Below are 44338 nucleotides of genomic sequence, written 5' to 3'. Positions count from 1 at the left end.
TGAAGAAATCACACTTAGCTACACCTTCTACCCCGTTGAGAAGCCAAACACGGTGGACCAGACGGCGAACGGTGGCTAAGGCAATAGTTAATCGATAAGACTACAGGGAATTGACCATGGCGGGTGCCAAAAATCACGATTATCATATTCTGCCACCAAGCATTACGCCGATATTAGGGTCGTTTTCGGCCCTGACTATGTTCTTCGGCCTTGTGATGTGGATGCACCCCGAACAGTTCAGCTATGGCAGCTTGATCTTCGGTGTTGGTCTGATCGCCGTCCTCTACACTTTCTACGCTTGGTGGGCGGATGTCATCAATGAAGCGCAGGCGGGCGACCATACGCCCGTGGTGCAGTTGCATCTGCGTTACGGCATGATCATGTTTATTGCCTCCGAAGTGATGTTCTTCGTTGGCTGGTTCTGGGCTTGGTTTGATTATGCCTTGTTCCCCGTTCCGCTGGAAATCGTGATAGACGCCGAAACGCATGCATTCACGGTGACGAACCTGATTGGTCAAGAGGGTGCAGCCGCGTTGATGCAATGGCCCCCAAAGGGTTTGGAAGTTCTCGACTCGATGAAGCTTCCATTGTTGAACACGCTAATACTCTTGTGCTCGGGTACCACTGTGACGTGGGCGCACCATGCGCTTATCCATGGCGACCGTGAAGGTCTGAAGAAAGGCCTATGGGCGACCATATTGCTCGGCCTGCTTTTCAGCGCGATTCAGGCGTATGAATATGCCGTTGCGCCATTTCCCTTTGGCGGACTGAACTATGGGACTGCCTTTTACATGGCGACCGGTTTCCATGGCTTCCACGTCATTGTTGGAACGATCTTCTTGGCTGTCTGTCTTGGACGTACCTACAAAGGCCATTTCACGCCTCAGCAGCATTTCGGGTTTGAGGCCGCCGCGTGGTACTGGCATTTTGTCGATGTCGTCTGGCTTTTCCTCTTCATCACCATTTACATCTGGGGTGGCTGGGGCGCACCAGTGCACGCGTAAATGAAACCAGAACAATCCATAGAAGGGCAGCCCAGCATTGCTAGGGCGGCCCTTTTTGGTCTCTGCCCCCAATGTGGGCACAAAACCCTGTTCGCTGGCCTGGGGCAGTTTGCCGACCGTTGCGCAAACTGTGGCCTTGATTTCAGCAGCTATAATGTCGGCGATGGCCCCGCTGCGTTGATTACCATGGGCATAGGCGCGCTGATTATCGTGCTGGCGCTCATTGTAGATACGGCTTTCCGTCCGCCTTTTTGGGTGCATGTGATCATTTGGGTGCCATTTACCGCGGCGCTCACGGTGATCACCCTGCGCATGGCAAAAGCCGCTTTGTTGGCGGCGGAGCATCGCAACCGCGCGCGCGAAGCTGGTAAGAGTGATCTACTATGAGCCGCTTGCCTGTCATTCCAACCCTCTTGGTTGCCCTTGCCGTTGCTACGATGATTGCCCTTGGCATCTGGCAGTTACAGCGCAAGGACCAGAAAGACGCAATGCTGTCGCGGTATGAATCGGCGGTAGGATTGCCAGCCGTGGTATGGCCAACGGTTCCCGACCCTGCGGCATTGCCGCTGTTCCGCCGCTCCAGCCTGAATTGTGTGCGTGTTGTTAAGATTGAGACCGTATCGGGTTCAAATGCGGCGGACAAAGCGGGCTTTGCCCATATCGCGACTTGCCAGACCGGAGAAGCAGGCGGCCCCAATGCCAAAGTGGCCTTTGGCTGGTCCGAACGACCACAAGCACCAAAATGGGGCGGCGGCCCTGTTAAAGGCATTATCGCGCCAAGCGGAGCACAGTTGATAAAGCTGGTTTCAACAGACGCGGTCGAAGGCTTGGATATATTGGCGGAGCCGTCGCCAAGCCAGATCCCGAACAACCATCTTCTATATGCCATCCAGTGGTTCATCTTTGCCGCCGCTGCGACCATTATCTATATATTGGCAGTGCGAAAGCGTTCCAAAGCATCTTGAACTTGCCGCCGGATATCCTGTTTTACCTCGTCGCTGGCGCCGCCGTTATTTTGGTCGGGCTTGCTAAGGGCGGCTTTGCAGGGATGGGCGCGGCCGCCATCCCGTTGCTGGCGCTGGTCATGGACCCTGTGGCCGCCGCCGGGATGTTGTTACCGATCCTGATGGTTCAAGATATCGTTAGTGTCTGGGCGTTCCGGCGCAGCTACGATGCGCGCACCTTATTGCTCACCTTGCCCGGCGCGGTGGTCGGTATTTTAATGGGCTGGTATCTCGCCTCGGTCATCCCTGCAGACGCCGTGCGCGGCTTTGTGGGCGTCATTGCGCTCGCTTTTGGCATCTATCGCTTACTCCCTCTCTTGGGCCGCCCCATGAAGCTGAAAGGCCCTGCACCGGAATGGATGGGCACGATCATGGGGGGTGTAGCGGGCTTTACTAGCCAAATTGCCCATGCCGGCGGGCCACCGTTTCAGATTTGGGCATTGTCGCGCAATTTCCCGCATCTGGTTTTCATCGGCACGTCGTCGATATTCTTCGCGATCATCAATTGGTTCAAAGTACCCGCTTATGCAGCTTTGGGGCAGTTCAACGCGCAGAATATGACATTAACGGCAATATTCTTGCCGCTTGCGATATTGAGCACATTAGCAGGCGTGCGACTAGTCAAACGCGTTTCGCCCGCGCGTTTTAACGTCATCATCACTCTTTTAATGGTCATCCTTGGGGCCGAACTGATTCGGCAAGCCATCTGGTGACTGCGCCTTATTTGGGCGACAGCACCATCAGCATCTGGCGACCTTCTATCCGGGGATGAGCTTCAATTTTTGCGGTCTCGGTCGTATCGGCCTGAACACGTTGAAGCAGGATCATACCCAATTGTTGGTGCGCCAATTCACGGCCACGGAAACGCAGCGTGATCTTGACCTTGTCACCTTCTTCGATGAATTCGGCGACCTTCTTCATCTTGACCATATAGTCATGGTCATCGATGTTCGGACGCATCTTGATTTCTTTAATTTCCTGTGTTTTCTGGCTCTTGCGTGCCAAATTGGCCTTTTTCTGGGCCTCATATTTGAACTTGCCGATGTCCAGAAATTTGCACACGGGGGGGTCAGCGTTCGGGGAAACTTCCACCAGATCGAGCCCAACTTCGCCAGCCTGCGCTATCGCCTCGCGGGTATACATGACACCCAGATTTTCGCCGTCATCATCAATGACCCGCACTTTTTCAACGGTGATTAGATTATTGTAGCGCGGACCACTTTTAACAGGTGGGGTCATAGCGCGCCGGGTCGGCGGGGTGGCGATAGTCGATACTCCTTGTGATGTTCGGCATCGCCAATACAGCCAATTTGTCCGCAGATAAAGGCTTTAGCGGCGCAACCCCTGCTTTTGTTGCGCGTTGTGGCGCGAAAGCCCGTCGCAAGGAGGCAACGGAGGCAATTTTAAGGGGCGATGTTTGCGCAGGTTTTTAATCCGAAAGCGCCGTCAGGTCGTTTACCGTTAATATCTGCGGCAACACGCGGGCGTCGGCGTTCGGCGGATAATATAGATATAATGGCACGCCCGACCGGCCGTGCTTGGCCAGAAAACGCGTGATATCGGGATCTCTACGTGTGTAATCGCCCACCATCGTGCGTATGCCCGCCTTGGCAAAGGCCGTGCTGGTTTCTGTGCGGTCGATTGCAGCGCTCTCATTCACTTTACACGTCACGCACCAGTCGGCGGTGAAGTAGAGAAATACGGGTGTACCTTGCGCGCGCAATTCGGCCAGCCGCTCTTCATCGAACGCCATGCTGCCTTCTTTCATCGGCTGCGGCGCAGGCGCGACCATGGGGGCGTTGTCCATCAGGAGAAATGCCGCAGCGCTGATGCCCAATATTGCTGCAATGACGATTTTGCGGGGCGAACCGCTTTTCTGTTTCCGCCCAAGTCCAAACAGCCGCGACAATATGATTAACGCAGCCGCGCCGCCAATGAGCAAGCCGCTGAAACCGGCCAACTGATATAGTAGCCACAGCAAAGCCAATGATGTGAGCGCCATTGGCACCGCCATCCACTGACGAAAACGCACCATCCATGGACCAGGGCGGGGCATACGCGTGCGCAAAAGCGGGATGAAGGCGATGGCAAGGAAGGGTAAAGCAAGGCCAAGCCCAAGGCCTGCAAATATCAGCAGCGCTAAACTTGCGGGCAACAGCAAAGCCGCCCCCATCGCAGCGGCCATGAACGGACCCGTGCACGGTGTTGCGACAACAGCCGCCAAAACGCCTGTCCAGAATGATCCGGACATACCGCCTTTTCGGGTCAGCTTTTCACCTGCGCCGATGCCGCCGACTTCAAACAGGCCGGCCAGATTTGCGGTGACCGCCACCATCAGCAACAGCAGCAGCAGCACAATCGCTGGATCCTGCAACTGGAATGCCCAGCCCACCTCTTCGCCCGCGGCGCGCAAGGCCAGCATGATGCCGCCCAGCACAAGGCAGCTCAGCATGATGCCGACGGTATACGCAACGGCATCGCGCTGGGCTTCCCCCTCATCACCGCCTATTTTGGCAAGGCTTAAGGCCTTCAACCCCAATATCGGGAATACGCAAGGCATGAGGTTCAGGAGCAAGCCGCCAAGAACCGAAAAGGCGAGTATCCAGCCAAAGCCAAGCGGCGGTGTTTGCGCTGGACCCGCTGCACCTTTGCCAAAAACGGATACCGCCGCACCGCCCGATGGGATTTTGCCGGGTGTCGCGCGTATTTCAAGTCCCTGCGCATCGTTGAAGCGCAATAGGCCGTCAATCTCTCCGGCAAATGCTTCTTTCACTTCACTGCGGATAATCAACCAATCGCCATTGCGCCGCGCAGTTTGCGGGGCGGCGTAACGGAACAGATTTGCGCTTTGCGCAAAAAACCAGACTCGGCTTGCATCGGCGCTACGCGGATAGGGAATGGCGATATCAATGCTGTTGCCATCAATGGCATATAGCGCCTTGCGGTCCAGCGGCACTGGCAATGCGCTACGCCACGCATCGAAACGCATGCGGTCGGCATTGGTGATGGTTCCGGACCCAATGGTCATTGGCACGGACAATGTCGCGCTTTCGGGTACACAGACCAGATCGGAGCAGGCCGACCAGCGTGCGTCGACCTTGATAGCGAAATTTTGCCCAACAATCGCGCTTTGCGGAATTTTGAGATCAACCAGAAACGCATGCTTTGTCTTGTAAATATGGTTCATGAAACCGCTGACGATCAAGGTCTCGGGCACAGGCGCACGCACAGGACCAGCAGTTGCGCCAGCGGGCAATATCCAGTCCAGCTCAAGCGGCGTTCCGGCATCACCGGGGTTCACCCAATAATCATGCCAGCCGGGTTTCGGATCCATGACAATCGCGACCGTCACAATATCGCCGGGTGCGGGGCTGCGCGTTTCGGCTGCCATCGACGCGCGGACATATTGCGGAGCGGCAGGGGCGGGAACCTGCGCATGGGCCATGCCCGCCGCGACAAACAGCGCCAGCAGGAACTGACACATGCGCAACATTATGTGCTTGGGCAAGGCAAAATCTGGCGACAGGGTGACGTTGCGTTTCATGGGAAGCTCAATGGCACAATGCAACATGTATAGGACAGCGGATTATTCAGGCACCACATGCACGGCGCTCGCACCCATGGACGGCATCGCCTTCGCCTTTTTCCAGCCGCCGTGCAGATAATAAGCAATCGACAGGATGCAGGATGCAATCGCGGTCGCAACAAATGAACCCCAAATGGCATCTGCGCCGAAGCGGGCGTATAGGCCAAAGCCAATGCTGAAACGCACCAGCACCGCGCTGAATATGAGGATTAGGAGCGGTGCAACGACGGCTCCATTTGCACGCACCGCAAAGGTCACAACTACCGACACACCCATCAGGACGAAGGTCCACCCAATGACGTGGTTGACGTGAATCGCGATATCGATGGCTGGGCTGCCGCTTGGCAGGAACAGGCCAAGCAATGGCGTAGCGAACACGGTCATGAGTAAGATGAGCACACCGGCCAGCAGCAGGTTGATCCCAATGCCCGACCACACGATGCGGCCAATGCGGTCCCATTTGTTCGCGCCGATATTCTGGGCGACCATTGCGCTGACGGCGCTGCCCACGGCGACCGCTGGCATCTGCACATAGCTCCAAAGCTGATTCATCACGCCAAATGCCGCGGTTGTATTCACGCCCTCACGATTGACGAGGCCAATCATCACCACAGCAGAGCCCGACATGATGATCATTGATACGCCCATAGGCAGGCCCATGCGCGCAATCGGTTTCAAGAACCGCGCGTCTGGCCGAAGCCATTTCAGCTCGTGCCCGCGCAGGCGGATGGTCAGGTCACGCGCATAGACCTTATGCAGCAATAGCCCGAGGCTGATGATCCCGGCAAGAACTGTTGCAAGCGCCGATCCAGCGATACCCATTGCGGGGATCGGGCCAAGGCCTAAAATGAAAATCGGGTTCAAGATAATGTCGAGAACTACGTTCAAAACCGTGTTCCAAAATGGCGTGACCGAATCCCCCACGCCGCGCAGCGATGATGCAACAAGCACCATCACAAAAGAGGCTGGCATCGACAGGAAGATGACGCGTAAATAGGCGAGTGCCAGCGGATAGACCGTTTCCGGTGTTGCCATCAGGCGCAGCATTTGGGGCGCAAAGATCCAGCCAGCCGCCGCCGCGACAAGGCCAGCCGCAAGGAAAATGCCAAATGCAGTACCCATGATGCGGCGGACAGATTCCACGTCGCGGCGGCCCATATTCTGGCCAATCAAAATCGTCGTCGCCATGGTGAAGCCGAACAAGGTGGAGAACATCAAAAACATGATGAGCCCCGCATTGGCCGATGCGGCAAGCGCCTCTTCGCCTAGGAATCTGCCAATCCACACCGAATTGACCGAATGGTTCAGCGACTGGAGAATGTTCACCCCAAGCGAGGGCAGCGCGAACAGGAACAATGTCTTCGCCACTGGGCCAGTCGTCAGGTCGCGCTGATGGGCGGGGGTAGTTATGCTGAAATACCTTCTTGGTGAGACCACAAATATGTCCTGCCCGCGAAAGTTTGAATCCATGGGGCTGCCGTATCGTGTGCACACCATGAAGCGATAGCGGCATGCTCCGGCCATGGATTCCCGCTTTCGCGGGCAGGACAAAATGTGGTGGAGCTTCGGGCGGCAGTCATCCCAACCGCTTTAGTGCTGCGGTCAGCCCTTCGGCCTCCGCAGCTTTTTCGGCATGGTCGGCGCGCGCCTTTTCAACGGCCTCAGGCTTGGCCTTTTCCACAAAGGCCGCATTCGACAAGCGACCTGCAAGCGCGTCGCGCTCTTTGGCGGCGGCCTCAATTGCCTTGGTGATCCGGTTGCGTTCGGCGTCGCGGTCTATGACGCCGTCAAGCGCGAAAACGATGGTGTCGCCGCCCACAACGATCTGTGCGACATTGTTGGTTTCAACTGGCGTATAGACAAAATCATCAATGCGGCCAAGCCGCGACAGCGCAGCGCCTTGTCGTTCGATAATGGCAATCGTGGCGCTCTGTGGGCCAGCAATATTGGCGTTCAGGCGCGTGCCCGGCGCTATGTTCAACTCCGCCTTGAACGAACGGGTTTTGCTGATCGTGTCGATGACCCAATTAATCTCTGCAATTGCCTCTGCATCCACCGTGGCATTCGGCTCCGGCCATTGGGCGTGGATGATGTCAGATGCGCGAGGATCATCTGCGTCGGACAAGGCGTGCCATAATTCTTCGGTAATGAACGGCATGAAAGGGTGAAGCATCACCAAAATCTGGTCGAGCACCCAGCCAGCGACGATTTTGGACTCTTCATCCATTTCGCTTTTTTCGCCATCTACAAAAGCTGGCTTGATCAGCTCGAGATACCAGTCACAAAACTGGTCGAACACCATGTGATACAACACATCGGCCATGCCGTCGAAACGGAACTCGGCAAAAGCTTTGTTAAGTTTTTCAACGGTGCTGACAACTTCGCCAATGATCCAGCGGTTGACCGCCAATTCGGCCTTTGGCGCGTGCACGCTGTGCGACCCGCTTATGCCGTTGGATTGCGCAAAGCGTGCGGCGTTCCAAAGCTTGGTTGCAAAGTTTCGATATCCCGCGACGCGGCTTTCATCCATTTTGATGTCGCGGCCTTGGCTTTCCATCGCTGCCATGAAGAAGCGCAAGGCATCTGCGCCATATTGGTCAATCAGGCCCAACGGATCGACCGTATTGCCCTTTGACTTCGACATTTTGCTGCCATCTGCCGCACGGACAAGGCCGTGCAGATAAAGCGTTTTCCAAGGCACTTCTTTCATGAAATGCATACCCTGCATCGCCATCCGCGCATCCCAGAAAAACAGGATATCGAAACCGGAAATCAGCACGTCATTGGGGTAATGGCGGTTGAGCATCGTTTGAGAACCAGCGCCCGCATCGTCGGGCCAACCCAAAGTTCCAAACGGCCAAAGTGCAGACGAGAACCATGTGTCCAAAACATCTGGATCGCGCGTCAATTCGACGTCAGCGCCGGCAAGACCTTGCGCAGCCTCTTCGGTTTCGGCGACATAGCATGTGCCGTCGGCGGCAAACCACGCCGGTATCTGGTGCCCCCACCATAATTGGCGGCTGACGCACCATGGCTGGATATTTTCCATCCAGTTGAAATAGGTTTTTTCCCAAGACTTTGGCACGATGTCGAAACCGCCATTGCCTTTGCCTTTGCGCGCGGCTTCGATGGCTGGCTTGGCGAGTGTTTCTGCGTCCACATACCATTGGTCGGTCAACCAAGGCTCAATCACTTGGCCCGAACGGTCGCCAAAGGGTGTTTGGATGACGCGGTCTTCGACTTTTTCGAGGAGGCCCAAGGCGTCCATCGCCTCGACCACCATTTTGCGCGCGTTGGTCGGCTCGCCTTCAATGCCAAAGCGATATTGCCCGATATATTCGGATGGAATAAGTCCATCGGCGGTCTGCACGACGCGGCCTTCGCCATCGAGCATGTTGAACATGTCACTCGCCTTGAAACCGGCACGCTTGCCAACTTCAAAGTCGTTAAAATCATGCCCCGGTGTGATTTTTACAGCGCCTGAACCCAATTCTGGATCGGCATGCTCGTCCGTGACAATCGGGATCAAACGGCCCGTAATGGGCAAGCGGACATTTTTGCCCACCAGATGCGCATAGCGTTCATCAGACGGGTTCACCGCGACCGCCATATCCGCCAGCATCGTTTCAGGCCGAGTGGTGGCAACGCTTATGAAACCGCTGCCGTCCTCCAACGGATATTTGAAATGCCAGAATTTGCCGTTGATCTCGCGCGTTTCCACCTCAAGATCCGAAATCGCGGTTTTCAAGCCGGGGTCCCAATTGACGAGGCGCTTGTCGCGGTACAGCAGGCCTTGGTTATAGAGATCCACAAACACCTTGATGACGGCCTTTGAAAAGCCTTCATCCATCGTGAAGCGTTCATTCTCCCAATCCATCGAGCAGCCAAGACGGCGCAACTGGCCAGTAATCTCGCCGCCGCTTTCCGCCTTCCATTCCCAAACCTTGGCCACAAATTCGTCGCGGGTGAAATCCGTGCGCTTTTGCTGACGCGCGTTCAATTGCCGTTCGACCACCATCTGCGTGGCGATGCCCGCATGGTCCGTGCCAACCACCCACAAGGCGTCCTTGCCCTGCAAACGCGCGTGGCGGATGAGGATATCCTGCAAGGTGTTGTCGAGCGCATGGCCGATGTGCAAGCTGCCCGTCACATTGGGCGGCGGGTTTACGATTGTGTAGGGCTCGGCAACGGGACGATTGGGACGAAATGCGCCCGTAGATTCCCAATGTGCATACCATTTCGCCTCAATCGCGGCGGGGTCGAAAGTCTTATCGATAGTCATGGCCTTGTCCCTTAACGAGCCTAGCCAGAAAGGGAAACCCTCCCAGCGAGTCCTGTCAAAACAAGTTCAGGATGACGAAGGCGCGGCTACGCCACCCGTCGCCGGAAAACGAAAAACGCCGCCGCAAAGCCGCCCGCTACCAGCAGGCTCAACCACAATTCCTGCGACGCGGCCGGATCAAGGCCCTTTGCGACCAATATCACCAACATCGCCGCCATCGCGATATAAGTGCCAAAGGGGTGGAACCACATTTTGATTTGCAGCCTGCTCGGGTCCTCCGCCTCATATTTACGGCGCAACTTTAGCTGTGCGGCGGACGTCATGAGGTAGAGGAGAAGCATGGTCACGCCGCAGCTATTGATCAGGAAGCTGAATACCACATCGCGCGACACCGCATCGGCGGCAAGCGCGAAATAGCTGAACAGGCTGGCGATCAATATGGCGCGGGCTGGCACTTTGCGGTTGTTGACCTGCACCAGCCATAAAGGCGCGTCCTTATGCTTTGCGAGGCCGAACAAAGCGCGTGAGGTGACATATAGGCCGGAGTTCAGGCATGACAGCACTGCGACAAGCACAACAGCTTCCATAATCAACTGACCCGCGGGCAAACCCATATAGGCAAGCGCGGTGGCAAAGGGCGACACTTTGGGCACTATCTCGGTCCATGGCACGATAGACACGATGAGGAATATCGACAGCACGTAGAAGATAAGGATGCGCATGGTGACCGATACGGTCATGCGGCTAATGACCTTAGAGGGCTCTTCGGACTCGGCCGCTGCGATGGTGGCGATTTCTGCGCCAACAAGGCTGAATATGGTCGATGTGGCCGCCGCCAGTACGACGCCCCAGCCATTGGGAACAAAGCCGTCATGCGCGGTCAAATTGCCAAAGGTCGAACCGCTGCCTGAGGTTAGGCCAAAGGCCCATGCCGCGCAGACCAGAATGAAGACGATAATCGCGGCGACTTTGATCGACGAGAACCAGAATTCAAACTCACCATATGCGCGCGCGGACATAAGGTTCACGGCGGTCAAAATCGCCATCAGCGCAATACCGATGCCAAGCTCAGGCACCGCAGGGAACCATCCATGCAGGATTTGCGCGCCGGCAATCGCCTCAATCGCGACCACGACGACCCAGAAATACCAATAGAGCCAGCCGGACAGGAATCCTGCCAAATGGCCAAGGCCTGCGCGCGCGAAGTCCGGGAATGTCTGCACGCCATCAACGGCGATCGCCATTTCGGAAATCATCCGCATGACCAGCAAGATAATGAACCCGGCAATAGCAAAGGAGAAGACAGCGGCGGGGCCAGTCTGACTAATAGTGGTGGAGGAACCAACGAATAGACCCGCACCAATGATGCCGCCAATCGCGATCATGGAGACATGGCGCGACTTCAAACTGCGCGACAGTTCGGCCCCGCCAGTGGTTTCGGTTGCCACATTAGGCGTTATGTCCGCCATATTCTTCCCCCTCATTATTCGTCGCAAAAGCGCACGGCCTTTAGCGGACGGTATTTCCACCCTGCATCACATGCGTAACATTTTCCAATACACGGATATCGCTAAGCGGATCGCCGTTCACCGCCACCAGATCGGCAAAGCGACCCGGTGCGATACTACCGAGTGCGTCGTCCTTGCCCAATAGCTCGGCGGCGCGGATCGTTGCGCTTTGGATCGCCTGCATTGGGGTCATGCCGTAACGGACCATATAGGCGAATTGCTTGGCGTTTTGACCGTGCGGATAGACGCCGCTGTCCGTGCCATACGCAAGCTTCGCGCCCATTTTGACCGCCTTGGTAAAGCCGATACGCTGAACATCTGTAGTCTCGCGGTTTTTACGGAGATATTCCTCAGGCCATTTTTCGCGTGTCCCGATGTCATCAATATAATCGCCATTATAAATATCCATCACCAGCCATGTTCCGCTGGCTTTCGCCATTTTTAGCGCTTCATCATCAATCAGGCTGGCATGTTCGATGGAACGGACGCCAGCGCGGATCGCGTTTTTAATGCCAACCGCGCCATGGGCATGGGCGGTGACGAATTTGCCCTTTGCCTTTGCGGCTTGCACGACCGCGCGCAGTTGCGCTTCGCTAAGCTCCGGCTCGCCAGGTTCAGTACCGATAGCAAGCACCGCGCCCGTGGCGATGGTTTTAATAAAGTCAGCGCCTTGTTCCATGAGGAGGGTAGTCTTCGCCGCGGCTTCTTGCGGCGTGCTGGCAATCCCAAGCCGCATATCGGCAGGTAACTCTTCATTGGCCACAACACCGTTCAATTCGCCGCCGCCCTTGGGCAGGGTGATATAAGCCCCGGCAACGAACATGCGCGGCCCCGCAACATGCCCAGCGTTGATCGCATCCCGCAAGGCTATATCGGTTAGCCCCCGATAGGTGCCGACATCACGAACCGTCGTGAAACCAGCCTCTAACGTCAGCCGGGCATTATGCGCGCCAATCAAGGCAGTTGCCGCAGGTGAGGTTTTGATGGGCAGCGCAAGGTCCGCGCTCTGTCCTGCGTCCGCCAAATGGGTGTGCAGGTCAATCAAGCCGGGAAGAACGGTCAAAGCGGACCACTCAAGCCGCTTCGCGCCCTTTGGGGTCGCGCCGCAGGGGGCGACAGCCATTATCCTGTCGTCGGTGATGCTGATGCATTGATCGGTGAGGACGGTGCCAGCCCGAACATCCACGAGCTTACCTGTGGCAATGTAGAGGTCCGTGGCAAAAAGGGGTGTTGGCGTCAGGGTTAAAAGCGCTGCCAAAAATATAAGCCTTGGCCTTATCGCAAATTTGCGGTCATCCTGAACTTGGTTCAGGGTCTTACGGTTGTGAACAGCGCCCGGTTCGGCATAGCGGCACCAAACGCGCATCGCGTTCGTCACCCTTTCTTGGTGATGCGTGTGATTTCACGCTCAACCATCGCTTCGACGATGGGTGGCAAATGGGTGTCGAGCCAACCTTTCAATATCGGGCGCAACAGGTCACGCGTCAGCTCTTCAAGCGACGTTTCGCCTGACCGAACAATCTGTGGTGCTGCGCCGGGCTCGGACAAGGTCTGTAGCGCGGAAAAGCTGTGGCGCAGGCTCTGCGCCTTATTGTTATCCATCAAAACTTCGCCACCGCCTGCATGTTCATCGGCGTCAGTTAGCTCTAGGACTTCGTCTTGCGCGACATCCGGTACGGCAGATTTCGCCGCGCGCTCTTTAACGGGACGATTGCGGTCATCATCAGCGATGATGCGCTTGATCGAAGCCAAAATTTCATCCATCGAAGGTTCGTTCCGGCCATCCGCCATATTATAAGCCTTTACGTAAATTAACGGGTTTTACCGTCGGTAACAATTGGCTCTATCTCTGCCTTTTGCGGTGCTGTGTCAACGGTTCGGGTCGATTTGGCAACTGGATCCGGCTGTGATGACCAGTCGTTCCACGCGCCGTCAACCTTTTGATAGTCAGCGACGGGATCGTATAATGTGCCGCCTTCAAGGCCCAAATCGCGCGCCTCAGCTTTGCCCATTGCAGCCAACAAAGTGAAACCGGCGACATAGGCGTTGCGGCGTGCGGCGACGAGTTGAACCTTGCTGTTCAGCAATTCTTGCTCCGCATTCAGTATGTCCAATATGGTGCGGTTACCAACGCCATTTTCGGCGCGAGTGCCTTCAAGCGACAATTCATTTGCCGACACGGCGCGTTCGGACGCGGCGATCACATCAAGTGCTGCCCGCCAGCTTGCATAAGACGCGCGGGTCTGGGCAATCACTTCACGCTCGGCGGCGATTTCCAGTTCCTGCGCTTGGCCAAGCCGGGCTTGCGCCTGACGAATTTGCGCGGCGGGCTGCCCACCTTGATACAAGGGTAACGTCGCACGAACGCCCGCTTGCGCATTTAACGCACTGTTGTCCGCCACAAAGCCCGGAATATTCGATGAGATCGAATTTAAAGCGTTGGAGTAAGACGGGGACGTAAAGACGGTTATTGTTGGCAGACGCGATGCATTTGCAGCGCGGCGATCAAAACGCGCGGCCTCACGCGTTTCGCGCGCCGCGATCAAATCCGGGTTGCTGTCCAATGCCACGGTGACTGCGCTGTCTGGCGTTAATGGCAAATTGGGCAAGGGCGGCGGGGCCTGCAACTGTCCGGGTTCGCGCCCGACCAACTGGATATAAATCTCTTTAGAACGGATCAAATTGGCACGCGCAGTTTCCATATTGCTGGTTGCCAGCGCAAGTCGTGCCTCGGACTGGGCAACATCGGTGCGGGTCAGGTCACCGATTTCAAAACGGTCACGCGTCGCATCCAGATTGACCGACAGCACGCCAACCTGCGCGCGGTTCAAATCGACAATCGATTCATCGCGAATGACATCCATATATGCGCCGACCACCGCCGAGAAGATGGCGCTTTCGGTGCCACGCAGATTAGCAAAGCCGGCCTCAACTCGGTTTTCGGCCGCGCGCACCGCATTTTTAATGCCGCCGCCAGCGTATAATGGCGCTGAAATCGTGCCGTTGATGTTGATGCCGCGGGCCTGAACCACGGATCCGCCACCGTCCTGAAGGACATTTTCGACATAGGTTGGCTGTAATGTGATGTCCGGACGGCCATTGGCCTTGGCCAAAGGCACATTTTCGTTGGTTGCGCGCTGCCCCTGACGTGCGGCGGTTAGGTTGGGGTTGGTTTCATACGCTGATACCAAGGCGTCACGCAAAGTGTCCGCGCTGGCAGGCGCGATCAATCCGGTAGATGCCAGCAAAGCGGCCACGAGCAAATTGCGAGCAGTCAAAATACGAACTCCGGTTTGCGGGCAAAAGCTGGAAGTGGGGCAATCTCGCTATCTTCAAACGATTTCAAAGCAATTTTCCCTTTATGTACAAAGCCCTTGGCCAAGCGCGTTACCGCGCCTTCGATAATACCCGTCACCAATCGCGAGCCGTCGGCGGCAATATTCACCAATGCGGTGGGTAACTCTTCTGCCGCGCCGTCAACGATGATCACCGAATAAGGCGCCGCCGATTGGGCTGCTGCAACATTGTCCGCTATTACACAAGTGAGAGCGCTCACCCGCGTGCGCAAGATCGCGGCGAGATACCCATCAGGCTTGCCAACCAATAAAACATGGTCGTCCGCGCGCACATCCGCCGCCTGTAGCAGCAACGCAGCAGACACAGCGGGGTTGAGCACAGATCCATCGTCGAGCGCGATCGACCGGTCCATATACGCCGTGGATCGGTGCTTGAGCGGCACGAAATCCTCACGCGGGATGCTGCCCATCGCAACCAGCACCCATGCGTCGGTTACGCCACTTGTGCGTAGCTGGCTGTCGACCATGGACCGCCGCATCTCTTCAAAATTCACTGATTCCATCGGAAATATTTCCATTAACCTTCTGGCAACGCGGCATAAATGTATTGCCCACACAATACGGCCCTTAAATCTGGTTCTAGCCAGCCTTGTCCCTGACGACAAGCGGGATTCAGACAAACAGCCTATTTCTGGTTGCAAATAGCAACTTTTTCCGGTGCTTGTGGCGGACGGGGTGCAAGGCGCCAGATTGCCAGTTGCATTGAATTGGTCAAGCCGCTAAACGCGCGCCTTCACCACATAATGGCATTGCTGTTCAGGCAAGTTATTGTTCAGGGGCCCGATGGCGGAGTGGTGACGCAGAGGACTGCAAATCCTTGCACGCCGGTTCGATTCCGGCTCGGGCCTCCAAGCATATTGCATATTCTGCCTATATCGCGGGCCAAGCCTATAGACTTTCGGCAGATTTGTGCGAATAACCAGCCATGAGCTTTACTGAACATCCGCTACGCCGCTGGGCCGTTGACGAAATGCGGTTGCGTCGTTTCGCCCCCGTTACCGCGCATAGCGACGTTTATCAGGTTGTTCGCCTCATCGAACCTGATGAACGCAACGCGGAGGATCGTTGGCTGATAAACGCGCGGCCCGATTTTGATAACTGGGCTCTCGCGCCGCGGCATGGTTCCGGGCATACGCTCAGCGGCATTCATTTCTTGTGGGAACGCCACACCGAAGCCAGCACGTTAACGCTGATTTTTCCGCAAGAAACACCAGAACCCGTTCGTCATAACTATATTAAATGGTTGGAAAATTGGCCGGGGGGTGTTGTGCGTGCGACGCAAATAGGCATTGTGCCCAGCGCAGAAAATATTGACGCGGAATTGTCCGCAATCGGTATTTCGACCGATGAAATGGTCTGTTGTGATATAAATGGCGGCATTCGGCTTTGGTCCGATTTCAGCATTCATGGCGATGGCTACGGCCGATTGCTTATCACCGCAGGTGATGTGGGCGAAGGCGAGCGTGGCCGCATCATTCAGCGGGTTCAGGAACTGGGCAATTACCGGAATCTTGCCTTGCTTGGTTTCCCGGTCGTGCAGCAATATGGCCCCCAGCTTGACCAGTTGGAGCATCGATTGTCGGACCATGCGCGGCGCGTTGCTTCGGCGGATGAAGATGATGAAATCTTGCTCAACGATCTTGCGGCCATTTCGTCCGAGCTTGAACTCATTCGTTCGGCAACAGGTTTCCGGCTCAGTGCGACGGCAGCTTATGCCGAAGTCGCGGCGGACAGGCTTGCTTCGCTGGATGTCCAGCCGATATTGAATTTCCAAAGCCTTACCGATTTTACGGAACGACGGCTGGTCCCGGCATCGCGGACATGTTCTGTATTCCGGAAACGCCTTGGCGATATTGCCGAGCGCGTCTCTGGCGTTATGCACACGCTGGATGTGCGCATTGACAGTCGGATAAAGGCGCAGAACCTTGTTCTAATGCGGTCGATGGAGCGCTCGACGCAGCTTCAGTTTCGCCTCCAAACTCTGGTGGAGGGGTTGTCGGTTATTGCGGCCGCATATTATCTCGTTGGGCTCATCGCCTATATGACCAAGGGCGTGGCCGCGACCAAAAGCGGGTCAATCAGCGAGATATTTGTCGGCGCTGTGACCCTACCAATCGTGCTGCTGATTTACTTTTTCGTAAACCGCCTCAGGCACAAGGTGCTGATGGAAAGCGGCGCCGAAAATGCAGATACAGAAAAGCACTGATATGACTGCATAATGGCCTTTTCATGGGGGTCTTTGTTGATTAAACTTACACCAAACTTGCGTAGTTAAGAAATCGGCTATGGGGCCGATAAAGACGCGACAGGAGAATCTATGGTCAACACAAAAGCAATAGCTTGCCTTGTGGCTTTATCTGCAATGCTTGCCGCATGCTCGGGTGGTTCGGAAGGCGAAGCCGATACATCAGCGCAGGCAGAAGCATCTGCCCCAGCCGCACCTGCGGGTCCCCCTGCTGCAACCGACGTGAGCACGCTCGATGGCTCGACATTTGCCAACTTCACCGGCAATGCCGCCAACGGCAAGCTGGTATTTGCCCAATGCCGCATGTGCCATGTGACCGACGCTGGCGCGAACAAAATTGGCCCATCCTTGAATAATATTATCGGACGCACGGCTGGCACGGCTTCAGGATACACCTATTCTGCGGCAAATGCGGGCGCCGGCTTTGTTTGGACCAAGGAAAAACTGTTTCAGTTTCTGGAAAAGCCACAGCGCGTCATTCCGCAAACGAAGATGATCTTCGCGGGTCTGCCAGATGCGCAAAAGCGTGCAGACCTGATTGCGTATCTCGAAACGCCAAGCTAGGCCGTGAACGCATAAATATCACCTTCGCGGTTTGAGGCCTTTTTGTTGGCGCGCAATTTCCCGTAAAGCGCCGACAAAGTTTGCTGCTGGCCACGGTTGAAGGTTTTACTTTCGCCGATGTGGGCGTGGTTTTGGGCATGGACCAAGACGATGTGCGCCAACATGTCCAAGCGGCACGCAGCGCGATCGAAGATGCGCTGTCTGCGCGCGTGCTCATCATTGAAGATGAATCGATCATCGCGCTTCACATTAAGCAGATTGTAGAAAGCCTCGGCCATGAAACAATCGCCATTGTGCGCACCCGGGCAGAGGCTGTGGCCAAGGCGCAGGAAGACCGGCCAGAGCTTATACTGGCCGACATCAGCCTTGCCGATGGTTCAAGTGGCATTGATGCCGTCAAAGACATATTGGCTGAACAGACGGTGCCGGTGATCTTCATTACAGCCTTTCCGGAACGCCTGCTTACCGGCGAACGTCCCGAGCCGACTTATCTGATCACCAAGCCGTTTGAACCAGAAACCGTCATCGCCACCATTGGTCAGGCGTTGCTGATGCACCGGGATGTCGACATGAATTCAAAAGCTGCATAATTTTTGGGAACAATGTCTCGGCATTATGGTTTGCTTTTTTGAAACGATATTCCCAGGTCGACAAATGGATAAAACCAAATGTTGACCAGCTGGCCGCCCATCCCCCCTTCTAGGCCAGCGTCCTAACACCCCGGCTTGAACGCCGGGGTGTTTTCTTTTGTTTCCCGATCCGCTGATCAACCTGCGTCAATTGGATGGCAACAATAAATTCGGATCAATCCGGGCGCTGTTCCATTTCATGCCCCAGTGTAAATGCGGCCCGCTGGCCCTACCTGTGGCACCGACGCGGCCAATAACTTGGCCTTGCCGCACCAGGTCGCCTTCTTTGACCAGCAATTCCGATGCGTGCAAAAATGCACTGTTCAAACCCATGCCATGGTCAATCATCAGTAAATGGCCCTCCAAAGTGAAGGCATCATTGGCGGCAAGGGTGACCACGCCGTCGGCTGGTGTGACGAAATCCAGACCTTGGGGGGCGGCAATGTCCATGCCATTATGATAGCTGCCCGGCGTGCCGTTATAGATACGCTGCGCGCCAAATAGCCCCGATATGCGGCCCGATACGGGGCGGATAAATGTCTGCCGCCAGCCCTCACTATCGCTGCGGACGCTGCGGGCTGCTGCAACCTGCGCAAGCTCTGCGCTGCGCCGCGCCTGAAATTCAGCGGAGCTTTTCGCGCCGCCGGTGATGTTCGCGGCAACATTTTCGATGCGCCAATTGCCTGGAGCGACAGCGATATTGCGCTCCATCTTGCTCCCATCCGCGAGCATAGCGGCCAGCCTTGCCTGGATCGGTGCATCACGGTCAAAACCGATTAGGAAGAACCCGTCCGGACTAAGCTCTATCGCCGCGTCGTCTAAAAATACGCCGCGTGCCCCCTTGGGCGCGCGACCGATGACAAGGCCGCCTTGCACGGCAGTGCCGGACATCCAGAAGTCGGCTGGGGTCATTTGGGATTGCGCCTGCGGTTGCGCGGACAGTTGCGATGCCGCAAAGGCAAGGCCGATGAAAATCGTGATGGTTGCGCGCAAAACGCGGATGTTGCCCGCCAACCGTTCAGCCCTTGGCCAATGCCGCGCGGGTGGATGCCTCTGCGCTCACGTAAGGCTCCTGCTTGACGACGCTCCAGTAACGCAGATCTTCCAACGCAACCGCCTGTCCGGTCACCGCGCACACGACATGGTCGCCTGCGGTCAGTACACGGAAGCTATTGGCCATATAATGCAGGCGGGCGACTTTGTTTTTGGAAGACATCAGCATATCTGCATTATGGCGCATCGACGCGCAATGGGCAATGCGTCGCTTTAGCCGTCGAACAGATTGCCTTGATTAACTGTCGGTGTGTTGGGTTTGGGCGTTGAGGTTCGCTGGGCATCAGAGCCGTGGACGACGCTGCCGACTTCGCCATCGACAAACCGCAGGGTCACATCGCCCGCCTTTAATGCTGCAGCCCGCGACATAATAGTTTTGCCGTCCGCATCCGTCACGCGGGCAAAACCACGCTTCAGCGGAGCTTCGGGATGCAGGCTGACGGCAAGCCGGGTAAGCGCATCCAGCCGTTGCTGCCCTTGGTCTACACGGCGGGTCAATAGGCGCGGGTGTAGCATCATCGCTGGCCCGGAATAGGCGATCTCCGCCTTGCCAACGCGCGTGCGCAGCGACTGGCGCAGGCGTTCGGCAAGATCATCGGTGCGCAACTGGTGCGGCGCGGCAAGGTCGGACAGGCGCGGCATCAGACGGCGTTGCGCCTCAAGCCGTTCCGCCGCCAGGTCCACACGCTTGCGCACACTGTTTGCCATGCGCAGGCCTAACTGGCCGACGCGTTGCAAAAGGTCGCTCCGCACAGGTACGGCTATTTCTGCAGCAGCGGTCGGCGTTGGCGCGCGCAAATCCGCTGCGAAGTCGCACAAGGTGGTGTCGGTTTCATGCCCGACTGCCGAGATAATCGGGATCGTACAATTGGCGACGGCGCGGACCACGGCTTCATCGTTAAACGCCCATAGATCCTCAATGGATCCGCCGCCGCGCGCGACAATCACAAGGTCGGGGCGCGTGGCCGGGCAATCTTCCGGCATCGCGGAAAATCCGTTCACCGCCCGCGATATTTGCGCCGCTGATCCTTCGCCTTGCACCAATACAGGCCAGATGATGACATGCGTTGGGAAGCGGTCGGCCAGCCGGTGTAAAATGTCGCGGATGACTGCGCCTGTGGGCGATGTAACCACACCGATAACGCGGGGCAGCGCCGGCAGTTTCTTCTTACGTTCGGGCGCAAACAGCCCTTCTGCGGTTAGGCGCGCTTTCAGCTTTTCAAACAACAGCATCATTGCGCCTTCGCCGGCCACCTCAAGGCTATCGACGACGATCTGATAATTGGAGCGCCCCGCATAAGTGGTGAGCTTGCCCGTGGCGACAACCTCAAGCCCATCCTCCGGCGTGAAGGGCAGGCGGGCCGCGCCGCCTTTCCACATCACGGCGTCGAGCCGTGCGTTATCATCTTTCAGGCTGAAATAGATATGCCCCGACGCCGCGCGCTTATACCCTGAAATCTCCCCGCGCACGCGGACATGGCCGAAACGATCCTCAACGGTGCGTTTCAGGGCAAGCGACAGTTCCGACACGCTCATCGCCTGGGCATTGTCGCCGGGCCGCTCCTCGGCTAACAGGCGAGCGACTTGCGGGTCGGCAGTTTCAAAGGGGTCATTTGCGGACATGAATATCTTGCTCATCGGTTCGGGCGGTCGCGAACATGCGCTGGCGTGGAAGCTCGCGCAATCGCCAAATTGCGATACACTCTTTGCCGCGCCGGGCAATCCCGGGATCGCGCAAGAGGCAGAATTGGTCGATCTCAATAGCGCCGATCACGCCGCGGTCATCGCTTTTTGCGCGCGCCATGATATCGGTCTGGTCGTGGTTGGACCCGAAGCACCGTTGGTAAGCGGCTTGGGCGACAGCTTGCGCGATGCAGGCATTCCAGTCTTTGGCCCCAATCAAAAAGCCGCGCAGTTGGAAGGGTCAAAGGGCTTTACCAAGGACATGTGCGCCACCGCCGGTATTCCGACCGCTGGCTATGCGCGCCACGATAGCAAGGCATCCGCGCTGGCTGGGCTGGAAGCGTTCGATGCCCCTTATGTGATTAAAGCGGACGGTCTTGCGGCGGGTAAAGGCGTGATTATCGCCGAAACAAGGGCGGAGGCGGAGGCCGCGATCGACGATATGTTCGGCGGCGGCTTTGGGGATGCTGGTGCATCTGTCGTGATCGAAGAATTTATGACGGGCGAAGAAGCGAGCTTTTTCGCGTTGACTGATGGCCATGATGTTGTCGCTTTTGGCTCCGCGCAGGACCATAAGCGCGTCGGCGATGGCGATATGGGCCCGAATACAGGTGGCATGGGGGCTTATTCCCCTGCCTTTGTGCTGACCGATGCACTGCAAGCGCAGGTCATGGATCGGATCATTCGGCCGACGGTCGCTTATATGGCGGCGAACGACATGCCCTATTCCGGTGTCCTGTTTGCAGGGCTGATGCTCACCGCGCAGGGGCCAAAGCTTATTGAATATAATGCCCGTTTTGGTGATCCTGAATGCCAGGTATTGATGACCCGTTTTGACGGCGATCTGGCGGCATTGATGCTGGCGGTTGCGACAGGAACTTTGGCGCAAGCTGAGGCTCCGGCATTTTCGCGCCAAGCGGCCTTAACAATTGTCATAGCGGCAAATGGCTATCCCGCTTTGCCGGAAAAAGGCGGTGTCATCCACCTTGCGGATGCGACGGATGCCAAGATATTCCATGCGGGCACGGCGCAAGTCGGCGGCCAATTGGTCGCCAGCGGTGGTCGCGTGCTCAACGTTACTGCAACCGGCGATACGGTTACGCACGCGCAAGCCGTTGCCTATGCCGCAGTCGACAGCATCGATTTTCCAGGCGGTTTCTGCCGCAGAGACATTGGCTGGCGCGAAGTGGCGCGCGAGGGGCATCCGGCACGGATTAACGGATTATTGGTTTCACGCGTTCCTATTATTGCGTAATTGAACGAGCTATTTTTTTGGGCTTTCGGGGAGGAATATATTGTCCGACTATCTAATCATCATCATCGGTGCAGTTCTGATCATTGCCATATTATTGTGGCGGCTGCTTGCGCGGAACGGCGCGCAGAAGAAAACGGACAGCGCGCCTAAGGACATAACGTCGCCGCCTGCGGCTTTACCTGCACCGCCAGTCGCACCGGTTGTTCAGGCCGCTGTGCCAGCGGCGAAGACGGCCAAAGCTAAGGCACCGTTGAAGGCCGCTGCACCGAAAAAAGCAGCCACGCCCAAAACCGCTGCGCCAAAAGCTGTGACTAAGCCCGTTGCTGAAAAGGCAAAAGCCGAAAAAGCGCCAAAGGCCAAGGCGGCAAAGCCTACTTCACCTTCATCAATCCCTGACAATCTTGAACTGATCAAGGGCTTGGGGCCCAAGGTCAACAATTTGCTCAAGGGTCTTGGCGTAACCAGCTTTGCGCAGGTCGCCAACTGGACCGCTGCCGACGTGGCGGACATAGATGCCAAGCTCGGTGCCTTTGCTGGCCGGATTACACGGGACAACTGGATCGACCAAGCCCAATTGCTTGCGGCAGGGGACGTTGCCGGTTTTGAACAAAAATATGGCGCGCTGGGAAGCGGTATTAAGGGTTGAAGCGGACTATTTTTGAACGCGTTTCGGCCGTGGCTGGAGATTGCCACCGCAATTGGGGCAATGACCGTTGAGCGGACCGGACACACATGGTTCGCAAAAGGTGCATTCATAGCGGCAGATCATGGCGTCTATGCTGTCCATCGGGAAGGGTGTTTTGCATCGTTCGCAGGATTCACGCATTTCCAGCACTGGCTTTTCTCCTATCTGCCCACGCGCTGTAACCCGGTCCCATGCATTTTGAGCCATTGGTCAGCTGCCTTGCGGTTGCCTTCATACAAGGTGTCGAGCCACGCATAAAAATCGGCGCTATGGTTCATATGGCGGATGTGCGCGACCTCATGCGCGATGACGGAGCGGCGCACATAGACAGGGGCCATGATCAACCGCCAGCTCAGCGAAATAGTGCCATGGCTTGAGCAACTGCCCCAACGGCTCCGTGGATCGCCAAGCGACAGGCGCGGGACCGGCGCATTTGCCTTGGCGCAATAAGATGCAATTTCCTTGGTAAATATGGCGCGCGCTTCGGCTTTCAACCAACGCAGGATGCGTGCCTCAACTGACGATGCCGGGCCGCCAAGACGCAATTTGCCCTCACCACAACGGATGCTGCGCGGCCATTCCTCGCGCCACTCGATCAGATAAGCTTCCCCTCCGATGGCAATGTCGCTGCCTGGGGCGATGGGGGCGGCCTCGGCCACGCTGTTCAGCCGCGTGGCAATCCACTCCCGCTTCTTGTGGACAAAATCGAGCGCGAGTTTGGTGGGGGTGTAATGCGGCATCGTAATCCGGATTTCGCGTTTGATGGCATCGGCGCGCATGGAAATACGCTTTGCGCGGCTGTTCCGCAGGATGCGCACAGGTACGCGCTCGCCTTCAATTTCCACAGCGGGATCAGAGAGGCTTTTCGACAATATGGTTTTCAAGCGGTCCAGCATGCACTTCCGATATAGCCCTATTTTTCACAGACATGCCAGCATCATGTATCGTTTGGCGGTCTCCGCTGACCAAATAATGCCATTCTGGTAAAGGCTTATCTGCCGCACGCAGCACATATGCGCATGTTGACGGCAGCCAGACATAATCCTCGATTTTGTTGGGCGTGAGCCGAATACATTCCGGCACAATGGCCCTGCGGCCGCGATAATCGGAACATTGACAGGTTTGCAGGTCAAGCAATTTGCAGGCGACATTGGTGGGATAGATGCGGCCGGTATCTTCGTCCTCCACCTTGTTGAGGCAACATTTGCCGCACCCGTCGCATAAGGCTTCCCACTGCGCGCGATCAAGCCTGTCTAACGGCGCCTCCCAAAAGGCGACTTTGGTCACATCAACGGACCCATTTGGCAAGTTCAGCCTCTACCAGATCAGGCGCGCCTTCATTGGCGTCGGTGTTGGGGACATCGGCGGGCATGATCGCCAATGGCTCACCTTTTGGTCCCATCAAATAGGGCGTCTGGCTGTGGCTCATCAGGTAATTTTCTGGCGAGCTGCCGTCGACTCGGCTGGAATAGATTGCGAATTTCTTGGCTGCTTCGGCAATTTCTGAATCCGTGCCGGTCAGACCGATAGCGCGCGGATGAAAGGCGCCAACAAACTGTTTCAGCACCGCGCTCGTATCGCGTGCGGGATCAACGGTAATGAAAATCGGTTGAATCTTAGCCGCTAGCGCAGGGTATTTTTTCTCAAAAGATTTTAGGCCAGCCATGAGGTTCTGCATATCGGGCGTGCAGATATCGGGGCAATTGGTATATCCGAAATAGACGATGCGATATTTGCCGTCGAATTCCTTAAAGCTACGCTTCTTGCCATCCTGATCGGTCAGCAGAAAATCACCACCGATTGTGGCCCCTGCCAGCGGCGCTTCGTTCAGCGGTATTGGCGCAGGGCCAGAGTCGCATGCGGATAAGAGCAGAAGGGCGGATACGGCAAAAAGGGATGTTTTGTTCATAGCGAGGCCAGACATGGTCTGCTAAGGCCGAGGATACAAGGATAATGGACATAATTATGGGACAGATTCTGTTGAAAAAGACATTTTTTCTCGTTGCAGCGGCTGGACTCATCTTGCCAGTCACCAGCGGTGTCATTGCGCCTGCTGCAATGGCGCAGTTTTCGGACAGCTATAACTTCCTGAAAGCGGTGAAAGACCGCAAAGGTGAAGACGCCGAGAAGTTGTTGGCAGAACCTGGCTCAGTCATCGTCAATACGCGCGATATTACGTCTGGCGAAACCGCTTTGCATATCGTGATCCAGCGCCGCGATTCGGCGTGGCTTGGCTATTTACTGCAAAAGGGCGCCAATCCGAACTTGGCCGACAAAAAGGGCACGACCCCATTAATGCTCGCCACGCAACTTGGCTATGTGGAGGGTATAGACGTGCTTACCCGCAGAAAAGCGCAGGTCGACCAAAGCAATCGCGCAGGTGAAACGGCGCTTATTCTGGCCGTCCAACTCCGCAATATAGACGCTGTGCGGGCGCTGTTAAAGGCAGGGGCCAACCCGGATAAAACCGACAGCCGCGCCGGATATTCGGCGCGCGATTATGCCAGGCAGGATGGCCGTGCGTCGGAAATTGCTGCCATCATCGAAAGTCATGGCAAAGCAGATGCCTCAGCAAAGCCCGCTGAACTCGACTTCTCGGGCATTGAAGGGCCAAAGTAACGCGTATCGCGCGCCCGTCCGATTGAATCAGCCGGGCACGAATGTCATGGCGGCACCGTTCATGCAATAGCGTTTGCCAGTGGGCTTCGGCCCGTCATCAAAGACATGCCCAAGATGTCCGCCACATTGCGCGCAATGCACTTCTGTGCGCGGCAAACCGATTTTATAATCGGTTTTTGCGCCAACCCCGCCTGCCAATGGCGTGTAAAAGCTTGGCCAGCCAGTGCCGCTTTCAAATTTTGTCGCCGACGAGAATAATCGCTTATTGCAGCCAGCACAGACATAAGTGCCCTTGCGTTTTTCGCTGTTCAGCGCGCTGCTATAGGGACGCTCGGTGTCCTCTTGGCGCAATATGCGATATGCTGCTGGCGAAAGCCGTTTCTTCCACTCGGCATCGCTGTAGTTAACGGCAAAGCGCGTCTTGGCGGTCGCATCCCTGCCACAGCCCAAGACGAACGCAGCCGCGCCTGCGCTAAAAAAGGACAGAAGTTTGCGTTTGCTCAGTTGCATGACAGTTTCCTTTAAAAGCCTTGGCAGCATATACGCTGCTTTGGCCCCAAAAGTTGCATATCAATAACGCGACAGCTCCACATCCATCTTGCGGTAGCCATGCACAAAGCAACCGGCGACGCGTTCTGGTTCTGCAACGACGTTTGGCCGCAGGCGGCGCGCGGCCATTTCTTCAAGCAGGATGCGGATTTGCAGTTCGGCAAGCCGCGCCCCGACGCAGCGGTGGATGCCATAGCCAAATGCCAAATGCCGCCGCGCATTTTCGCGGTCAACGATCAGCTTGTCCGGATTTTCGAACACGCTTTCGTCGCGATTGGCAGACAGATACCACATGCCGATCTTGTCGCCCGCCTTGATTGGCGCTCCGAACAGGTCATGGTCCTGCGTCGCGGTGCGCCGCATATGCGCCAGCGGCGTCTGCCAGCGGATAATTTCGCTGACGGCGTTGGTGATGAAGCCGGGGTTCTTTTCCAGCTTATCTCGTTCATCCTGAAAGCTATGTAGGCCATAAGCATAGCCCGACATGGAATTGCGTGTCGTGTCGTTACCGCCTACGATGAGCAAGATGAGATTGCCCATATATTCCAACGGGGCCATGTCCTTCATCGGCGAATGGATCATCCGGCTGATCAGATCAGGCGCTTGGCCCTTGTTTTTGCGCTCGTTCCAGAGATTCTGGAAATAGGCGCCCATTTCGAACATTTTAGCGAGCCGCGCTTTGCGGGTTTCTTCGGTGCGGAACAATTCGACGTCACCGGCCCAATCGGACCATTCGGTCAGTTTGCGGCGGTCTTCCCACGGGAAATCAAACAGCAAGGCAAGCATTTGCGTCGTCAGTTCAATAGAAACCAAATCAACCCAGTCGAATGTTTGGCCAACGGGTAGCGAATCCAGTAACTCTGCCGTGCGGCGGCGGATGTCGCCGGACATGCGGTCCATTTCGCCCGGCGTAAATGCCGGCGCGATGACGCGGCGTTCCTCGGTATGCTTGGGCCGGTCCATCGCGATGAACATTGGCATGATGACTCTTTCATCTTCCGGAATAGGTTCGGCAAGCGCGTTGTCGTCGATCAGCGTGATGCCGCCATGTTCGAATGAAGACGAGTACATATCTGGCAATGCCTCAACATGCTGGATTGCTTTCAGCGTGGTGACATTCCAATAGGTACCGAAATCGGAGCCTTCGATTTTGTTAATCGGGGCCTTTTCTCGCATTTCCTTGAATATAGGATGCCAACGATCCTCAAGGTAAATATCAGCTTTGGTTACATCCCAGCGGTGCGGTGCCTGATTAACTTCATAGGGCAGCGAATCGCTCTCAAATATCGGGGCAGTGGCCATTTTTCTCGACTCCTCTCGGCGGGGAAAGTGCCACTACTTACAAAAATGTCAATCCAGTTTCGAACCGCAACTCAATTGGTGTGGCGGGACGTTATCGAGGAATTTTGATCAGCCCCCAAAAGCTTACGCTTGCTGCCATCCTTGACGCGGCCAGCGTTTCCGGACTTCATGACGTTTTTCTTGAACAGATATACGCCAAGGCGCAGCAGCAGCACCGCGAACAGCAGTTGGCCGATAATCGCTACGCCATGATGCCATAACATCGGCTCAAGTGCCGCGCGCCCGATCATCGCAAAGGGCGAACTGAACGGAAAGACGGCCGCAAATATTTCCATGGGCTCGCCAGTCTTGGTCAGCGCGTAAGACGCGAAGAAGAAATTGATCAACTGCACCATGGTGACGGGCATGGAAATAGTCTGCACCTCACGCACCGTTGCCGCCATCGCACCGATGCCTAGAAACAATGCGCCCAGCATCAGATAGGCCATGACGAAATAGGCAAAGCACAGGCCAATAAATATCGGCCAACCCACCGCTGGTGTCGGGTAGCTGGGGAGATTCGGGCTAACCGCCATGAAGCCGATGATGCCAATGGTGGTCCAAACGGCTATGCCTAGCAACGCCATAGCGAGCATCGCAAAAAGCTTTCCCAGAAAAACTGACTCCATCGGTACCGATGCTGCTAAAATCTCGATGATCTTGTTCGATTTTTCTTCGACCAGATTAGACAGCACCATGCCCGCCAGCAACATGGTTAGGAAAAGCACCAATACTTGGCCACCTTGCGCCGTGATTGTGCGCAGTTGCTTGTCGTTATTGGCGGTTTCAACAACAATGTCCGATGTGGCGGTGGGCAATATCAAACTACCCCCGCTTTGGGCGTAACCTGCAAGTAACTCAATGTCGGGGCGTTCGCGTCGTATGCTGTTTGCGGTTCCAGTTACGATGGGTTTTTCCAGCGTCCCTGTCACCACAACGGTGAAACTGTCACTTTTTTTCTGGAGATAGGCTTGGGGGCTCACTTGCCCGACTTCGGCGTCGCCGACGACTTTCATTTCCGAAAAATAGCGATCACCCAATGTTTTCGAGAGCGCACTTCGAGCCATGAGTATCTTATCAGCATCGGCCTGAGAGAGAGCAATGCCGACAACGGGCCGCGCGACTTGCTTGGCGATCTGCCCACCCAAATTGCCCGCCGCAAAGCCGACCAACACTGGTAATAAGGGACCCAGGAGAAAGAAGATGAACGCTTTGGAATAGACAATCGCGATAAAATCGCGGCGGGCAATGACGAAGGCGGCGCGGAAAATCTCCCTCATTTTGGGTCTCCCATGGCGGCGTCATCCATTTCGGCGGCCACATCTTCGCCTGCAATCGCGACGAAGGCATCGTGCAGGCCGGGCCGTTCAATGGATAGCGACCGGATACCTGCTTTGCCTTCGACCAAGGCGGTTAGTAATGGCTCCACGCCTGTTTTGGGCAAGGTGAAGTGCCAATGATGCCCATCGGCCTTTGTCTGCGCAGGCAAAGCCGAGCGCCACGGGCCATCGAGTGTTTCGGTTTCCAAATGCACTTGCGGACGTAAACGGTCGCGGGCCTCCGATACCAGCCCGTCAAAGCTGATCTTGCCCTTAGCAATGATCGCGATGCGTTCGCACAGGCGTTCGGCATGAGCGATGACATGGGTGGAGAAAATAACGGTAACGCCTTTGGCAGCCTGCGCGCGGATCATCTTTTCGAGCTTTGCTTGATTGAGCGCATCAAGCCCGGAAAAAGGTTCATCAAGAACAATCAGCTTCGGGTCATGGACGATGGTGCCCATCAACTGCACCGTCTGCGCCATACCTTTGGACAGCTGCCGGATTTGCCGGTCAGCGGCGTAACCAAGGCCAGCTTCTTCGAGCAAGGCACGGCCTTTTCTCGCGCCTTCCCGCAGCGAAAGGCCGCGCAGCGCTCCCATGAAAGCAATAGTGTCAACGGCGCGCATCGATTGGTAAAGCCCACGTTCTTCGGGCAAATAGCCTACGTTACGCGACTGCGATATCGGGCGGTCAGCGCCAAGCAAGGTCCGCGTCCCAGCGTCGGGATCAATGATCCCAAGCAAGGTCCGCAGCATGGTTGTTTTGCCCGCGCCATTTGGACCCAGAATGCCAAAAATGCTCCCTTCGGGAATATTCAAGTCCACACCATCAACTGCGCGAAAGCCGTCGAATTGCTTTAATAGTCCCTTTGCCTCTATTGCATACATTCTGAGTGCCCCGGAGTGTGTGAGGGTGTTGAATAGGGTCAGCGCGTGAAGAGAGACAATAGAAATTTAGTTAACGCCTTGCAAGATCGTGCGAAAGGCGAAGGCTTTGTTGCCTTTGGCATCGCGCCTGGCCGTCTTGCGCCGGCGGCAGGCGAACGACTTCGACAATGGCTGCGCGAAGGCTTGCATGGCGACATGCTCTGGATGGAAAGCCGCGCCGATGAACGCGCCAATCCGGACATCTTATGGCCCGAGGTCAAATCCGTTATCATGCTGGGGATGAGCTATGCCCCGCCGCATGATCCCATGGTCCTTGCCGACCAAGACACGCGCGCACGCATTTCGGTCTATGCACAAGGGCGCGATTATCATGATGTCGTGAAGGGCGCGCTCAAGCGGCTGGCGGGATGGCTGGCGCATGAAGCAGATGCAGGCGTCAAAGTCTTTGTCGATACCGCGCCAGTGATGGAGAAAGCCCTAGCGCAATCCGCCGGGCTTGGCTGGCAGGGTAAGCATAGCAATGTTGTGAGCCGAGAACATGGCAGTTGGTTGTTTTTGGGCGCGATTTATACCACCGCTGAGCTTGAGCCCGCTTTGCCCGCCGAAGACAGTTGTGGATCATGCCGCGCGTGCCTAGACATTTGTCCGACCAATGCCTTTCCCGCGCCCTACCGCCTCGATGCCCGCCGCTGCATCTCGTATTTGACGATCGAGCATAAGGGACCAATTGACTTGGAACTTCGGCCATTAATAGGCAATCATATCTATGGCTGCGATGACTGTCTTGCCGTGTGTCCGTGGAACAAATTTGCCGAAACGGCAACTGCGCATAAGGCGTTTTCACCCCGCGCGGAACTGGTTGCGCCGCAGATTGCGGATTTATTGACATTGGATGATGCCGCATTTCGGCAACTCTTTTCCGGATCGCCCATCAAACGGATCGGACGTGACCGGTTTGTACGCAATGTCTTGATCGCGGCTGGCAATGGCACGGATGCTGGGCTTATTTCGCAGATTGAGATTTTGCTGGCCGATCCTGCACCTGTGGTTCGCGGCGCGGCGATCTGGGCGTTGGGGCGGCTGTCACCTGAGGCATTTGCGCAAAGGCGTATGGAATATTTGCCCACCGAGCGAGATCTGTCGGTCCGTGCCGAGTGGGATGCCACAACCTAGCGGCGTTGCAGGGCCGCAATGCAAGCGGCGCGGTCTACGGCGGCTCCGTCGCTTCTGCGGGCATCTACATAAGTGACGACTTCGCGTGCACCTTTACGTTCGGGATAGAGAAACGCATCAAGGATGCAGGGCTTGCCGACGAACTGCAGCTTGCGACCATAAACTTCGACAACGTCCAGCCGTGGTTCGCCGAATAAGCGTTTTATGGCATTGGCGTCTTTACCAATCACCCCTTCAAGTCCGGGCGTTACAATCACGGGGCGGGGCGGGAAAGACGCCGCCGTGCGCTCAACCATTGCGGGCTGACGCGCTGGCGCACGCGCCTCAGGCGCCGAGACACAGCCTGCCAGCAACAAAGCGGTTGCGGTGAGGGGGAGTGCATGCTTCATAGCTTCGAATTTCCCGAATGGACCCAATGGACCGCCGTGGCTGTTGCCAGAATGGGCACCAGAAGGTTGATAAGCGGCACCAGCATTCCGGCAGTTCCCATTAGTCCCAGCATCAGACGGGGTAGCTTGTTAATCGCGCCCTTTGCGCCATGCCGCGCGATGAGCATGTCCTCCAAGTCCCGACCCAAAAGCAACGCGTTGATCAACAGGAACGCAATCGCTGTGCCAACGCCGGTAAACAGCAGAAGCACATAAAGCGGTAAAGCGAGGAGATTATAGCCAAGCACGCGTATTATCGACCGCATGGCCATGTGCACGCCAGCGCCCAGGCTTGGCCGTTTGCTGAATGCGGCCTGCCGTGGATAATGTCGATCCTCGACGGCATCGATGATGTCATCGGCAAAAACCCATGTTATCGCAACGGCCAAAACGCGGAACAATAAGAAGCCGGACAGGACGATAACGGCAACGGTGAGCAGGCCCGACCAAAAGCCGCCATCATTCACATTGAGCCATCCGAACACCCATAGCAGGGCGAACCAGAGGCCAATGCCCAGAATGAGGAAGCTGACAATAGTGAGAATGGTCACCTTCACCAAGACAGCAAAGATACGCCTGTCGGAAAGGCTTTGGAACGAAAGAATTAGCGCTTGGATCATCGGGCCGTTCTAAACCGCTTGCCGGAAATGTCCAATCCAACTAGGGCGCGCTTGGCTTAAACAGGAACCTTTATGACGGAGACCCGCTTCGACGTCCTTGCAATTGGCAATGCCATTGTGGATATCATCGCCGATACCGATGATGCTTTCATCGCAAGCGAAGGCCTCACAAAGGGCAGCATGCAGCTTATCGACGAAGAACGCGCACAGGCACTTTACGGGCATATGGGACCTGCCCGGGAGATTAGCGGTGGTTCGGCGGCGAACACCTTGGCTGGCTTGGCATGGCTTGGCCACAAGACGGCCTTTATCGGGCAAGTTGCAACCGATCAGCTTGGTCAAGTTTTCGCGCATGACATTCGCGCAGGCGGCATTCATTTCGACATTCCTGCCCGCGACGGTGCGCCATCGACCGCACGTTGCTACATATTGGTCACGCCCGATGCGCAGCGCACAATGAACACCTTTTTGGGTGCGTCCCAATATCTGCCTGCATCGGTCATCGACACATCGCTGATTGAAAGCGCGGCGATCTTGTATCTTGAAGGCTATTTGTGGGACCCTGAAGAACCACGTGCTGCCATGCGCACCGCCATTGACGTTGCGCGCGCGGCTGGCCGCAAGGTGGCTTTGACCTTGTCAGATGCATTTGTGATTTCGCGCCATGGTACTGATTTCTTGGCCGAAATGGACGCCGGTCGTATTGACATTTTATTCTCCAACGAAGTTGAAATCTGCGCGCTGAACAACAGCGATGATTTCGAAGCTTCGGTTGCCGCCATCGCCGCGAAGGTTCCATTGCTCGTCTGCACGCGCGGCAAACATGGCGCGATTGCCGTCGAAAATGGTGTCCGCACGGAAGTCGGTGCTGAACCCGTGGCGCAATTGGTCGATACCACAGGTGCAGGCGACCTGTTCGCGTCCGGTGTGTTTGCTGGCCTTGCGCAGGGGCGCCCAATGGCGGATTGCCTGACCATGGGTGCGGTGTGCGCAGCGGAAATCATCTCGCATTATGGCGCGCGGCCAGAAGCAGACATTGCGGATTTGGTTGCCAAACGGTTAAGTTAATGGCGTTTCTTGCGGAATAGTAGCCGGTCTTCGGGGCCAAAGCCCCAGCGCCAGATGATCCAGCCATAAAGACCGAGAATTGCGGGAATTCCGATTGTGAGTTCGACCCATTCAAATCGGTCGGGCACGCTGACGATAATGAATCCAAGCAGCGCAGCAGCAGCGACGGCAATCAGCAGCGTCCAGCGCCAGAAACGAATCGTCCGCCCAAGCAAATGCGACAGAAACCGGGATTTGATAAGCGACCCGATCCCAAGCGAGATTGTCAGGCCGCACGCCACCGCTGCCGCCTGATATAGGCCGACATGTTCAGGCGTAATGGGTAAGTCGTCGACGAGTATGATCAGGCCAACACTCACCAATGCCTGAACCATCAGCATGCCGAGCGAGATCAAAAAATTTCGGTAGCGTGCCATGTATACTAAGGCGGATTCGCTCACGACGGCGGGGGCGGCAGTGACCTCTGCTGCGAGCAAAAAGGCAAGCGCTATAACGCCGCCCACAAATTGAGGGCCCACCAGCCCCATCACGGCCTCGCCCGGGATACCAAGCGCCAATGCAATCCCCGCCTGCGCCGCTATGATCCAGAAGCCGACTTGGCCTACTTGCTTGGCGATTTCCGCATAGTTTTGCGTCTGCAAATTGCGGGTAATGACTGGCCCCAAAATTGGGTCGAAACTGGTTTTCAACTTCTGCGGCAAGCTCGCGACTTGTTGCGCGACATAATAAATTCCGACCACGGCTGGCGAGGCGAACAACCCCAATATGGCAAGGTCAAGCCGTCGGCTGCCCCATTCAGCTGCATCTGCAGCGGCGAGCGGCAGGTTGCGCCGCGCAATGCCAAGCGAGCGCGTCGGGCTTGGCCGCCAGCCGCGCGGAAGGCCATAGCTGCGCCATAAGGGCCACAGCGCAAAGACCAATGCCGCCGCCAAAGAGGCGACATAAGCCAGGATCAGGCCATCGCGGGCGGAATAAAAATATAATACACCCGCAGCGATGCTGATCGTCCAAGGCTCGACCACTGCGCGTGCGCGTACGGTGGACAGGATGTCAAATTTATAGGCAAGCGCGGACAGCGCCACATCCGTTGCCACAATCGCAAAAATCGCCAGTGGCAAGAATCGATCAAACCCGTTGGTGCTGCTATTGGGAAACATGAATTGCGGGAACGCGATCAAAAATGCAGCGCCCAGCGCCGAAGCGACCATCGCGGCAAGCAAGCAATCTGCGATGATATGGGCGTGCGGCCGATCATCCTTGGACAGCAGTTCTGCAAGACCCCGGCGCAGGCCAAGCGACCCAAGCTGGGCTGCAAATTCAACGATCAAAATAGCATAAGCAAAGCGGCCAAGTGCCTCGGGACCATAAAGCCGGCCCGCGATGAACAAGAATGGGATTCGCGCCGCCAGCCGCAGCACGAATCCAAAGACATTTGTGCGACCGCCCTTGGCGAGCGCTTGAATGTCTTCTTCGTCGGTTCTCGCTGTGCTCAAATGCAGTCCTTTGTGCGTGAAATAGCGCATTCAGGCCGAAGTTACCAGCTTTCGGACTTGAGTGGACGGGCCAATAACGCGGTCATCACAGCCTCCACGGTGGCCGTGCCAGCGAGTAACGCGCAAACGGCTGAAACGATGGGCATTTCGACAGACAGAGACGTGGCCGACTTCAAAAGCACTGGTGCAGTAAAGGCACCCTCGGCCACAGTCTTGCGGTCGGCGAGCAGATTTTCCCCAGGTCGTCCTTGCCCAAGACCACGGCCTAAGGAGAAGTTTCGCGAGTTTTCCGAACTGCACGTCAGTACCAGATCACCGAGCCCTGACAGCCCCGCAAGCGTTTCGGCTTTTGCACCGCGCGCAAGGCCGTAACGCTGCATTTCGGCAAAGCCGCGCGCGATTAACGCGGCGCGCGCATTCAGGCCAAGGCCAGCGCCGTCGACAACGCCACAGGCAATGGCGAGCACATTTTTAACAGCGCCGCCAATTTCCGCGCCAACGACATCATCGGACCAATAGGGACGGAAAGAAGGGGTGGCGATACTGCGCATCAGCGCCGAACCAAGCGCTGGGCTTGCGGTCGCAAGCGTCACGGCGGTTGGCTTTCCAGCCGCGACCTCATGCGCAAATGTAGGGCCGGAAAGCACCGCCAAAGGATTGTGCGGCCGCACGTGCGCCGCGACGTCGGACACCAGCATTTGCGTGTCAGCCTCAATCCCCTTGGCACACAGGATCAGCGGCGCTTGGGTGTCGGGAAGTGCGGATAAGGTCGCGCGCACATGCTGCGCTGGGGTAACAATCAGAAGTGCCTCGCATGCACCCATGCGTGCGAGATCGGCGGTAGCTTCAATCTTTGGCGACAGCGGCATTCCGGGCAGAAACAGGGTGTTTTCATGGTGGGCGTTGACGCTGCGCACGACATCTTCTTCGCGGGCCCATAGCAAGACTCTATCATGGATTTGCGCCATGACTGCCGCAAGCGCAGTGCCCCATGCGCCGCCACCGATGATGCCGACGGGATATCTGCCCGCGCTCATGCTTTGACGCCTGCGCCGCGCGCGGGTGCGGCATGGGGGTCAAGCGGCCAACGGGGCCGCGCGACAAAGTCCAGCCCGTCTGTGAGACCCATGGCAAAGCGCTCTGCTCCGGCCCAAGCGATCATGACGCCATTGTCGGTGCACAACCATAAGGGCGGGGCGACAAAGCGCATCCCACGTTGCGCAGCGAGCTTTTCGAGCATCTCACGGATTGGCACATTGGCCGCAACACCGCCAGCCACCACCAAGGCAGCAGGCGCATCTATGCGATCTAACGTATAGGTTATACGGTCATAAAGGCAGTCGATGACCGCCAATTGGAACGATGCGGCGATATCCTGTATCCTATACTGGCCCGACTCGTGCGCGCGCAGGACGGCGCTTTTGAGGCCTGCAAAGGAGAAATGCGGCTCATCTGCCCCTTTTAACGGCCGTGGCAAGGGCACATTGTTGGCGTTGCCGATGGCGGCGGCTTGCTCGACCGCAGGCCCGCCGGGAAAGCCTAGACCCAAGATTTTTGCAGTCTTGTCAAACGCCTCGCCGACTGCATCATCAATGGTGGTCGCAAGACGGTTATAATCGCCAACGCCGTTGACGCGCAGCAACTGGCAATGGCCGCCCGACACAAGCAACAGCAAATAGGGAAATTCCAGATCCGCATCGATAAGTCGCGGCGACAAGGCATGGCCTTCAAGATGGTTGACGGCAATCAGCGGCTTGCCTGACGCCATGGCAAGCGCCTTTGCCGTTACTAGTCCGACCATCACGCCGCCAATAAGGCCAGGGCCAGCGGTCGCGGCAATGGCATCAACGTCGTTAAGGGTAAGTCCGGCATCGGCCAACGCCGTTTTGACCAAGGGCGTCATCAACTCGACATGCGCGCGGGCCGCAATTTCTGGAACGACGCCACCAAAGGCGCGGTGATGATCCTCTTGCCCGGCCAAGGCATGGCTTAAGATTGCCCGGTCGGACCGCACGATTGCCGCTGCGGTTTCGTCGCAGCTTGATTCAAGACCGAGAATGATTGCCATTGTGCTTTCCCATAGGTGGACGCGTCGCTATGAACAAGCCGCATGACATGTTCAATATTCACAGCCGAGCGTCCTTTGCGCATCGGAACCCGCCGTTCTCCGCTGGCTTTGGCCCAAGCCGAGATGACCATGGCGGCTATGAAAGCGGTGCACAATCTGCCCGATGACGCGGTCACGCTTGTTCCGATGCTGGCGACCGGCGACAAGATTCAGGACAGGCCACTGGCCGATATTGGCGGTAAAGCGCTTTGGACCAAGGAACTGGAACGCGCGTTGATTGATGATAAGATTGATATCGCCGTCCATTCGATGAAAGACGTCGAAACATGGCGCGCCGACATTTTTGTCATTTCTGCGATGCTGCCGCGCGCCGACGTTCATGACCGGTTGATTGGGGCTGCGTCGCTTGGTGATTTAAAACAAGGCGCGCGTGTCGGCACGTCGAGCCCCAGGCGCGCGGCGCAACTGCAACGGGTGCGGCCTGATTTGCAGATTGTGCCACTGCGGGGCAATGTCGCGACCCGGCTTGCGCATATCGACGCAGGGGACGCCGATGCCACCCTGCTTGCCGCCGCAGGGCTTGACCGTTTGGGTATGGCCGGGGTGGGCGCTGAACTATCGCTCGATGCGTTTTTGCCCGCCGCGTCGCAAGGCGCCGTCGGCATTGACCGATTGGCCAGCCGCGCCGACCTATTCCCCTTGTTAGAGGCTATCAACGACACAGATACATCTGTGGCCGTCAATGCCGAGCGCACGTTTCTGGCGGCTGTTGGAGGCAATTGCCATTCCCCGGTTGCGGCACTGGCGCGGGTTGAAGGGGCGCAGATCCGACTACGCGCCGACATTTTCACCGCAAACGGAAGCGAACTGCAATCGGGCGAATGTCTGTACGCTATCGGTGGCGATGGCCCGGCGCTGCTTGCGCAGGAATTATTGGGCAAAGCGAGCCTTAAGTTGCGCGGTATTTTCGCATCGTGAAACTGTTGATTATCCGACCGCAACCTGGGGCGGATGCGACTGCGCATCGCCTGCGCGCGGCGGGGCATGCACCCATTCTCATGCCGTTGTTTGCTATCGAGCATCTGCCCGCGCAGCGCGTCTCAGCAGATGGTTATGACGCGATACTGCTGACCAGCGGCAACGCCGCGCGCGCGGCGGTAGAGTTTCTGAGCCAGGACCATGCCAAGCCAATTTATGCCGTTGGCAGTGCCACCGCCAGCGCACTGCAAATATTGTCATTGCCCGTTGCTCAAACAGGGTCTGAAGGCGTTGACGCGCTGGTGCGGCGTGCAGTCGCCGACGGCCATCAACGGTTGTTATGGCTGGCAGGTGAAGATCATAGCCCCATTGCGCCTATCGATGGTGTCCGTATCGACATTGAAATCGTTTACCGAAGCGCCGCCGTCAGCGTGCCGGACGACTTTGTGCGTCACGTCACCGAAAGCGATGTCGTGATTCTGCATTCGTCGCGCGCTGCCCAGCATTTTGCAGAGCTGTGTGCTAGCATAAGCTTGCCGCGCGCCGCCGTCACGCTCGCGACATTTTCGAACGCGATTGCCAAGGCGGCTGGGGAGAACTGGGGGGGAATGATTATAGCGCAAGCGCCCAATGATGCGGCATTGTTGAAAGCGATCCAAGGACAGTTTACGCTCCCTTATTGCCAAGACGAGCGCGGCGCGGCTATTGAAGGACCGATATGAGCAATTATCCAACGGCACAGTCCGCTTCGGCTGGCGGGATGAAATTCAAGCATTTCATGCTTTTGCTTCTGGTCGCCTTTACCGGCGGCGGGGCGGCGACATGGTGGCTGGCTGATAGCTTTGGTATTCTCGCGCCGTCAGCTCAAGAAACAGCGGAAGCAGAAAACGCCGCTGCGCTTTTGCCGTCGGCTGGCACAACGGCGCAGGTCGCGGGGCAAGTGGTTCCGGTTTATGTAACGGACCCCGCGATATCGGGTGACGCGGTGCGTAGTGAAGGGCTGCTGCTGACATTTGCCGTGCGCCGGACGCTCGATAATGGCGCATCCTTGGGATATCTGGCTGAACAGCTACGGCTTCGCTTTGGCGCAACGCAGCCGCAGGCGGTTGCAACCATTATTTCTGCAGCGCAGGCGCCCGTCACCATCGATAAACTACAGACAGAGCTTAGCGAACTCGCGCCTATATTGGTCTCCGGTCATCGCGATAATGGCGCTTGGGAAACCGTAAAAGATGAGCTGTCGCAGCTTTTCGTGTTGCGCCGGGATGACGGGCCGACGCGCACCCCCGAACAGCGCCTGATCCGCGCCCAAGCCTTTGTTGAGGCGGGCAATATGTCAGCCGCGATGTTGGACGTCGCCGCGATGCCGGGCGCCCCTGCGGCCCAGTCGTGGATGATCCGCGCAAAACGTTATGCCGATGCCCGTAAGGCGCTTGATCGTTTGGAACAAATGGCCTTGATCCGCCCTGTGGTCTTGCCAGTAACTATGCCATCACCTGCTCAAGCGCCTGCCGCCGGGGCTTCCGCAACGCCGTGAGGCGAATCCGTTCGGCCTTTGCGCCTGCGGTCCATGTCGGGGTTAAGGAATCAACTGAACCACCACGCGGCGTGGCTTGCCTTTCGAATCGGGCGCGAGTTCCATGATCACCAGGTCAGAAGATTCAATCGCCACCCACTCATCCGCTTCGGTCGCAGCGACCATTTCCGACGGCGCGGGGTAGATTTTGGCCTCCTGCGCCAAAAGCGGGAAGGCTGCGCACAAAGCCGCGCAAGCGACCAAAGTCAGCTATCTTTTCATCTGATGCATTATGGCAAATCACTGTGCCTTGCGAAAGCGCAAAGGAGCGGCTAGGGGCGTGCGTCCCTAAGGGGAATGCGGAGACGTGGCCGAGTGGTCGAAGGCGCACGCCTGGAAAGTGTGTATAGGGGTGACTCTATCGTGGGTTCGAATCCCACCGTCTCCGCCAGTTACTTTCGTTAAGTATATAAATTTTATGAGTATTAATTGAAATACATGTCATCGGGCCCACATTTAGCCCCACTTTTAAGTGGTATTGGGGTAAGCTGGGGTTTCGGACCTCGATCTCTAATCTAAACCAATATTTGTTCCCGTTTTTTTGGGGGGGCATGGACTTTGGAATTAACCCCCCGCCCGGTGTGTAAGACTATCTCTCACTGCAAGCCATAATTTACCAAGATGTAAAGTTTACTGTGCACCTATGCATCCGGAAACATTGGGCAAGATCGAAAGCTGGTAACACACACTCAAGAACCACATGCTTCTGGAAAACGACATCCTGGCCAGCGATCTCGAACGGGAGATCGATGCGTTCCTCTAGCATTGCGCCCATCAGCGCAATCATGAGAGCCTAAACAACATCACAACCGCCCGCCTATGTCGCGAGATGCTCCAAACCGTAACGACGGAGCCATGGCATCAATGTTTCAATGGAGCTAACGGGATATAGAGAATTTTGAGCAAAATCCGCAACACGCCCTAGCTCATTGCGCAGAGAATCGCAGTCGAAAAGAATGCATCGAAATTACCAAACCTATTCCATCAATCGACAATCACCTATGAATATAAATTCTGATGGAAATATTTTCATCGGCTTTAAAAGATCGTCTGCGATTGTGTCTATCTGCACATATTTTTAAAAATATCAATCATTCTCAATCCACATAATGATTTAGGTATGCCACCATTGTAACATTTCGCGAACCATTTATTTTAGACCATACGCCGTACCACCTACCATTAGTACTTTTTTGTATAATAATATTTTTTCCAGCAGGTGATCCTATGCAACCAACAGAAATAGGATTTATTTTTTCCTCTTGGATAATTATTTTTTGACTTTGGATATAAAATAACTTCAACCGCGCCTTGCAACTCGCGGAAAACCCATCTCGATTAGTATAAGAGCTTTCCCCTACGATTTGATCTAACTGACTTCCGGCGGTGATATTTATTATGATTTCCCATGCCATGCCTTCGTCTTGGCCAAGGCCACGCCAACTTCCTACAAAGTTGTAGGGTTGATCAACGATAACCTTCTCGTTTTTTTCGCTGTAATTATCTGCATCTGACTTTGAGTTTGGGAAAGATTCTCCCGTATTTTTAACTATATTTTCATAATCTCCGGAATTTTTATCGATTATACTCTCATTTATTGAAAATTTTTCTGTAGAGGGAGCGCGATTAAATGTGAAAGAACCTGTAAAATTCTCATCAAGATTCACTTTTATATTTGGATAATTAAAAGATGCTGAGCGATCATTCCAATAAGCGTAGCCGCCAATTATATTTATGTATTTTGACTGTATATTATATTCATTTAGCGGATAGCTAAGAGTCAACGGCGAAGAGTACTCGTTCCCATTAATTAAAATTGTCCCATTTTTTGGATTAGTTTCAAACGTTATATTGGCAAAAGTATTTTCTAAATCGGGTGCATTGGCACCTGATGCGTCAGTAGCAGGTTCTGTTGCGTCATCGGCTGCGTCTGCAGCCAAAACTTCGGGGGCTGAAGCCATCTCGTTCGCCATCAACGCAGGGAACGAACCAACAAAAAGCTCAGCACCAACCTTTCCGGCAATAGGCGCAGCAATGACACACACAACAAAAGCTACAATCAATTCCCATCGTGTTTTTTGCCGCAAGACGAAGAATCTCTGCTTCTCTGGGATCGCTTTCCCCGATAAATTTTCAGCATCCGTTTGCTTAACACGCTCAAAATCAGGTGCCATATCCCAAGGAACTTGCTTTCCATCCGATACCTTCAAAAAGGCCAAAAATTGAGGAATAGCAGCTAGAATGGGTATGCTGAACCAGTAGCCTTTGACCCAGATTTCAAAATTTCGCTGAATTGCTTCGTCAAAATAAATCGGCTGAAGTGTTTCCACTCCATCGACGGTTAGTTTCGAATGCACTTTGATTTTCAACAGCGCCTTTCCAAGACTGTTCCCAAAGACACCCACAATGATTGCATCAACAATGAACGGTAAAGGAACTATTGCCAGCAGATAGAGGGCTATCCGATCAGGTGAAGGAAATGGCGGTAATGTCCACATAAACTGGACTAACAAACCAATCAGCGGAGACGCAACTGTAGCGCCTACCAGCAAATCTAGCGATCTTGCGAACCAACGGGACCACGGCCCTGCCGGAAATGTTTCATCCGGTTCATTTGGTACACTAGCTGTCGCATTTGTGGTTTCTCCTCCACCACCGTTTCCACGGCGGCTCTCCGCCTTGGGCTTGGCACTTTTCCCACTCGACTTGCCAGCATCGCTTTTACCACCAAGCTTGTGAGCCTTTTGTGCAAGTGTTTTAGCAGTCCCGCTAGGACAGCCCATGTCTACAAGGGCTTGGTAGATAGTGATCTGGTCAGCACCGTTTTCAGCTAATTCGAATGCAAGGTCGAGCAGCACCGAGATAAACAGGTCAAAAGCATCAGCTTCGTCCATCGTGCTTTCAAAGCCAGACGATTGTTCGCGGGCAGTATCATAAGCTGCTCGTTTTTCTGAATTCGATAGCACTTCGAAGGCGTGTGCGATTTCCTTGAACCGCCGCTCTGCTTCGGCTTCATTTCCGGTGTTACGGTCAGGATGCCATTGCTTGGCCAGCTTCAGATATGCGGCACGTATTTCAGCCTGTGATGCATCAGGGCGAACCCCAAGAATTTCGTAGAGGTTCTTTTCCGACACGTTTTGACCCTAATAATCTGCGCCACCAATTGGCTAGCGGAACATATGTGTTCGTCGGAATTTTTTAGCTAGCCAAAAACAACACGTAAATATTGATACTTGTGATATTTGTTACCCATGCGGCATCACACGGTATTGTAGCATTTATCAATCATTACCGATCCAACCTTCTGACCATTTTCATCAACATACAAATAGGTGTAACTAGCACCTGATTTCACCATCACATTGGTTACAGCATTTCGGCATATCGCTGCATTGGCATCATATTTTGCCAGAACGACCATGCTATCCCAATCAACCTCTTCAGATCGACCTGCAATGACGTATGTGTATGTAATAGAGTTTTTGTCTGTCTTTGCGCTAACTACCTTTGTCAGCCTATCTACTTTCAAAGGACCGTTAGTCCGAAAATATTCCACTTCCTGCTCGTGATCATGCTTAATGCGATCTTGCGTGAATAAATGGACGGCACCTTCCTTGATAAGAACATCGTCGCTTGGATACCACATTGAGGCTGAGGGGGTGCTCAAAGCTTCATCTATGAATGCACTGGATAATCCAGCAGCTTGATACGCTTCTGTCACAGCGGGAGATTCTAACCGTGACTGAAGGTCACTAAGCCCGAGTATCTTTGGGCTGTGAAAACCCAATGACGAATTGATATCAAACTTTCTAATTTTGCCGGAGAGGAAGATAAACGTACATCCCGAGGAACATTCTCCGACAGCAACAGTGTTAAGTTTTCGTTTGGAGATAATTGCAGCAATCGCAACAGCAGCGTTAGTTCGACCACCAAACGATGATATCGATACCTGATCAATATCGGGGTGTTGATTAATCAGGGCTTGAAACCGTTCGGTGACCTTATGCGTTATAGTCCCGTCGATATGTAATGTACGAGCAGTTACCTTTAGCGTAGCTGGCGGTCCAAGTGACCTGCCCCCTTCTGGTTGGTCCAAAATCTATGTTATTTTGGACACGGAAGGAAAAGACGAATGCCATGCAAGAAACACACGCCGGAGGAGATTATCGGCAAGCTGCGTGAAGCAGAGATTGTGCTGGCGCAGGGAGGGACGACAGCGGACGCTTGCCGCCGGCTATCGATCAGCGAGCAGACCTATTACCGCTGGCGCAAGGAATATGGCGGTCTGAAGACCGATCAGGCGCGGCGGATGAAAGAGCTTGAGAAAGAGAATGCGCGGCTGCGCCGTGCGATCTCAGATCTCACTCTCGACAAGCTGATCCTGCAAGAGGCTGCTCGGGGGAGCCGCCAGGCGTGCAGAGCACAAACTACTAAGCCCCGCGCGACGGCGGCGCTGTATTGATCACATCCGCAAGGAACTACCTGTCTCTGAACGCCGCATCTGCCGCGTTCTGGGCCAGCACCGATCGACGCAGCGTAAAGTTCCGCGCGGGGCGGATGACGAGGAATCCCTGACCGCAGACATTATCGAGTTGGCACGCCAATATGGTCGTTATGGCTATCGGCGTGTGACAGCGCTCCTGCGTGACGCAGGCTGGCATGTGAACCGCAAGCGGGTTGAGCGCATCTGGCGGCGTGAAGGGCTTAAGGTGCCGCAGAAGCAGCCAAAGCGCGGACGGCTGTGGCTGAACGATGGTTCGTGCATCCGGCTGCGCCCTGATTATCCGGGGCATGTCTGGGCTTACGACTTTGTCGAGGGTCGAACCCATGATGGTCGCAAGTTCCGGATCCTTGCAATCATTGATGAAGCGAGCCGGGAGTGTATGGCCTTGTTGGTTGCACGCCGGATCAGAAGCGCTGACGTTCTGGCTATCTTAGCTGATCTGTTCGTCATCCACGGCCCGCCAGCGCATATACGGTCTGACAATGGCCCCGAGTTCGTTGCCACCGCCGTCAAAGGCTGGTTGGCACAGATAGGGGTGCAGACGCTTTATATCACGCCTGGCAGCCCGTGGGAGAATGGCTATTGTGAATCGTTCAACGGCAGCTTGCGTGACGAGTTGCTTAATGGCGAAATCTTCTACAGCCTTGCCGAAGCCCAAATCCTGATCGAAGCATGGCGGCGGCATTACAATACTGTCAGACCACATAGCTCGCTTGGTTATCGCCCACCCGCACCACAGACCGTCCCTTGGCCAGTGCCGTCCTCCGGTTCCGCTTCGCTCCACCTACGGTCAACACTGGCCAAGGAGGCAATCATGCACTAACAATCAAACCGGACCACTCAATGGGGGGCCTGTCA

42 protein-coding genes, 2 tRNA genes and 2 pseudogenes are annotated in these 44338 nt (G+C 55.8%); 18 read left to right on the top strand and 28 right to left on the bottom strand.

The window, feature by feature from the left end:
* Window positions 1-116 precede the first annotated feature (116 nt).
* From Q0N43_RS09755 to Q0N43_RS09740, 4 genes are read left to right on the top strand one after another with little or no spacing between them, the layout of a single operon-like run.
* Window positions 117-1004: a cytochrome c oxidase subunit 3 gene (locus Q0N43_RS09755; protein WP_295445852.1), complete on the top strand. Its 888-nt coding sequence runs from the start codon at window positions 117-119 to the stop codon at window positions 1002-1004.
* Window positions 1005-1391: a DUF983 domain-containing protein gene (locus Q0N43_RS09750; RefSeq protein WP_295445850.1), complete on the top strand. Its 387-nt coding sequence runs from the start codon at window positions 1005-1007 to the stop codon at window positions 1389-1391.
* Window positions 1388-1969 (top strand): SURF1 family protein, encoded by a 582-nt coding sequence (locus Q0N43_RS09745; protein ID WP_295445848.1) that lies wholly within the window; start codon window positions 1388-1390, stop codon window positions 1967-1969. Before Q0N43_RS09750 ends, Q0N43_RS09745 begins: the two co-directional genes overlap by 4 nt.
* 2 nt (window positions 1970-1971) lie before the next feature.
* Entirely contained in the window at window positions 1972-2721 is a 750-nt protein-coding gene (locus tag Q0N43_RS09740; RefSeq protein ID WP_295445846.1) for a sulfite exporter TauE/SafE family protein, read from the top strand.
* 7 nt (window positions 2722-2728) lie between these two features.
* Here Q0N43_RS09740 and infC read toward each other — a convergent pair whose 3' ends face one another.
* From infC to Q0N43_RS09695, 9 genes are all read right to left on the bottom strand, one after another.
* On the bottom strand, window positions 2729-3247 hold the full coding sequence (infC, locus tag Q0N43_RS09735; protein ID WP_295445844.1) for a translation initiation factor IF-3: 519 nt from the start codon (window positions 3245-3247) through the stop codon (window positions 2729-2731).
* A 190-nt stretch (window positions 3248-3437) separates the two neighbouring features.
* Window positions 3438-5552 (bottom strand): thioredoxin family protein, encoded by a 2115-nt coding sequence (locus tag Q0N43_RS09730; RefSeq protein ID WP_295445842.1) that lies wholly within the window; start codon window positions 5550-5552, stop codon window positions 3438-3440.
* A 42-nt stretch (window positions 5553-5594) separates the two neighbouring features.
* Window positions 5595-7118 (bottom strand): MATE family efflux transporter, encoded by a 1524-nt coding sequence (locus Q0N43_RS09725; RefSeq protein ID WP_295445840.1) that lies wholly within the window; start codon window positions 7116-7118, stop codon window positions 5595-5597.
* Between the two features lie 52 nt (window positions 7119-7170).
* Window positions 7171-9876: a valine--tRNA ligase gene (locus tag Q0N43_RS09720; protein ID WP_295445838.1), complete on the bottom strand. Its 2706-nt coding sequence runs from the start codon at window positions 9874-9876 to the stop codon at window positions 7171-7173.
* A gap of 86 nt (window positions 9877-9962) precedes the next feature.
* A complete protein-coding gene (locus tag Q0N43_RS09715) occupies window positions 9963-11345 on the bottom strand; it encodes an amino acid permease (RefSeq protein WP_295445836.1) in 1383 nt (460 codons plus the stop codon).
* Window positions 11346-11385: 40 nt separating this feature from the next.
* Complete coding sequence (locus Q0N43_RS09710) at window positions 11386-12642, bottom strand: amidohydrolase family protein (RefSeq protein WP_295445834.1); 1257 nt, start codon at window positions 12640-12642, stop codon at window positions 11386-11388.
* A 116-nt stretch (window positions 12643-12758) separates the two neighbouring features.
* Complete coding sequence (locus Q0N43_RS09705; RefSeq protein ID WP_295445832.1) at window positions 12759-13175, bottom strand: DUF2497 domain-containing protein; 417 nt, start codon at window positions 13173-13175, stop codon at window positions 12759-12761.
* A 20-nt stretch (window positions 13176-13195) separates the two neighbouring features.
* Window positions 13196-14662 (bottom strand): TolC family outer membrane protein, encoded by a 1467-nt coding sequence (locus Q0N43_RS09700; protein ID WP_295445830.1) that lies wholly within the window; start codon window positions 14660-14662, stop codon window positions 13196-13198.
* On the bottom strand, window positions 14659-15258 hold the full coding sequence (locus tag Q0N43_RS09695) for a protein-L-isoaspartate O-methyltransferase (protein WP_295445828.1): 600 nt from the start codon (window positions 15256-15258) through the stop codon (window positions 14659-14661). Before Q0N43_RS09695 ends, Q0N43_RS09700 begins: the two co-directional genes overlap by 4 nt.
* Window positions 15259-15517: 259 nt before the next feature.
* Between Q0N43_RS09695 and Q0N43_RS09690 the strand changes: the two genes are divergently transcribed.
* The 4 genes and pseudogenes from Q0N43_RS09690 to Q0N43_RS09675 form a co-directional block, all read left to right on the top strand.
* A tRNA-Cys gene (locus Q0N43_RS09690) sits at window positions 15518-15591 on the top strand.
* Window positions 15592-15665: 74 nt separating this feature from the next.
* A complete protein-coding gene (locus Q0N43_RS09685; protein ID WP_295445826.1) occupies window positions 15666-16946 on the top strand; it encodes a DUF3422 domain-containing protein in 1281 nt (426 codons plus the stop codon).
* A 111-nt stretch (window positions 16947-17057) separates the two neighbouring features.
* Entirely contained in the window at window positions 17058-17549 is a 492-nt protein-coding gene (locus tag Q0N43_RS09680) for a cytochrome c family protein (RefSeq protein ID WP_295445824.1), read from the top strand.
* Window positions 17550-17620: 71 nt separating this feature from the next.
* Window positions 17621-18139: pseudogene (locus tag Q0N43_RS09675) on the top strand (response regulator); the annotation flags it as partial.
* 186 nt (window positions 18140-18325) lie between these two features.
* Here the strand turns inward: Q0N43_RS09675 and Q0N43_RS09670 are convergent.
* The 3 genes from Q0N43_RS09670 to xseA are packed head-to-tail and all read right to left on the bottom strand — an operon-like array spanning window position 18326 to window position 20869.
* Window positions 18326-19192: a M23 family metallopeptidase gene (locus tag Q0N43_RS09670; protein WP_295445822.1), complete on the bottom strand. Its 867-nt coding sequence runs from the start codon at window positions 19190-19192 to the stop codon at window positions 18326-18328.
* Window positions 19193-19196: 4 nt separating this feature from the next.
* A complete protein-coding gene (locus Q0N43_RS09665) occupies window positions 19197-19400 on the bottom strand; it encodes a DUF2093 domain-containing protein (RefSeq protein WP_295445820.1) in 204 nt (67 codons plus the stop codon).
* Between the two features lie 44 nt (window positions 19401-19444).
* A complete protein-coding gene (gene xseA / locus Q0N43_RS09660; RefSeq protein WP_295445819.1) occupies window positions 19445-20869 on the bottom strand; it encodes an exodeoxyribonuclease VII large subunit in 1425 nt (474 codons plus the stop codon).
* On the opposite strand from xseA, the gene purD reads away from it, so the two are divergent.
* Together purD and Q0N43_RS09650 are read left to right on the top strand one after the other, a co-directional pair.
* On the top strand, window positions 20853-22169 hold the full coding sequence (gene purD, locus Q0N43_RS09655) for a phosphoribosylamine--glycine ligase (protein ID WP_295445817.1): 1317 nt from the start codon (window positions 20853-20855) through the stop codon (window positions 22167-22169). The genes xseA and purD overlap by 17 nt on opposite strands.
* 40 nt (window positions 22170-22209) lie before the next feature.
* Window positions 22210-22815 carry a hypothetical protein gene (locus Q0N43_RS09650; protein WP_295445815.1) on the top strand — a complete coding sequence of 202 codons (606 nt, stop codon included), beginning with the start codon at window positions 22210-22212 and terminating at the stop codon, window positions 22813-22815.
* A gap of 6 nt (window positions 22816-22821) precedes the next feature.
* Here the strand turns inward: Q0N43_RS09650 and Q0N43_RS09645 are convergent, their stop codons facing one another.
* The 4 genes from Q0N43_RS09645 to Q0N43_RS09630 are packed head-to-tail and all read right to left on the bottom strand — an operon-like array spanning window position 22822 to window position 24763.
* On the bottom strand, window positions 22822-23004 hold the full coding sequence (locus Q0N43_RS09645) for a DUF1272 domain-containing protein (RefSeq protein WP_295445854.1): 183 nt from the start codon (window positions 23002-23004) through the stop codon (window positions 22822-22824).
* An 11-nt stretch (window positions 23005-23015) separates the two neighbouring features.
* Window positions 23016-23750: a SprT family zinc-dependent metalloprotease gene (locus Q0N43_RS09640; protein WP_295445812.1), complete on the bottom strand. Its 735-nt coding sequence runs from the start codon at window positions 23748-23750 to the stop codon at window positions 23016-23018.
* Entirely contained in the window at window positions 23707-24141 is a 435-nt protein-coding gene (locus Q0N43_RS09635; protein WP_295445810.1) for a YcgN family cysteine cluster protein, read from the bottom strand. Before Q0N43_RS09635 ends, Q0N43_RS09640 begins: the two co-directional genes overlap by 44 nt.
* Before the next feature lies 1 nt (window position 24142).
* Window positions 24143-24763, bottom strand: a complete 621-nt coding sequence (locus Q0N43_RS09630; RefSeq protein ID WP_295445808.1) for an SCO family protein — start codon at window positions 24761-24763, stop codon at window positions 24143-24145.
* A gap of 56 nt (window positions 24764-24819) precedes the next feature.
* Here Q0N43_RS09630 and Q0N43_RS09625 point away from each other — a divergent pair, with 56 nt between their 5' ends.
* Complete coding sequence (locus Q0N43_RS09625; protein ID WP_295445806.1) at window positions 24820-25473, top strand: ankyrin repeat domain-containing protein; 654 nt, start codon at window positions 24820-24822, stop codon at window positions 25471-25473.
* A gap of 27 nt (window positions 25474-25500) precedes the next feature.
* Here Q0N43_RS09625 and msrB read toward each other — a convergent pair whose 3' ends face one another.
* From msrB to Q0N43_RS09605, 4 genes are all read right to left on the bottom strand, one after another.
* Window positions 25501-25983, bottom strand: coding sequence for a peptide-methionine (R)-S-oxide reductase MsrB (gene msrB, locus Q0N43_RS09620; protein ID WP_295445804.1), 483 nt, complete (start codon window positions 25981-25983; stop codon window positions 25501-25503).
* A 60-nt stretch (window positions 25984-26043) separates the two neighbouring features.
* A complete protein-coding gene (locus Q0N43_RS09615; protein WP_295445802.1) occupies window positions 26044-27324 on the bottom strand; it encodes a cytochrome P450 in 1281 nt (426 codons plus the stop codon).
* Between the two features lie 71 nt (window positions 27325-27395).
* The gene (locus Q0N43_RS09610; RefSeq protein WP_295445800.1) at window positions 27396-28643 is read right to left on the bottom strand and encodes an ABC transporter permease; all 1248 of its coding nucleotides are present in this window, start codon (window positions 28641-28643) and stop codon (window positions 27396-27398) included.
* Window positions 28640-29572 (bottom strand): ATP-binding cassette domain-containing protein, encoded by a 933-nt coding sequence (locus Q0N43_RS09605; protein WP_295445798.1) that lies wholly within the window; start codon window positions 29570-29572, stop codon window positions 28640-28642. Before Q0N43_RS09605 ends, Q0N43_RS09610 begins: the two co-directional genes overlap by 4 nt.
* Window positions 29573-29650: 78 nt before the next feature.
* Between Q0N43_RS09605 and queG the strand changes: the two genes are divergently transcribed.
* Complete coding sequence (queG, locus tag Q0N43_RS09600; RefSeq protein ID WP_295445796.1) at window positions 29651-30745, top strand: tRNA epoxyqueuosine(34) reductase QueG; 1095 nt, start codon at window positions 29651-29653, stop codon at window positions 30743-30745.
* Here the strand turns inward: queG and Q0N43_RS09595 are convergent.
* The gene (locus tag Q0N43_RS09595) at window positions 30742-31134 is read right to left on the bottom strand and encodes a hypothetical protein (RefSeq protein ID WP_295445794.1); all 393 of its coding nucleotides are present in this window, start codon (window positions 31132-31134) and stop codon (window positions 30742-30744) included. The genes queG and Q0N43_RS09595 overlap by 4 nt on opposite strands.
* A complete protein-coding gene (locus tag Q0N43_RS09590; protein ID WP_295445792.1) occupies window positions 31131-31793 on the bottom strand; it encodes an EI24 domain-containing protein in 663 nt (220 codons plus the stop codon). Before Q0N43_RS09590 ends, Q0N43_RS09595 begins: the two co-directional genes overlap by 4 nt.
* Before the next feature lie 72 nt (window positions 31794-31865).
* Here Q0N43_RS09590 and Q0N43_RS09585 point away from each other — a divergent pair, with 72 nt between their 5' ends.
* Entirely contained in the window at window positions 31866-32861 is a 996-nt protein-coding gene (locus Q0N43_RS09585) for an adenosine kinase (protein WP_295445791.1), read from the top strand.
* Here the strand turns inward: Q0N43_RS09585 and Q0N43_RS09580 are convergent.
* From Q0N43_RS09580 to tsaD, 3 genes are read right to left on the bottom strand one after another with little or no spacing between them, the layout of a single operon-like run.
* Window positions 32858-34354 carry an oligosaccharide flippase family protein gene (locus Q0N43_RS09580; RefSeq protein WP_295445789.1) on the bottom strand — a complete coding sequence of 499 codons (1497 nt, stop codon included), beginning with the start codon at window positions 34352-34354 and terminating at the stop codon, window positions 32858-32860. The genes Q0N43_RS09585 and Q0N43_RS09580 overlap by 4 nt on opposite strands.
* A gap of 41 nt (window positions 34355-34395) precedes the next feature.
* A complete protein-coding gene (locus Q0N43_RS09575) occupies window positions 34396-35391 on the bottom strand; it encodes an NAD(P)H-dependent glycerol-3-phosphate dehydrogenase (protein WP_295445787.1) in 996 nt (331 codons plus the stop codon).
* Window positions 35388-36422, bottom strand: a complete 1035-nt coding sequence (gene tsaD / locus Q0N43_RS09570) for a tRNA (adenosine(37)-N6)-threonylcarbamoyltransferase complex transferase subunit TsaD (protein ID WP_295445785.1) — start codon at window positions 36420-36422, stop codon at window positions 35388-35390. The genes Q0N43_RS09575 and tsaD overlap by 4 nt, the downstream gene beginning before the upstream one ends.
* 42 nt (window positions 36423-36464) lie before the next feature.
* Between tsaD and hemC the strand changes: the two genes are divergently transcribed.
* Genes hemC through Q0N43_RS09555 form a run of 3 tightly spaced genes read left to right on the top strand, consistent with a single transcriptional unit; the run spans window position 36465 to window position 38937 of the window.
* Window positions 36465-37400, top strand: coding sequence for a hydroxymethylbilane synthase (gene hemC, locus Q0N43_RS09565; RefSeq protein WP_295445783.1), 936 nt, complete (start codon window positions 36465-36467; stop codon window positions 37398-37400).
* Complete coding sequence (locus tag Q0N43_RS09560; RefSeq protein ID WP_295445781.1) at window positions 37397-38122, top strand: uroporphyrinogen-III synthase; 726 nt, start codon at window positions 37397-37399, stop codon at window positions 38120-38122. Before hemC ends, Q0N43_RS09560 begins: the two co-directional genes overlap by 4 nt.
* A complete protein-coding gene (locus Q0N43_RS09555; protein WP_295445779.1) occupies window positions 38119-38937 on the top strand; it encodes a hypothetical protein in 819 nt (272 codons plus the stop codon). Before Q0N43_RS09560 ends, Q0N43_RS09555 begins: the two co-directional genes overlap by 4 nt.
* 42 nt (window positions 38938-38979) lie before the next feature.
* On the opposite strand, the gene Q0N43_RS09550 is transcribed toward Q0N43_RS09555, so the two are convergent.
* A complete protein-coding gene (locus Q0N43_RS09550; protein WP_295445777.1) occupies window positions 38980-39180 on the bottom strand; it encodes a hypothetical protein in 201 nt (66 codons plus the stop codon).
* A 97-nt stretch (window positions 39181-39277) separates the two neighbouring features.
* Between Q0N43_RS09550 and Q0N43_RS09545 the strand changes: the two genes are divergently transcribed.
* Window positions 39278-39367: transfer RNA gene (locus tag Q0N43_RS09545), tRNA-Ser, on the top strand.
* A gap of 706 nt (window positions 39368-40073) precedes the next feature.
* Here Q0N43_RS09545 and Q0N43_RS09540 read toward each other — a convergent pair.
* Together Q0N43_RS09540 and Q0N43_RS09535 are read right to left on the bottom strand one after the other, a co-directional pair.
* The gene (locus tag Q0N43_RS09540) at window positions 40074-42110 is read right to left on the bottom strand and encodes a DnaJ domain-containing protein (protein ID WP_295445775.1); all 2037 of its coding nucleotides are present in this window, start codon (window positions 42108-42110) and stop codon (window positions 40074-40076) included.
* Window positions 42111-42235: 125 nt separating this feature from the next.
* Complete coding sequence (locus Q0N43_RS09535) at window positions 42236-43072, bottom strand: hypothetical protein (protein ID WP_295445773.1); 837 nt, start codon at window positions 43070-43072, stop codon at window positions 42236-42238.
* A gap of 36 nt (window positions 43073-43108) precedes the next feature.
* Between Q0N43_RS09535 and Q0N43_RS09530 the strand changes: the two are divergent.
* Window positions 43109-44303: pseudogene (locus tag Q0N43_RS09530) on the top strand (IS3 family transposase).
* Window positions 44304-44338 lie beyond the last annotated feature (35 nt).

The sequence above is a fragment of the Sphingorhabdus sp. EL138 genome, from assembly GCF_945882965.1.
Lineage (GTDB): Bacteria > Pseudomonadota > Alphaproteobacteria > Sphingomonadales > Sphingomonadaceae > Sphingorhabdus_B.
Note: the sequence above shows the minus strand (reverse complement) of the source record. Positions and strands in the feature narration are given on the sequence as shown.

What these genes read in the sequence shown, in the direction of transcription:
- Q0N43_RS09750 (WP_295445850.1), top strand. Translation starts at nt 1,005, where the DNA reads ATGAAACCAGAACAATCCATAGAAGGGCAGCCCAGCATTGCTAGGGCG.
- Q0N43_RS09585 (WP_295445791.1), top strand. Translation starts at nt 31,866, where the DNA reads ATGACGGAGACCCGCTTCGACGTCCTTGCAATTGGCAATGCCATTGTG.
- Q0N43_RS09630 (WP_295445808.1), bottom strand. Translation starts at nt 24,763, where the DNA reads ATGAACAAAACATCCCTTTTTGCCGTATCCGCCCTTCTGCTCTTATCC.
- Q0N43_RS09715 (WP_295445836.1), bottom strand. Translation starts at nt 11,345, where the DNA reads ATGGCGGACATAACGCCTAATGTGGCAACCGAAACCACTGGCGGGGCC.
- Q0N43_RS09755 (WP_295445852.1), top strand. Translation starts at nt 117, where the DNA reads ATGGCGGGTGCCAAAAATCACGATTATCATATTCTGCCACCAAGCATT.
- msrB (WP_295445804.1), bottom strand. Translation starts at nt 25,983, where the DNA reads ATGCAACTGAGCAAACGCAAACTTCTGTCCTTTTTTAGCGCAGGCGCG.
- Q0N43_RS09695 (WP_295445828.1), bottom strand. Translation starts at nt 15,258, where the DNA reads ATGGAAATATTTCCGATGGAATCAGTGAATTTTGAAGAGATGCGGCGG.
- Q0N43_RS09640 (WP_295445812.1), bottom strand. Translation starts at nt 23,750, where the DNA reads ATGCTGGACCGCTTGAAAACCATATTGTCGAAAAGCCTCTCTGATCCC.
- Q0N43_RS09665 (WP_295445820.1), bottom strand. Translation starts at nt 19,400, where the DNA reads ATGCTGATGTCTTCCAAAAACAAAGTCGCCCGCCTGCATTATATGGCC.
- Q0N43_RS09730 (WP_295445842.1), bottom strand. Translation starts at nt 5,552, where the DNA reads ATGAAACGCAACGTCACCCTGTCGCCAGATTTTGCCTTGCCCAAGCAC.
- Q0N43_RS09725 (WP_295445840.1), bottom strand. Translation starts at nt 7,118, where the DNA reads ATGGCCGGAGCATGCCGCTATCGCTTCATGGTGTGCACACGATACGGC.
- Q0N43_RS09595 (WP_295445794.1), bottom strand. Translation starts at nt 31,134, where the DNA reads ATGAAGCATGCACTCCCCCTCACCGCAACCGCTTTGTTGCTGGCAGGC.
- hemC (WP_295445783.1), top strand. Translation starts at nt 36,465, where the DNA reads ATGACATGTTCAATATTCACAGCCGAGCGTCCTTTGCGCATCGGAACC.
- Q0N43_RS09615 (WP_295445802.1), bottom strand. Translation starts at nt 27,324, where the DNA reads ATGGCCACTGCCCCGATATTTGAGAGCGATTCGCTGCCCTATGAAGTT.
- Q0N43_RS09705 (WP_295445832.1), bottom strand. Translation starts at nt 13,175, where the DNA reads ATGGCGGATGGCCGGAACGAACCTTCGATGGATGAAATTTTGGCTTCG.
- Q0N43_RS09605 (WP_295445798.1), bottom strand. Translation starts at nt 29,572, where the DNA reads ATGTATGCAATAGAGGCAAAGGGACTATTAAAGCAATTCGACGGCTTT.
- purD (WP_295445817.1), top strand. Translation starts at nt 20,853, where the DNA reads ATGAATATCTTGCTCATCGGTTCGGGCGGTCGCGAACATGCGCTGGCG.
- Q0N43_RS09745 (WP_295445848.1), top strand. Translation starts at nt 1,388, where the DNA reads ATGAGCCGCTTGCCTGTCATTCCAACCCTCTTGGTTGCCCTTGCCGTT.
- Q0N43_RS09575 (WP_295445787.1), bottom strand. Translation starts at nt 35,391, where the DNA reads ATGAGCGCGGGCAGATATCCCGTCGGCATCATCGGTGGCGGCGCATGG.
- Q0N43_RS09680 (WP_295445824.1), top strand. Translation starts at nt 17,058, where the DNA reads ATGGTCAACACAAAAGCAATAGCTTGCCTTGTGGCTTTATCTGCAATG.
- Q0N43_RS09555 (WP_295445779.1), top strand. Translation starts at nt 38,119, where the DNA reads ATGAGCAATTATCCAACGGCACAGTCCGCTTCGGCTGGCGGGATGAAA.
- Q0N43_RS09610 (WP_295445800.1), bottom strand. Translation starts at nt 28,643, where the DNA reads ATGAGGGAGATTTTCCGCGCCGCCTTCGTCATTGCCCGCCGCGATTTT.
- xseA (WP_295445819.1), bottom strand. Translation starts at nt 20,869, where the DNA reads ATGAGCAAGATATTCATGTCCGCAAATGACCCCTTTGAAACTGCCGAC.
- Q0N43_RS09720 (WP_295445838.1), bottom strand. Translation starts at nt 9,876, where the DNA reads ATGACTATCGATAAGACTTTCGACCCCGCCGCGATTGAGGCGAAATGG.
- infC (WP_295445844.1), bottom strand. Translation starts at nt 3,247, where the DNA reads ATGACCCCACCTGTTAAAAGTGGTCCGCGCTACAATAATCTAATCACC.
- Q0N43_RS09625 (WP_295445806.1), top strand. Translation starts at nt 24,820, where the DNA reads ATGGGACAGATTCTGTTGAAAAAGACATTTTTTCTCGTTGCAGCGGCT.
- tsaD (WP_295445785.1), bottom strand. Translation starts at nt 36,422, where the DNA reads ATGGCAATCATTCTCGGTCTTGAATCAAGCTGCGACGAAACCGCAGCG.
- Q0N43_RS09685 (WP_295445826.1), top strand. Translation starts at nt 15,666, where the DNA reads ATGAGCTTTACTGAACATCCGCTACGCCGCTGGGCCGTTGACGAAATG.
- Q0N43_RS09590 (WP_295445792.1), bottom strand. Translation starts at nt 31,793, where the DNA reads ATGATCCAAGCGCTAATTCTTTCGTTCCAAAGCCTTTCCGACAGGCGT.